Source organism: Nitrosopumilus sp., assembly GCF_025699125.1.
GTDB lineage: Archaea > Thermoproteota > Nitrososphaeria > Nitrososphaerales > Nitrosopumilaceae > Nitrosopumilus.
Window position 1 is genome coordinate 285,327 of the sequence record NZ_JAILWC010000003.1, and the last position, 55,659, is coordinate 340,985.

A 55,659-nucleotide genomic window follows, 5' to 3' on the forward strand; every position below is an offset into this window, starting at 1 on the left:
AATGTTTTAGAAACTCATCATGCTTGTCATAATGTATTTCTAAAAACTTGTTGTTTGAAAAAAAATCATTCCATGTTTTTTCAAATGTGGGAAATTCTTTTGGTTCAAAATTAATTCTAACTGTTTCATGATGTGCTGCAGGAAATATGTCTGAAATTTCTATTGGAATTAATCCCAAAATAGAATTGTATTGGCATATTTGCATAGAGTCAAAATCTTTGAATTTTCTTTTCAGTCCAGCATATTGATTAGACAAATAACCTGGTTTTGTACTGGATTCTTTTGTGATTAGTAATTTCTTTTTCTTTGATTTGAATTTCCTAACTATACTGTGATATGACTGAACTTCTGGACGATATTGATCTTCTTTAGAGTATAGGAAAATAGCTTTTTCTTTGAATTTTGGTGTACTCAAACCAAGAAACTCATAATTTTCAGTCATTACCTCAATCATTTCAAATAACTTGGGATGGGCTCTTGCTTTTTTTATAACATATTCCCATAATCGTCCCTCATGAATTGCTTGTTTTACTTTGTCAACTTCGAGCTTAATGGCATATAGGTTGTGAATTGCCAATTCGTTTATCCTGTCAACTTCATCCAGATTTCTTAATTCTTCAGGTGAGTATTTTGAGCATATTTCACAATTGCACGGAAATACCGTAATATCTGACAAGTACCTAGTTCCATCATCTGTGATGTATCTTGATTGCTTAGCATAAAGCATGTATGATGCCGAATCAAACGTGTCGCATCCCAAAGCTATGGCAAATGGTATTGTTAGCGGATGTCCTGCGCCAAAAAGATGTAATGGGATTGAATGCGGCATCTGTTTTTTTGCAGCAACTATCATTTGTGCTAATAATCTATATTCATAGGACTCCATGAACTCCACTGGACTTCCCAAAGCTAACATTTGAAAACCGATTTTGACTAGACTCTTTGTGGACTTTGCAACAAGATCAAAATGTTCGCCACCTTGGATGGGTCCGATCCAAATTTGACCGTTATCTTCACTGTTCTCAAGTGTTTGTTTTGAAACCTCAAGAGTATGCTTGACATATGCTTCTGCTTTTTTTATTGGCATTCCAAATCCGGTTGGCTTGTCAAGTGGAATTGCAAAATCAGTTAAGATTCCTTTTTCAAAATCTGCCATTTCTGGTGGTGATACTTTGACATCACCATATTCTAAAACCTGGTATCCTCCAGAGTCTGTCATGATTGCACCGTCAAAATCTATAACTTTGTGAATTCCCTTTTTTATTGCATCATCACCATAATTATTTCTAGTAATGTATGCATTTGTAATGACCAAATCAAAACCTATGTCTCTGATCTTTTTTGACGGGATTGTTTGTTTTACTGGGTGAATAACTGGAACATATGCTGGAGTCTCAATTTTACCATGATTTGTATAAAGAGTTCCGATTCTTCCAGCCAAATCCGTTTTAGATATCTCAAACAAGTAATTTCACAATCTATAAGGCGTTATTTAATCAATCAGCAAAAAATTTTTGCAAATCATTATTTTTTGTAACTAGATCAAGCCAATCTACTTTTTCATCTCCTTCATTGCTTGACATCATAACCCTCACTTTCTCTATTGCTTCTTGGATGGTTTTACCAGTAATGTCTATCTGAATTGTTTTTTCTTCAAATTTACTAATTGCATCATGCGAAATAATCCCTAGTATCTCACTCCCTGTATTTTCTCTGATTTTCTCATCAGAATATCCTCTTTCTTTGTAGACTTTGATCAAGTCGTAGGGACTCCTTCTTAAAATAATCATTTTCTTTACTTGATTTTTTTCTAACACATATGGTGCTAAATGTCCTATGATCAGATTATTTTCAGAAATTTTTTCAGCAATAATTTTCTCTAGTCTTTCAGTATCTACATCATTTGTATCCTGATTTTCTTCAAACAATCCTGCATCTTTTGCAATTTTGTTAATATCAAATATGACTAACCCTAATCTCTGAGCAATTTTTTCAGCAACGGTGTGTTTTCCGACCCCTGGATTTCCAGTAATTACTATTGACATGATATAAAATCTAACGAACTAGATTAAACGATTTCTGCAATACTAATAAGTAGAATTGAGTTTTTGACAATATTGCAAATCGGTTTACTAGGCAAAGCAAATGTGGGAAAGTCAACATTTTTCTCAGCTGCAACTGAGACTCCAGTTCCATCAGGCAATTTTCCTTTTACGACAATTGAGCCAAACGTTGGTGTGGCATATGTCAAGGCAGACTGTGCGTGCAAACATTTTGAAATTAAGCATGAAAATGAATTTTGTGTTAATGGAATTCGTTTCGTTCCAGTAAAACTCATTGATGTAGCTGGACTAGTCCCAGGAGCACATGAAGGAAAAGGATTGGGAAATCAGTTTCTTGATGATGCAAGGCAAGCTGAAGTTTTGATTCATGTAGTTGACATTGCAGGAACTACTGATATTCAGGGACAGCCAGTTCCAGCTGGAACTCATGATCCTTTGGAAGATATAGCATTTGTTCAAGATGAGTTTGATCAATGGTTTGCAGATATTCTTAGACGAGAATGGGATAAGATTACACGTGAAATAGATCAAAAGCGAGCAAAACTTGTTGATGGAATTGCAAAGCGATTTAGTGGTTTAGGCATCAAAGATTTTCAAGTCCAAGAAGTATTGCAAAAACTTGGATTTATGGCCAAAAATCCAAAAGAATGGAACGACTCTGATATCCAAAATTTTGCCAAAGAACTAAGAAAAAATACAAAGCCCATGATAATTGCTGCAAATAAAGCTGATCTATGTAAGGATCTTGGAGTTCTTGAAAAAATCTCTGATTGTGTGATTCCATGTAGTGCAGAAACCGAATTATTATTGAGAAAAGCATCAAAAGCTGGAATTGTAAATTATTTTCCAGGCGATGCAAATTTTACAATTGCACATGGAAAAGAAATTCCACTACCACAACAAAAAGCACTTGATCTAGTGAAATCTGTCTTTTCTAAAATACCCTCAACAGGAATTCAAAAAATTCTAAACACTGCCGTTTTTGATTTATTAAAATTCATAGTCGTTTATCCTGTTGAAGATGAAACCAAACTAACTAACAAAGATGGTATAATTCTACCTGATGCAAAGTTACTCCCACTTGATTCTACTGCAAAAGATTTAGCAAGTTTAATTCATGCCGATATTGCAAAGGGGTTCTTGCATGCAATTGATTGTAAAACCAAGCAAAGGATTAGCGGTGATCAGAAACTAAAAAATGGCGATGTGATCAAAATCGTTTCTACATTGAGTCGTGGGTAATATGCTGGGTTTGGGTATAGAAAGCACAGCTCATACATTTTCTTGTGCAATAATTGAAAAAAATGGGAAAAAAGGAAAAATCCTTTCAGATATTAGAAAAATTTATCGTCCTGCAGAAGGAGAAGGAATTCATCCACGTGAAGCATCACGTCACCACATTGAAAACAGCTCTTTAGTATTATCTGAATGTCTAAAAGAAGCAAACACATCAATCAAAGAATTAGATATTGTGTCATACGCTGCAGGGCCTGGATTGGGACCGTGCTTACGTGTAGGTGCAGTGGTAGCAAGATCTTTGTCATCTTTTTACAAAATTCCGATATACCCTGTTAATCATGCAATTGGTCACATTGAATTAGGAAAATTACTTACTGGTGCAACAAATCCTTTGGTACTTTTAGTTTCTGGAGGTCATACAATGCTTTTGGCATTTCTGAACAAACAATGGAGGGTTTTTGGTGAAACTCTGGATATAACACTAGGCCAATTACTTGATCAGTTTGGAAGATCAATAGGGTTTGCTTCTCCATGTGGAAAAAACATTGAAGAATTGGCATCTACATCTACAAACTATGTTACGTTACCTTACTCTGTAAAAGGAAACGATGTTTCTTTTTCTGGTCTGTTATCTGCAACTAAATCTGTAGCAAAAAAAAGTAAAACCGATGCATGCTACTCCCTTCAAGAAACTGCCTTTGCAATGATTAGTGAGGCTGTAGAACGCGCATTGTCATTTACACAGAAAAGGGAACTAATGATAGTAGGTGGCGTTGCAGCCAACAAAAGATTGTCTGAAATGCTTCAAGATGTTTGTAAACGCCACAATTGCAAATTCTTTGTAGTTCCCTTACGTTATGCAGGTGATTGTGGAAGTCAAATATGTTGGACCGGTCTCTTAGAATCTCAAGTCAAATCAGGCTCTTCTCTAAAAGATACTTTTGTTACACAATCTTGGAGACTAGATACAGTCAAAGTAAATTATTGATTTTTGTTTTCATCTATTTGTCTTTGAATACTCTTAGTCCAACCTTTTGTGTTAAACACTCCGAACTTGAAAGTCTGTTCGCCTTCTTTTGTCTTTGCTGTAAAGCACACTTTTTTCATTAACAATCCCTCTTTCCAAACTTTTATGATATCATCCAATTGAATGTCCATTACAGTTTCACCAAAATGTTTTGAAAAATCCATAATTCTTGCATTAGTTTTGTCAAATGCTAATCTTTTATTTGTTAAAGTTAGAATTCCTGCACCCAAATTATCCTCGCTACAATCCTCTTGTTTTATTCTATTTTCTCCTTTCTCCATGATTAATTTTTATTGAATTCATCTGGATATAACGTTAATGAAATTAATCAAAAAAGGTGCAGAGGCTGATATTTTTCAAACCCAATGGCAAAACAATAACGCAATTCTTAAAATTAGAAAAACAAAAAATTACAGAAATTCTTTACTTGATACAAAAATACGAAAACAAAGAACAATAAAAGAATCTCAAATGTTATCCGGCGCTAGAACTTTTGGAGTCCCTACACCACTAGTTTATTTTGTAAACTTGGAAAAATCATATATCATAATGCAAGAAATCCCTGGAACCCCTGTACATGATTTATCTGAATCTAAAATTATTAAATTATCCAAAGAAATTGGAAAACTGGTTGGAATCTTGCATAAAAATGGAATAATGCACGGTGATCTTACCACCTCGAACTTTATCTTCTTCAAAAAAACGATTTATGTGATTGATTTTGGATTGTCTCAAAATACAATAAAACCAGAAGATCATGCAGTTGATTTGAGGCTAATCAAAGAAATTCTTAACAGCGCGCATGCAAAAATCATGCAGTCTTCTTGGAAAAATTTCCTTCTTGGTTACAAGTCTATAGTTGGAAATGCCTACTATAACAAAATCGTTAAACTTGTTTCAGATATAGAAAGTCGTGGTAGATATGCAGAAGTCGTTTGATCTGTTTTTTGTTTCTTCAAATGACCACAAATATCTGGAAGCAAGAAAGATTCTACACGGATTTGGTATTGCACTTGGTTTTTTAAAATCTGATTTAGAAGAGATTCAATCAAATTCACTTGATGAAATTGCATCAAGAAAAGCAAAAAATGCATTTTCAAAATTCAAAAAACCTGTAATAATTGAAGATGATGGATTGTTCATTGATTCACTAAAAGGTTTCCCAGGACCTTATTCATCATATGTTTTCAAAACTATTGGTAATGATGGGATTCTTAATCTCTTGAAAAATAACAGAAAAGCAAAATTTGTTTCAATCATAACTTATTGTGATAAATCTGTTCTGCAATCCTTTGATGGAAAGCTGGATGGTACGATATCAAGCTCACAAAAAGGAAAAGGTTGGGGATACGATCCAGTGTTTATTCCAAAAAATTCAAAGAAGACATTTGCAGAAATGAATGACAAGAATAATTTTTCTCATAGATACAAGGCACTGAAAAAATTTTCTAATTGGTATTTGAATAAGCAGGAATAAAACGATCAATATATCGTTCATTATTTTGTAAAATTGAAATTCTTGAAACAATGCTTTCATCCATTACTGAAAATATCCTGCTTTGCTTTGCTATCTCCTCACTGAATTTTTTAACTTCTTCCATTTCTAACATGTTTGTATGTTCTAATCTGTTAGTGGAACGTCCAATGTGCATGTATGATTTTATTTCAATAAAGTGTGGACTAGCTTTTCTAAACATTTCAGCAAATGCAGGAATTGATTCTTTTTGGTCATTATAATTTCTGATTAATGTAATCCTTAAGACCGTTCTAGTGTTCAAATCTTTTAACATATTTAGGGTTCTGTTCCATCTTTCCCATGAATCGTCATATTTTGGCTTGTTTATTCTGATAAATGATTCATAATCTGCAGCATTAGTTGACAAATACAATTGAGTTGGTAGCGCATCTTCGTCTTGTAATTTTTGAATCATGTCTGGCTCTTGACCGTTTGTTACAAGAAAAATTGATTTTGTTGACTCTAAAGAATTAAGATATTTAATTAACTCAGGTAATTTTGGATACATTGTTGGTTCGCCAGACAACGAAATTGCATAATGACTTGGCAATAATGACTCATCTAATCTTTGTTTGTCATTTCTAGAATCTCCATAGTATCCATTGATCAATTTTTTTCTTTCAGCCATTAATTTTGTTAGAATTTCTTTTGGTTCTGCAACTTGTTCTGGTTCCATTTTCATTGAATCATAAAATTCCATTGGTCTCCAGCAATAGACACATCGATTCTCACAATGCATGCCAGCTGGTGAAAATTCCATACATCTGTGGGTTGAAATTCCATAAAACTTGTGTTTGTAACAACTTCCTTCATGCTTGAATGATTTTTTTGTCCAATGACAGAGCTCTACTGTAGAGTGATCAGCAACACCATACTTTGCTTTTTTTAATTGCTCAGATATTGCAGGCTTGATCTGAATTAATCGATCATCTTCTTCGATTATTTCTCCTGAGCAACTCATGTGTCCAAATTCTGTTTTGGTTTACTTAAATTGATCGAGTTTTTCACCAAGATAGAAATATTTTCTCAAAATTATTAAAAATCCAAGTCGATTCCAGAGTGAGGTTTAATTACTGGATCCTCTGGGTAATTTTAGGCATTGAAAAAAATACACATTTTACCGTTCCTATTGTTGCTTGTAACGACATTAACTAGTATGCCCATTAGCCCAGCTTTTGCTGATGATGACTTGGATAATGATGGAGTTGATGATTCTGTTGATGCTTGTCCAAATTTACAAGAAGATAATGAAGGTACAATAGATGGATGTCCCTCCAACTTTGTTCCATGGTATGATGAAGACTTTGATGGAATAGAAGATCACATTGATCAATGCCCTACTCTCAAAGAGCGTTACAATAAATTCCAAGATGAAGATGGTTGCCCTGATTTTTCCCCTGATGGAGGCAAAGGTGGATTGCCTGATTCTGATGGAGATAGTTTTACTGACTTGGTAGATAAATGTCCTAACCAACCTGAAACATTCAACGGTGTTTTAGATACAGACGGTTGTCCAGATACGTATGGTGCTGGTGACAGAGATAGGGATGGTGTTCCAGATAGTGCAGATGAATGTCCACTAGCTGCTGAGACTTACAATAGATTCCAGGACTTGGACGGTTGCCCTGATTCTGTTAATGATTTTACTTTTATTGATACTGACAATGATGGATTACAAGATAAAATTGATCTGTGTCCAACAGAACCCGAAGTGTATAATGGTTACAGAGACACAGACGGCTGTCCTGATGTTTTACTAGATACTTCATTTAGTGATAAAGATGGTGATGGAATTGCAGACAGATTTGATATTTGTCCTAACCAACCAGAAACTTTCAATAGGTTTGCTGATTATGACGGCTGTCCAGATTCATCTCCTTCATTTGATGGTACATTAAAGGATGCAGATGGTGATAGAATAATGGACATTAATGATGTATGTCCATTAGAACCAGAAAGGTACAACGGATTCCAAGATGATGACGGCTGTCCAGATGTTCCTCCTTATTCTAGTGATGTTGATTCAGACCTTGATGGAATTCCTAACAGTATTGATCAATGTCCACAAGTAAAAGAAACTTACAATAGATTCCAAGATCATGACGGCTGTCCTGATTATGTTGGTACTAGTAAAGATATGCCAGATACTGACGGTGATGGCATTAATGATTATTCAGATCTTTGTCCTAACCAACCAGAAACTTTCAATGGTATATTTGATAGAGACGGCTGTCCTGATACTGTCTCTACACAAGATAGAGACAGAGATGGCGTTCCAGATAGTCTAGATGAATGTCCAACCGCCAAAGAAATTTACAATGCATTCCAAGATGATGACGGCTGTCCTGACAGTGTCTCTGGATTATCTGCAATGGACTTTGATGGAGATGGAATTACTGACTTGAATGATAAATGTCCACTAGAACCAGAAACCGTTAATGGATATCATGACCTAGACGGCTGTCCTGATGTTGCAGTGTTAGATTCAGATGGAGACGGAATTAGAGATGATTTAGATCAATGTCCCACATCTTCTGAAACTTGGAATAGATACCAAGATCACGACGGCTGCCCTGATAATCCTTCAGAATCTGATTCAGACTTTGATGGAATACTAGATTCTGTAGATCAATGTCCTCTTGATAGAGAAAGATACAACGGATTCCAAGATGATGACGGCTGTCCTGATTATCCTGATTATATTACAAGTTTGGATTCTGATTATGATGGGATTGTTGATTCACAAGATCAATGCCCACTAGCTCCAGAAACTTACAATAAATTCCAAGACCTAGACGGCTGCCCTGATTCTGTGGCCGATAACAAGGGAATACCTGATACTGATAAAGATGGAATTAATGATTACAATGATCATTGTCCAAACCAACCAGAAACATATAACGGAATTCTTGATAGGGACGGCTGCCCTGACACCTATATTGGAAAGAATGATCGTGATCTAGACGGCATTCCAGATGCCATTGATGCATGTCCAACTGCCAAGGAAAATTACAATAAATTCCAAGATGATGACGGCTGTCCAGACACCGTATTCAAATCGTTTGTAATTGATACTGATAATGATGGAATTAATGATGTCAGTGATGATTGCCCACTTGTTGCTGAAAACTACAACGGATTCCAAGACGAAGACGGCTGCCCAGATGTTGATGACACTCAACCTGATTCAGATGGAGACGGTGTCCCAGATGTAATGGATTTGTGTCCAACACAAAATGAAGTTTGGAACAAATATGTTGATTATGACGGCTGTCCAGATACATTACCAACCGGAAATCTAAGAATAGATACTGATGGAGATGGAATCTATGATGATAATGATTTATGTCCAAATGACAAAGAATCTTGGAACAAGTATCTAGATGATGACGGCTGCCCAGATATTGTACCTGAACAATCAAGATACAAACATGATGCTGATCTGGATAATATTACAGATGATCTAGATTTCTGTCCTCTTGAGCCAGAAGATTATGACGGTGACACAGATTCTGATGGATGCCCTGACCCATAGGTGTTATCAGAATGAATAAACAATTTCTTTTAGGATTTTTACTTTTACTTACCTCCTCTATTGGTATGTTGCCTAGTGGTGTTTTTGCTGCAGAGGGAATAGATACTGATGGAGATGGAGTTCCAAATAATATTGATCAATGCCCAAATCTATTAGAGGACTATGATCCACAGTATGGTAACAATATTGACGGCTGTCCCGCTGATTTTGTTCCATGGTATGATGCAGATTATGATGGAATTGAAGATCACATAGATGATTGCCCAACGGTAAAAGAAACTTATAATAAAATTCAAGATGAAGACGGCTGTCCAGATCTATCTGTATATGCAGCACAAACAATTGCTGATACTGATAATGATGGTTATCCAGATTACATGGATTTATGTCCTAACCAACCTGAAACATTCAATGGTGTTGATGATAAAGACGGCTGTCCAGATGATGCCTCTCGTTTAAGAGATACTGACAGAGATGGCATTTCTGATTCATTAGATGAATGCCCACTTGAGCAAGAAACCTACAATAGATACCAAGATGAAGACGGCTGTCCAGACACTGCTGACTCTACTACTTTACAATACCAGTTCCCAGACACTGACGGTGATGGAATCATAGATAGATGGGACTCATGCATTGATGAACCAGAGAACTTTAATGATTATCTAGATTGGGATGGCTGTCCTGACATACCTGGTGCTATTTCTTTGAAAGCTCCAGACGCTGATTTTGATGGAATTCCAGATGATAAGGATGAATGTCCACTAGATCGTGAAAATTATAATAAATTTGAAGACACAGACGGTTGCCCAGATGTTATTCTTTACAAATTAGTTGGTGATGTAGATGGTGATGGACTCTTAGATCAAAATGATTTATGTCCTTTTAGTCCTGAAACTTACAACAAATTCCAAGATGAAGACGGATGTCCTGACTATGTTGCAGACAACAAATTTGCATTTGACACTGATGGTGATGGCATCATTGATAACTTAGACTTGTGTCCAAACCAACCTGAAATCTACAATGGATTCCAAGATGGAGACGGCTGTCCAGATAGTTTTGATTCCAAACTTGATTCTGATATGGATGGAATCCTAAACGTAGATGATGAATGCCCACTTGAGCAAGAAACCTACAATAGATACCAAGATGAAGACGGTTGCCCAGACACTGCTGACTCTACTACCTTACAATACCAGTTCCCAGACACTGATGGTGATGGAATCATAGATAGATGGGACTCATGCATTGATGAACCAGAGAACTTTAATGATTACCTCGATTGGGACGGCTGCCCAGACATTAAGGGAACAACTGCTGGTGATATGCTTGATGCTGATTATGACGGTATAGCGGATCATCTGGATGAATGTCCTACAATAGCTGAAAGATACAACAAATTCCAAGATGAAGATGGCTGTCCAGACAGCGTTGATTTCCAAACAGTGGCCGATGCTGACTTTGATGGCATCTATGATGATTTAGATCAGTGTCCATTTGCTAAAGAAACTTACAATAGGTATCAAGATGAAGACGGATGTCCTGACTATGTTGCAGACAACAAATTTGCATTTGACACTGATGGTGATGGCATCATTGATAACTTAGACTTGTGTCCAACCCAACCTGAAACATTTAACGGATTCCAAGATAAAGACGGCTGCCCTGACAAGCAATCATATAAGATAGATTCTGATATGGATGGAATTCCAGACCTCTTTGATGAGTGTCCAAACCAACCTGAAACTTACAACAAATTCCAAGATGAAGACGGTTGCCCAGACACTGCTGACTCTACTACCTTACAATACCAGTTCCCAGACACTGATGGTGATGGAATCATAGATAGATGGGACTCATGCATTGATGAACCAGAGAACTTTAATGATTACCTAGATTGGGACGGCTGCCCTGACATACCCGGTGCAGAATCAACAACTCCTGTTTATGCAGATTCAGATCGTGATGGTTATCCTGATGTAGTTGATTCTTGCCCAACTGAACCTGAAACTTGGAATAAATATTTGGACTCAGACGGCTGCCCAGACATTGCTCCTGAACAACAAAGGTTTGTCCATGATGATGATCTTGATGATATAATTAATGATGAGGATTTATGCCCTCTAGATCCTGAAGATTATGATGGTGATAGAGATACAGACGGCTGTCCAGATCCATAAACATATTTTGTAAATTCTAATTAAGAAGAATCTATTTAACGCGAGACTTAATAAATACTTGATAATAGCGGTGTCAGAGATAATGAAAAAACAGTACATTTTAGGATTTTTACTTTTACTTACTTCTACAATTGGCATATTTCCAAGTGGCGTTTATGCAAATGAAGAAATTGATACTGACGGTGATGGGGTTCCAAACTCTGTTGATTTTTGTCCTAATCTATTAGAGGACTATGATCCACAGTATGGTAACAATATTGACGGCTGTCCCGCTGATTTTGTTCCATGGTATGATGTTGATTATGATGGAATTCAAGATCACATTGATGGTTGTCCAACGGTAAAAGAGACTTACAACAAATTCCAAGACCTAGACGGCTGCCCGGATTTATCTCCTGATGTTGGAAAGGTAATTGCTGATACTGATAATGACGGTTATCCAGATTACATGGATTCATGTCCTAACCAACCTGAAACATTCAATGGTGTTGATGATAAAGACGGCTGTCCAGACGATGCCTCTAGTTTAAGAGATACTGACAGAGATGGCATTTCTGATTCATTAGATGAATGCCCACTAGAATCTGAAACTTACAATTTTTACTTGGATGAAGACGGCTGTCCAGATGCCATCGATGATGTATATTCACCATATAATTTTCCAGATACTGACGGTGACGGCATTGATGATAGATGGGATCAGTGTTTAAATGAACCTGAAAATTATAATGGCTATCTAGATTGGGATGGATGCTCAGATGTAACTGGCGCATCAGCTAATGGATTAATTGATTCTGACTATGACAGTATACTTGACTCTGTTGATGCCTGTCCGTTAGAACGTGAAAATTTTAATGGATTCCAAGATGATGATGGCTGCCCAGATGAAGTTGAATATGCGATATCTGGAGATACTGACGGTGATGGAATATTAAATCAATTTGATGTTTGTCCATACAATAAAGAAACTTACAATAAATTCCAAGATGAAGACGGCTGCCCTGATTTTGTTGGAGACAATTCTTCTACATATGATAGTGATGGTGACGGAATTGTTGATAACTTAGATCATTGTCCTAATCAGCCAGAAACTTACAATGGTGTTTTAGATTCAGATGGTTGCCCAGATAAACTAGATGCCACACTTGATTCTGACATGGATGGTATTCCAAATACTTTAGATGATTGTCCGCTAGAACCTGAAACTTATAATTTTTTCAAAGATGGTGACGGCTGTCCCGATACTGCCACTTCTGCTATCTCGTCTTATATTTTCCCAGATGTTGACGGTGATGGTATAGATGATAGATGGGATGCATGTCTTGATGAACAAGAAAACTATAATGATTACTTGGATAAAGACGGCTGCCCAGATGTTCCAGGAATATCAAAATCTGCATTGTCTGATATTGATTATGATTTAATTCCTGACATATTTGATGAATGTCCAACAATTGCTGAAAGATATAATGGATTCCAAGATGATGACGGTTGTCCAGATACTATAGCATATGACTCCTTTGGAGATTCTGATTTTGATGGAATTCCAGATAATATTGATCAATGTCCAAATGCCCGAGAAACTTACAACAGATTCCAAGATTCTGACGGATGTCCTGATTTAATTTATGATAATAAACCAACAGCTGATTCTGACGGCGATGGAATTGTTGACAATATAGATTCATGTCCAAACCAACCTGAAACATTTAATGGATTCCAAGATAAAGACGGCTGCCCAGATAATTATCATTCAACTCTCGATTCTGACAGAGATGGAATTATTGACATATCTGATGCATGTCCACTAGAACCTGAAACTTACAACTATTATCAAGATGAAGACGGCTGCCCTGACGCTACTGGCTCAAATGTGTCATCATTTACTTTCCCAGATAGTGATGGTGACGGAATTGATGACAGAAAAGATGCATGTCTTGATGATCAGGAGAACTTTAATGGATATTTGGATTGGGATGGCTGCCCTGATGTATTAGCTGCTCAATCCACAACACCAACAAGAATTGATTCTGATGGTGATGGCTATTATGATGGAATTGATTCTTGCCCAACTGAACCTGAAACCTGGAACAAGTATAATGATCATGACGGCTGCCCAGACATTGCTCCTGAACAACAAAGGTTTGTCCATGATGATGATCTTGATGATATAATTAATGATGAGGATTTATGTCCTCTAGATCCTGAAGATTATGATGGCGATAGAGATACAGACGGCTGCCCAGACAATTAATACTGAAATTTAATTCACGCATTTTAATAGTAAATATATCGATGCTCTAAAGTTATCATATGCTTCCAAAATTTTCTAGTAGAGCATTTTTAGCTCCTATGGCTGGAGTGAGTGACCCTGCTCTTAGATTACAATGCAAAAAAATGGGAGCTGGATTGGTTGTCACTGAATTTACAAATATTCACAGTATCATTGCAAAAGAAAAACAACTTAAGGAAAATATGCAAACAATACAAAATTTTATTGAATACTCTGAGGAAGAACGCCCTTTATCGATTCAGTTATTTGGTTCTGATCTTGTTGCATTAGAAAAAGCTGCAAAAATTGTCGAGCCCTATTTTGATATAATTGATTATAACATGGGTTGTCCTGCACCACACATTACTCAACAAATGGCAGGCGGTGCTCTCTTACAAGAAGTAAATCTTACTCAGCAAATTTTTAGTACTTTAGTTAATGCTGTGAAAAAACCTGTAACATTAAAAATTCGTTCTGGAGTAACAAATGCAAGTCAATTTCTATTTAGAGATATTGCTGAAATTGCAGAAGATGAGGGTATTCAGATGATCACTCTTCATCCCAGAACTGTTAGTCAGGGATATTCTGGAAGCGCTGATTGGAAAATGATCAAAGAACTCAAAGAAATTTCTAACATTCCAATAGTTGGTAATGGTGATATCACTACCCCTGAAGATGCTAAAAATATGATTGATGAAACCGGTTGTGACTATGTAATGATAGGTCGTGGTGCAATGGGAAATCCATTTTTATTTGAACAAATTAATGATTATTTTAAAACCAATTCTTATCATGAATACTCTTTCAAAGATAGATTGGATTCCTTTTTTGATTATCTTCATCTAACTGTTAGATACAAAATCAAATTTGCAAATATTAAGAGTCAGGCAATGAGATTCACCAAAGGAATGAAAGGAGGTTCTAAATTACGTTCCAAGATCACCATTTCAAAAAATATTGCCGAATTAGAAAAAATTATGACTGACGCATATTTTGAGTCTTAAATTTATAACATTATAGTATTTTCTCTTACGTTTGTTTATGATTTCATCTAAATTAGTATTGAATTTTTAAGTATTTTTGACTATTCTTATATATTTCATAATGTCATTTTATGTATGAAAATTGGAGTTGAATCATAATTGGCAACAGCTTATGTTCTCATAAACTGTGAACTTGGTTCTGAAGAAGCAGTGATTTCAGAATTAAAATCCATTGAAGGTGTTAAGGAAGTACATGGAACTTTTGGTGCGTACGACATTTTAGCCAAAGTTGAATCAGGGCAAGTAGAGGCATTACGTGAAACTATTACATGGAAAATTAGAAAAATTCCAAAGATACGTTCAACTCTTACATTAATGGGAATTGAAGGACAACAATAGAATCAAAATCATTTGCTTTTATACTTAAATTGCAATATAATGCATCCCTTCAAAAAACATGTCCCCCAAAGGGATACCACACTGAGAGGATCTCAACCTCTCAGTAGTCCATTTCAAATAAAAAATTTTTTTATTTTATAAAAGAAAATAATTAGAGGGCTTCAGAACCGCTCTTTTTGGTTGCTATGTTCGTAACATTTTCAACATTTGATACAACAATAATTCCATCTCCACCTTTTCCGGTAAAAGCTGCACCAGCAATTGCGTTTGAAACCTTTTCTACATCTGCGTCATCAACAATTGTACTTACAGTTGCAACTGAATTGTAGTCTTTGGTGATTGAACCTGTTCCTCTACCTGATCTGACTTGTTGTCTTATTCCGGAACCTCTACCTTTTCCTTCAAGAATGGTAAATCCTCCTACAAGGTCATTTATTGCCTCAGTGACAGCTCCCATCTTGGTAGCTTGAATAGTTGCCTCAATTCGTTTCATTTTCATTTGTTTTTAACTATTGTTTAAAAAAGATCATATGTTTTTATCTTAATTTTATGATACTATGGAATTATTGGTTATTTCATTATCCACTGGGCTTTTTAATATTAGAATAAATCAAAAATATGAAAAATGACGAAAGAAGATCTCATAGACTCAATTATCTTTTAAAATATTATCTGATGAATCCCAAAGAAGGTGATCTTTTTTTGAGGGCCAAACAGATGGGCATATCTGATAATACTGCCAAGGACTACATTAGAACCGTAATTATTCAAGCCCAAAAAATTTATTCACAATAAATTCTAAAATTTTCTCTAGAAACAAACTGTATATTTTCATGAAAGAATTTCATAGAAATCTTAAACAAGGTATTCATAAATAATCAATAGGAGGGAAAATACACATGAATAATTCTTTACTTGATGATGTCAAGGCACTTTTAGATAAAGACTTTGGAGATGATAGAATACTCAAGCAAATTTACCGAGCTTGTGAAAATAACGAAGTAATTAGTAATTATGAAAGAACCTATGTTCAAAAACTTGCAGAAAAACATTTAGGAAAAAGGCCCGAAATACTTCGAACACCAACAATAGAACAAAAACCAATAATTCCAGATGTGGCGATACCCCAAACTCAATCTATCCAAAAAATGCAAACATTTCAACCAGAACCATCACGTAAATCCTATTTGAAATCAAAAAATTCGAAAACAATGTTGGGCATTACAGGTCTTGCATTGCTAATAATTATCGCAGTTGCAGCATCATTTAGTTTTGATGTACCTCCAAAAGTAGAAACACCGACCACTACTGTTCCAGTTACATTATCCGTTCAATCTGATTTATCATCTTATAACAAAAAAGATTTGATTTCAATTAGTGGTGTGTCCAACACTTCTGGGACTGTAAATCTCTCAATTGAAAATTCAAACAACGAGCTTGTATGGGCAGAACAAGTGTCTCTAAAAAGCAATGGAGCATACTCCACCTTAGCTATTGCTGGAGGACAAGGATGGGAAAATTCTGGTACATATACAATCAAAGTAGATAATGGCAAAGAAACAAAATCAATTACATTTGCATTTAAAGCATAATTTTTTCAAATTCCTTCCAATGTGAATCTACCAAATCTCTTAGTTTCTCTACACTAATTTCTTCCATGTATTCACGATAAACAATGTATTTATTTTGTTTATTCTCCTCCTCACTGTAAATATCGATAGTATTCTTAGGAATGATTCCATCTCTCCATTGACTCATTTCAAAAACCCATATCGTTGAATCTGGATTTGAAAAATCAATGTCATCACATCCAACAACATAAAGATAGCATTTTGTGGTCTGATTTAATTTCTCATGCAATTTTTCATAAGCAATCATTTGTCCTTTTGCAATGTTGATTTTATCATTATGAAACCCCTTGAATTCTAAGATGACAAACCCTCCTTTGTGCTCTATGAGCCAGTCAATATCCGTTCCACCTGAGGCAATCATTCCATGAACAATTAGATTGCCTAATACTTCTCTTCCATGTGTAAATTCTGACTCATCAAAAATCTGGTATTTTGCCTTTGGACTTTTACGAATAATTTGTTGAGATATATGTTCAGATTGAATTGAATTATCTTTTTCATATAATGTATCAATTAAATCACTAGCATCATTAGCCATAAATTTTCAAGTTTTTAACTGAATGATAAGCGGATTTGTAAAATTTAGTACAGTTGATGATTTATCTGCATAAAAATTCCTCTCCGGTTCCTTTATACAATACAAAGTACTCTTCAGGATTTTTTCTATCTTTTTTGGCATTTAGTGCATCTTGATACATTTCAAAATGTTCCACCAAGTATAACTGATTGCCAGGCTCTGCAAAATAATCGATACTAACCAAATTAAATCCTGTGTCTGGTGTTAATTTTTTCTTCTCATTATCAAATCTATCTTCAGACAATTTTAAAAATATGTGAATTTTGAATTATTGATCATAAATCATTAGATTTTTTTCTTCTAATAAAGCATGTAAATTATGCACTGAGCGATAAACATCTGATTCTTTTTTTGCACCAGTACACACTAATTTTCCAGATGCAAATAACAATATCACTGTTTTTGGATCAAGCATTCTGTGGATTAGTCCTGGAAATTGTTCTGGTTCATACATGCTTCTTGGTAAAGTTCTTGCCGCTTTTTCTAAGTGAATTTTTCCTCCAAGATTAATTGCGGCAACTATGTTTTGAACTGTAATAACTGCATCTTTTTTTATTTTGATTTTTCCCTTTCTTAATTTCTGAACAACTGTGTTTACAGCTTTGATTGCCATCTCTTCTGATTTTGCACCAGTACACACCATCTTTCCTGTTCTAAAAATCAATGTTGCAGTTCTAGGACTCTTCAATCTGAAAACTAGTCCTGGAAATTGTTCAGGATGATATTCTGTATCTGGAAATTTTTCTGTAATGTCATTAAGATCAATTTTTTGATCTACTGATGCTGAAGCAACAACATTTTCAACACTAACAATTGGTTTTGTTTGAGGCATAACGAGGGACTTTAAATAGCGCCTTTATATATACTAGTCAACTTTTTGAGAAACTTTGAGTCTTAATGATGTCCAATCCATTGGTAACGATATTCTTCATCTATAATCTCTGATACTATCTCTGTGTTTTTGATTTTTGTTTTAGGGATATCTATATCAAAGAATCCTAGTTGACCTTTGCATGTAATTGGAATTCGCAATGGTTTTGCATTTTTCAATCTAAATCCAAAAGTTTTATCATGAAAATTTTTTGATGCTAAATGGAATTTTTGATCCATTTTTATTTCTTTAATTGAATTGTATTTTTTTACATCATAAATTTCAGCTTTTCCAATAATTGCTCCAGTTACAAATTTTTTATTCATCTTTAATCTCTTGCAATCTTCTGTTTTGATTTTTAATGGTGCATGAATCAAAAATTCACCACGAAAATTAGTATTCCATTTTCGTAATTCGATAGTTTTTTTTCCTGAAATAATTAAATCAGCAAATGGTTGAGAAACTGAAAGACATTTCAAGATTTATTCAGTAGCTGCTTTAATGAATTCGCCTGGATTTTTACCTCTACCTGCAGGCAAATTTGTTATTCCGCCATTCAAACTTTGAGTGACTATTCCTTTACTTGCTAGTACCTGTGCAGTCATAAGCGAAGTATTTCCAGCCATACATACTAACAACGATTTTCCTTTAGAACCGTCTAGTTCTTTATCTAATTCATCTGGGATTTGTTGTGTTGATAATAACTCGTTGATAGTTCTTGCTTTAGGTACAGAAATTTTTGATTTATCCACACCTAATGATTTTGCAATCATCTCAATTCCTTCTTCTTTAGGAGTGTATTGTGTATGCACCCAGATAATTCTATCATAGTCATTAACTGTTGATGATGCATCTTCTAATGAAACGGTCATTGGAATCTTATTTTTTGAAATTTGCTCAAAATTCTTTTTATATTTTCCAATTCCATCAGCTACTATTATTACAAATTTTTTATTAATTCCTGAACTTGCCATCTGCATTGCAGCAAATAATTCTAGTGCTGTACTTTCTCCTATGTCATGACCCTTATCTACAAAAAACTTCAAAAGGAATTTTGCCTTTTCAAAATCCACTTCATGCTCTGCAGCATATGTATCTGGTTTGTATAATGACAAGCCCGTAGCTTTTGCCTTAGTTCTAATTCCTGCGACATCTTGACCTGGACTAGGAAAGACAACATGTATTGATTTTTTTTCATATTTTTCAGTCATGTATTGACTCAAACCTCCAGATGTACCACCAGTTCCAAATGAACAAATAATTTGATAATTTTCCAATGAATCTCCATTTTCATGCAATTGCTGATCAATCTCTTTCGCAGTTACAGTTCTATGTATATCGATATTCAATTTGTTATCATATTGTTCTGGACAGAATAAATCATAAATTTTTGCAAGAAACCTTGCCAAATTTATGATATCTTGTTTTGCCAATAATTTCTCAATTTCTTGAATATTTATGTCAAAAATTTCGGGATTAAATCCTAGTTCTGATAACTGTGATCTGATGTTTCCTGCAGTTGCTTTTGCAGCTAACTCATCTGCTTTATTTTCCATTCCTGGTGCTGGACAAATATCCATATCTAAATCCATAATTCGAATGTTTTCGTTTCTTAATTCTTTGAAGACTCCTTCTTGTAATTTTCTTGATACGAGTGCAACTACTTTCATTCCTATCTTTGATAATTGCCCAAGTGCTATTCCAAAATTTCCTGAAGTAGCTTCAATCACTGTTTGATTTCCTTTTAGTCTACCAGAAATTATTGCATCATGAATGATATGAGCAGCAGCTCTTACTTTGATTGAACCACTTAGTAATGTAGAATCAAATTTCCCATAAACTTTCAAATTATCATCAAGATCTAATTTGTAGACACTTTTGGCACATTCTTTGAAATCTTCTGTAAGATCAACTAATGGTGTTGGGTTGACAACCTTTGTTTCTTCTATGTGAGGTATTTTATTCCATATTTCTTGTTCAAATTTTTGCAGTAGTGTATTGTCAACGTTGTTACTTTGATTTTCGTTCAATTTTCTCTTCAATCTGTCTCGTCTGTAATCTCATATAAAATATCTCATAGGAAAAATAGTGGGAATTCAATTTTTCATTTACACATTTAAAATTCCAATTACTTTACTTGGAATATCTTTGAGTCTACTTACAGCCATTGTTTTTTCATAACCCAAACGTTTTAGATTATTTGCTATTGTGGTTGCTCTTACAGTATTCGGACCTAGGCCTAAAGAGATCATATTGATGCCTAATCCTTTGAACTGCTTTGTCATAATTCTGACTGCATTTGGATCTGAAGGCTCTCCATCTGTTAATGTCAAAAAAATATCTGGCCTTTTTGACTGTAAAATTGGGAACATTTTATCATAGACTTCTGCTAGTGGCGTTGACCCATTGGCAACTATTTGAGCTAATCTTTTTGCGGTAATATTATTCCATTTAACATTATCTGGTTTTACAGACCAGCAAACTACAGATCTGTTTTCTGTACTAAATGCATAAACTGCAAACTTTACTTTAAGATAAGATAAAACTTCACAAAGGGCTAATGTTGCTTTTTTATATTCTATGGCATCTGATGCAATACTTGAAGAATGGTCCAATAATATTACAATTTTTGTTTTAATGGATTTTTTTTCATCTGTAAAAAATGGTTCATTTCCATCAATGTAATTTTCTTCATCAAATTCATCTCCAGTTCTTAGATGTTGTTCTTTCCAACCTGTTTTCCATTCCTTAAATCTCATTTTTAGTCCATTTATCAAACTCATGTCAAAAATTACTGTTTCATCTACATTTTTTGTAGAAGGCGTTTGAACTCCTATTGGTTCTGGATTCAAACCTTTGTTTTCTGTTTTTTCATTTTCATCTAGTAATACTTTGTATTCATCATAGACATTGTCTCCTTTTATTATTGATGCTGGATCAATTGAACCAAAATCGCCTTCTTTGTTTTTTGAAATTATTTTTAAAACTTTTAACAGTTCTTCTTCTGAAAGTGCCATCCCTGCTTTCATAAAAGGCAATGAAATTGGAATTGTTAAGAGTGAATCGATATCTAAAATTTTAATTATTTCACTTATTTTCTCTTCAAGCCATTCGGTGTCATGGTTTTCTTCGATTGCTTTATTGACAATTTTTTTCCCAAATACAGCGGCTTTTTTAATTTGTTCAAACTGACTTGATTGGATTTCGCCTTTTATTGTGCCAAACATGAAATATTGATAAAATGCCTCTACAATCCTTGCTTTTCCATAAACCGTATGCAGCTGAGGTCTTGCTACAAGCATGTATGTATAATTGAAGATGATCTCATCATCCATTCCTTTCCAAATTTCTCTACCCAGTCTTTCAACTCTTTGTGTTTCCAATGTGTTTAGAATAAATCCAAATGCATGATCATTGCTGAGAATTTTCTTGCAAAATTTTATTCTCATTGCTTCATACCATAACGATGTTCTAAATTGACGATACTTTTGAAAATCATTGCCTATTCTTTTCTCAAGCGGAGTCAGGATTACTCTGTTCTCATTTAATCTAGTTCTTGTTTCTACTTTGTCTGAAATTTCAACAATTATGTTGTCTTTCTCAGACCATCTTCTTACAAGAAAAGTGGCAATCTCTACAATCGATTCTGTCTGGAGTTGAATTGCTTGCATTTAATTCCCAAACATCGACGTTATGATGTCACTTACTTTTTGATATTCTATATTTCCCCATTGTGTGTAAACATTCCCAAAAACAAATTTTGCTGCCTCTTTACTAGACATTCCCTTGTCTAACAATTTTGCAAATGCAATGGTTTCCCTCAGACTAGGAGAATAAAACAATTCTTCAACTGCAGCTGCTTGTCTGAGTGTATTTGCTAATTTTATTGCCTGAATAATTTCTGATTCATGTTCTCCAGAAACATGTTTTTTTACAATCTCTAATTCTATATCTTCTGGAGGATATTCTAATCTAATTCTTACTGGGAATCTGCTTAGTATTTGAGGTGGCAGTTCTTTTGTTCCGCTATGAGTTAATGGATTGATTGTTCCAATCACAAACCAGTTTTCTTTAGCTTTGATTAGTTCCCCTGTTGATTCTTTTAGTACAATTTGTCGTCTATCATCTAATGCTTCATCCAGTCTAAGCAAAACATCTGCCTCTGCTGCATTTATCTCATCTAAATATAGTGTATTTCCTTCTCTCATAGATTTTATCAAAACTCCTTCATCAAAAGTGACAGTTCCATCAGTAAGCGTCTTTGAGCCTACCAAATGACTTTCTCTTGTTCTTAGGCTGAAATTAATTGATTGTAAATTCATATTTTTGCTTTGAGCAAAATCTCTGACAAGCGATGTTTTTCCGGTTCCCTTGGGTCCTATAATAAGAACAAAAAGACCTGCTTCAAATGCCTTGTTTAAAATCTGGATTGAATCATTCCAATCAAGATATTGAACTTCTTCCAAAGTACGTTTTCATTGATTTAAACAATATTTAATATTAGATCTATTTTCCAAATGCTTCTACTTTTGTAAAAGCTTCATCAAGTCTTTGATGTAATGTCTTATTCCATTCATCAAAACCAGACGGATCTTTTGGATAATTATAATAATGTTCTACTAACCATTGGTTTTGTTTTGATGTGTATCTTAATCCATCTGCAACTGTTTTGTTCATTGCACCTCTAATGATCATTCCAATTTTTCCTAATCCTGTAAAATCTGGATGTTCTCCTTTACTAATTGCTTCAACATCAAGATTTCCCAAAAAGTGTTTCATCCCATAACTGATCTGCTCGTTAGTCATCTGTTGCACTAGTCTTCTAAAGAGTTCAAGACCTGCGGTTTTGTATCCATATTCTTTGATGTAGTCAAGATTGTATTGCCAAAGACTAGCTTCTGAAACATCATTTGCTTGTAGTGCTTGGGCAACATTATTTCCTAAAATTGTTCCTGCAATTAATGCTGGTCCAATTCCTCCTGCATCAATTGGTTTTGGCATCCATGCAGAATCTCCAACCATCATATAGCCACCTGAAACCATACAATCATTTTGTCGTCTAACTGACACTTGGAAAACTCCTGAGTTATTGTTAATGTCTTGAGGATCTTCAGATAGTTTTGGATTTTTAATAGCTATGTTTCTTGCAAGATACTCTTTCATTAATGATTCGACATTATCTTTTTTCCCCAATCTCTTGTTTCTTTTATCTAGCAGTGATTTCTCTACTCCTAAACCAATATTCACTTTGTTTTCTGCTTTAGGAAATACCCATCCATATCCTCCCGGTGCAATGTCTTGGTCTAAATGAATAATACAATAATTCGGATCAAATTCTGAGAGATCTTTCTGTCCTGGCTCAAAATACATAATGTATCTCCCTGTTGACTCTAAATCTCGTCTGTCTATTCTCTTTTCCACTTTGGTTGAGTTCTGAAGTCCATTTCTCAGCATAGATGTAACACCTGTGGCATCAATTACAATTTTTGCTGTTTTTTTGAAAGGTTGTTTTGTTTTATTGTCAATTCCTTGAACTCCTACTACTTGTTGACCATCATAAACTAGACCCGTAAGATTAATTTCATATTGAAAATCAATTCCCATTTTTCTACATCTTTCATTTTGAATTTCAGGAAGTTTTTGACGATTTAGCATATATCCTGCACCATCAAATGGAATGGCAGTTTCTTTGTCTGGCGAAAATGCCATTACCCCCTTTACGTCATGCTCAATTTCGGGTTTTGTCCACTTGACCTTGATTCGATCTGACATGTAATCTACAGCTTCTTTAGAACAAGCATCTCCACATACCCAACCTGCTAATGATTTTCTACCAGGTAAAAATTCTGTATTTCTATCAACAACCAAAATTTTTGCATTTTGATTCGAATAATGAGAAACAGCTTGGGCTGTAATTGTACCTGCAAGACCTCCTCCTGCAATTATAACGTCATAATCTACCACGATAATTCGGTCCGTCTATCCGTATTTAAAATAATACCATGATGATGTGTGTGGATCTAATGTTGTATTTTTGATCGATTAAAATGGGGTCGGTTCGTCGCGGCGTCTTCATAGCTTTAACTCAGACTGGAGCGGCTGTTATTTCCTCATTCCCAAATTGAATTACTCCGTCATTCCTATTTAATCTAGGTGGCAATTTGAAAAATTTCTGTAAATGTTTTGACAGTCTCTTTTTTGTTGTAAATCGGTGTGTGAATTTTTATTTTTACTGTGTCTTTTTCTCTAATTACGACATTTCCTTTGATTAGTTCTTGTTTGTCTAATCTCATGTGAAATCTAGAATCTACTGTTCTTTCTTCAATCTCTTCAATTAACTCGTTGATTTGCTGATGAGAGAGCAGTCCTAAAAGTTTCCTTATAAAATTCTCAGCCTCTTTTTTTACAATTTTTGCATTTAACATGATGATTGGATTCTCAAAGTATCCTGTGGTTTCCTGAATTGTGAAATCTTCTTTTTTTAGATTTAGTAATTCAAACGCTTGGAATATTTTTGAAATATCCTCTGTTGCATGTACAATTACGTCAACTGTTACTTCAATTTTGTCAATCATAATTGTAAAAGAATTACTTGGGTTAATTATGCTTCAAGTAACACTGTTTCTTTATCTGCCGTTCTGATGAGTTTTACTTTCTCAAGACCTACATGTCTTACTCTGATAACTTTCTTAAATGCTGCCATGATATCCGAATTGATCTTGCTATAACAAGTTGCTTGGACAAACTGCTCGATTGTCATTTCTGGAACTGTCTTGTTAATTACATCTCTTGCAATCAATCTAAGAGCGTGTTTTCTAGATGTGTTTAATTGTCTATGGGTTAGGGCAATAACTTTGATTCTGAAGATATAACCGTCTTTTGTTTTAATATCTATGATGAAATTAATTTTTGATGAACCACGTCTAACTAAACTTCGTAAAAATTCTTTTGAATATTCAAATCTCTTGAAAATTGTTGTTGCCTTGTCACCATCAACCTTGTCAATTTGAAAATAAATTTTGTATTGGTGTTGTGATGGATCTCCTTTCAAAATATCATAGAGTGTAACTTCTAAAACTCTACCTGATGCATTTTCATCATCAGTAATTGGGACATAAGCAATTGGTACGTTGTTAAATGAATCTGGAGCATTAACAGTGATCCACCGTTTTTCTCTCCACTTGTCTTTTACTCGACCTTTTCTACGTGCCAATTATTATCGACCTTTGAACCCAAAATATAAGGGTATGTCACTAGATCTCTTTCTGATTTCCCATGTAACTCTGCAAAACATAAGGAATTTTGATGTGTCCATCTTTTGTTTGGAAATTCTCCATAATTGCTACCAAAATTCTAGTTGTGGCAATTAGAGTGCTATTTAGCGTGTGCAAGTATTGCGTGTCTTCATTTGTTTTATCTCTAAATCTTATTTTCAATCTTCTTGCTTGATAATCCAAACAGTTTGAGCAAGATACGATCTCTCTATAGGCATTTTGTCCTGCCATCCACGCTTCAATATCGTATGTTTTTGCTGAAACTTTTCCCATGTCTCCAGTTGACAGCAGCATTACTCTGTATGGGATTTCCAAGCTTTGATAAAATTCTTCAGCAACTGATATCATTTTTTCATGTTCATTCCAAGAGTCTTCAGGTCTTGAAAAGACAAATTGTTCAATTTTATCAAATTGATGTACTCTGAAAATTCCCTTCTGATCTCTGCCATGCGCTCCAGCTTCTTTTCTAAAACATGGGCTGATTCCTGCATATCTTAAAGGTAAATCTTTTCCTTCTATGATTTCTTTTGAATGCATTGCCGCCATTGCATGTTCTGATGTTCCAATCATGTAAAGATCCTCATCTTCAACTTTGTAAATTACTTCTTCAAAATCATCTGCAATTACTGCTCCCTCCATTGATTCCCGATTAATCATATATGGTGGTTGAACAAGCGAATATTCTTTTTTTGCAAGAAAATTTAGTCCATAGTGAATTAATGACTGATTGAGTCTTACAAGATCATTTTTTAGATAATAGAATCTAGCTCCTGCTACTTTAGCTGCCCTTTCAAGATCAACCAAATCTAAATTTTCAGAAATATCTATATGATCATTTATTTTAAAATTAAAATTTGGTATCTTTCCCCATTTTCTAATTTCTATATTGGAACTTTCATCTATGCCTACGGGAACTGATTTATCGACAAGATTTGGAATAGTTAGTGCTAATTTTGAATAGTATTTTTCAATACTTTCTTGTTCTGATTCTAATTCAGAAAGTTTAGCTGAAACATTTTTCATTTCTTTTAAAATTCCTGATGCATCTTCTCCTTTCTTCTTTTTTAGTGAAATCTCCAATGCTACTTGATTTTTCTTTTTTCTCAATTCATCTGTTTTAAGAATAAATTCCCGCCTTTTTTGATCAGATTTTATCAATCCGTTCAAATCAAATTCTACTGATCTTGCTTTGAGCATATCTTGAATAATTTGAGGATTTTCTTTGATTAATTTTGGATCTAACATTATTCTATCACCTTTAATGATACTTGTATATGCTCAACTACTTCATCAATTGTCCCAATAAGTTGTTTCATATTCTTCTTACTTTCAAAATTAAAAACTAGTTTGTTATCAATATTTTCAACATAAAGACTCAATCCTTCTGGAAAATTTACATTATCTGGTTCTAGTGCTTTTTTGATAGTTTCAGCCTTTTCTTTAGATATGTTATTGAGTACTACTTTTACTTGGCATGTTAACGACATTTACTTCTAAATAATTGAGAAATTCGTCCAATTTGTCTTTAGTTATTTTTGCGCCTGCTGCTGCATTATGTCCTCCACCAATACCGTCAAATTTCTCAGCACCTGTTCTCATTATTTCGCTGAGGTTGATATCTGAATTACAACTAAAAGATTTTCTTGATGAGAACTTTATTGTATTTTCTTCTCCCTTTGTTCTCAAAATTACGATTTTACCTGAATTTTTTGGAGAGCCTGCAATTAATGATGAGATAGTCCCAGTCATTGTTTCCGGTACTATGTCTTCACCATTTACCATAACACAAGTTTCACTTTCAGAAATTCGCCATCTTTCATTTGATAATATACTCATGTATTCTCTAATCATTTTTCTATAGTCTGTCAAAATTGATTCTCCTTCCCTTAGTATCTTATTTCTGTCTCCCATGCATATTGCCATGCCGACACCAGAACGATTGATTCTTCCACAGGAGTTTAACATGGTAGAAAATTCCCTTCCGTCCCTCAAGAAACTCCTATTGTCTTCTCTTGGAAATGTGTATGTATATCCAATTAATTCTGACATTATCTCAGTAGCATTTTTGCCTGATGTGAATTTAGTAATTGATTCGATTACCTGTCTTTTTTCCTCTTCGTTTAGTTCTGCTGGAACTCTCCATCTTCCTCCCTCCTTTAACTTGATTCCTGATGAGTTTAGAAGAGAAAGACATGCATCTCTATTCCAGGTCAATCCTTCAATAAATGGCTGTGAGGTAAATGCAAGTGCATCCGGAAGAGGTCTAGTTTCTCTTCCTACTAATAATAAATCTAAATCAATATCCACCAACCCTAGTTCTTTTGCAGTATTTGAAATTTCAAAATTTTTACCAGTAAATGATTTTCTTTCTCCTTGATCTTGTCTGTCACCTAATGCTGAAACAACTGCAATGGCAGACAAATCTGAATTTTTTTCATCTAATGCAATTGATGCAAGATATGCCATTCCTCCTGCACAAATCTCTGCTCCTCCATCAATTCCATATTTCCATGCATTAATGACATTTTGATTATCTATCTCTTTATCTGGAATTTGGTGATGATCTAAAACAATCCAATTATCTCCTAGTGTAGAATCTAGCTCATTTGCAAAACCTCCTCCTAAATCTGTTACAACATGAAAATCCCTAGAGTCTTTTTTGAAAGATTCAACCACATTTTTACTAAATTCTTTTGATGTTCTGACAGTACAATTTGCACCTTCTCTGATTAGAGCTTTAGCAATAATGCTGCCCGATGTAAGTCCGTCGCAATCAATATGGGTTGTAACAAAAATTGATTTTTTAGATTTTATACAATCTGAAATTTTATCTTTGAAATATGAAAGTGACTCATCAAGCGATTTTGTCATTACTCTAATTGAGCAACCACGGATTTATATTTCCAGGTTTTAGGAATTCTTTCAATTCTCTTGTAGTACACTGATAGTCTATGAACTTTGGCTTCTATTAGTTCCAAAGATCTTACATTTCTATTGTCACCCTTGTTTTCTTTTAGGTGCTTTTGAAGACCAACTGCTTTTTTAACCATATTTTCAAGGTCTTCTGGCATTTCCGGTCTCAAATCATTTTCCTTTAGAATATCACCCATACTTTTCTTGGTAATTGGTTTGATGAGAGGAATTGAATGCTGATCTCTTAATTTAATTCCAATTTGACTTGGGGTTAAACCATCTTTAGAATATTTTACAACTAATTCTTCTATTTCTTTAGGACTTTGTGTTATCCATGAAGGAGCACGCAATGTAGCTGGTCTGATGGAATGCGATTTTCCATGTCTATGAGTATGCATTCGTCCCATGATTTGGCTGATTAAAGTACCGAATTAAACGTTACTTTACTGATCTCGTACATTATATCGAAAATTGGTGTTTAGAATAAAAGTTAAATAAGTCTCTGGCTTCAAAACGAGCAGGTAAACGGTATGAATACAAAAATACTATTAGCAGCATCCTTAGTTGCTGTCTTCACTATGGGATTCTATGCAGAAGATGCAATAGCATTTGCACAATACATGGGAAACGTTGGTAGTGAAGGGGAAACCGGATCTTACACATTAGAGGAAGCACTTGAAATTCAAAGAAGAAGAATAGAAGCTGCTGAAGCAAATCCCGCCTCTGGCTCAGGAACTCCATATCTTGATGCAAGTGGTGTAGTTGGTGCCTCAGTTATCGCAGGTGCAGTGTTCGGTGGTATTGCAGGAGCATTCTTCATTAGAGGAAGATCTGGCAAATACGCAGCAATGGGCAGAGGATAATCAAACCTCACTTTTCTCTTATTTTATTTTCTACGTCTTAGTGGATACTGATCTCGTACTTTCTGATAATAAAAGAAATGTATATATCGCACAAATAGAGCCAAATTATCATGACTCCTATCGTAGGAACTTTCCTAAGCATCCTGTCATCACTTACAGGACAACTGGGACCAAACTATGATCCATTATTCTATGATGTAATGATTTACATCTTCGGAACCATGATGTTCACAATATTCCTTCTAGGAATTATCTCATTCTGGTTACGTGTACACGGATGGGCTTACAAGGACAACCGTGAGAGATGGGTCGATGAGTTGGACAGACACTTTGAAAGAGAAGGCATTGGTCTGATTCCAGACAACGGCAAATACTGGTAAAATTACTACCTTTCTTCTTTTCATTATTTTTAATAATTTTAGAAAACTCTGTGTTTATTTTCTAAAGTTATGATTTTTTTCTAGTTCTCAATTACTAATTTTTTAGTTATAGGATTAATCACTAGTTTTCAATTCTGGAAGGTAATCTTTGTCTTTTGATGAATCATAATCTTTTGATGTAAATACTGCTTTGTAGTGATACTTGTCTTGTAATGGGGTTTTGAGACCCATCTCTGACAACCTATCATTAACATAAATTTCTGTTTTTGACTCTTCCATGTCTCTAATTTTAAACTTGGAAATGTATAGGAAATGTCCTATTTCAAAATTAGGGTTTTCAGTCCATTCTGCATATACTGTACCATCATTAGAAAGCGTGTATATGGCTCTTTGACACCCTTCCGTGATTCCGATATTTGGTTGAACTTCGGCTTTCTGACCATCCAAAATCATTTCAAATGTAAATGATATTTTCCAATCTGTATCAATATTGTCAATGCAAGCATTATGTGGTTGTCCACCTATCATTGGGTTTACTACAAAGCTAGTAAGCAATACTGCGATGCCTCCTATGATGGCACTTATCACAAGAAATTTTATTGTCTTATTTCTTTTGTAAGGATCCCCCATTCCAGGATATTTCATGATGATGATTTTAGACGGATTCCTTAAAGTCCTTTCTCTTACTCAAACATTATCTCAATAGTATCAAATTGATCTTGATGATCTGCAAGAAAATATGTGATTTCATCTGAGTCAATCTCTAACCATTCTGATTCACCTTTGTAAGGGAGATAGTCTTCTACAAACAAATCATCTGCTCCCGTCATTCTAACAATTACTTTTTCATTTTTTGATTTTAACTCAAAGGGTAATTTGAGAACTTTACCTCGTCTCTGGTTTTGGATGTTAACTTTGAAAATATCTGAACGAAATTCAACTTCTCCGAAAAAATAACTTTGAAAAATATCTAGTTTGATTATTCTAAAACTTAACACAATTTCAATACTATTTTCTAGAAGATAAAACTTGGTTTCAAACCAATACGCCAATCATATGATTAATTATAAAATGAAAAGGAAAAGGTTGGGTTGTTTAGATTACTTGCCAGGGTCGTGTTGCAAACGTAATGACATAACCAACACCTATTATGATTGATTGATATGCGATGTTAGTATATGGGATTGGTTTGATAATTGGATCTCCTTCAACGACTACTGTTTGACCTGGACCAAGTCCTGGACCAACTTTTGCTACATTGAGTTGGGTGTGTACGTGGTATACACCTGCTTCAAGTGCTTTTGCAGATAATGAATAATCGACGACAGCGTTACCTGGAATGTCAAAGACGTTTCCTGGTGGATCTCTTGCTAGCATCTCCCATCTGTTACCTGCGTTGGTTGACTCTGTGAATATTGAGAGCCATCCTCTTAGGTCTCTTTCTACAAGGCTGACTAGTGTTCCTTGAACTGTCAAGGTTTCGCCAGTTTGTAGGGATTGTCTGTTAAAGGTTTCATCCTCAATTCTGATGAAACGACTCTGGAGTTGTGCTTGGACACCGTGTGCATCTGCAGTTGGAATTATGGATTCAACCCAGTTGAAACCTAATGTTCCTAGTGCAAGTACTACAGCTAGTCCAAATACGAAAATTCTTTTTTCGACCATAGTTATCCCTAATATTGAGGAAATAATACACATCGTTATATGTTTTACCTTCATTACGAGGATCGATGCTTGATATGATGTTAATCATCGATGCTATACAATGAAAATACTAAAAAAACAATAAAATTATTTTAATTTACTAAACAACTAATGTTATTTTTTTTTAAAAAAATCAATAATAATATAAAAATTTTAATAAAATTATCCAATTTTCAATCTCTTACTTTATATCCCGAATTCACACCTAATCTAGCATGGCACAGATGCCCGCATTAATCCCAAAAGAAGTTGAGATTCAGAGACTTAAAAAAATCTGGCTCATCGTTATTGCTATGGGATCTACTGCAGCATCAGTCGAAGTTGATAACTTCGTTGATGGTTCTCTACATCAGACTTCTATCAGAGATAGTGCATTTACACCAGCACACTGGTGGTTGTATTCCCACTTCATCACATTACCACTTGGATGGGGAGCAGCAGCAATCTATGATAGAAAAGTACCAGTTCTTAGAGGTCCTAACAATTCAATGAACACAGGATTGAAGATGACCATTCTTGGTTACCTTGCAACAATGTTTACAATTGGGGTCAATGAGATGTGGCACTTTTGGTTTGTAGAGGAAATATTTGCGGTTCCAAATCACTGGATGTTTAACATGGGTGTAGTAGTTGCATTCATGGGTGCACTTGCATACGTAGTCAGAGTATATGCTAGACTCGTAGAATTAGGTGCAGAAACTCCTGGAGAGAACCCATATGTTGCAGAAATGTACAAGATGGCCTTAGAAGGCAAATTGTACAGTAGATCAATTCCATAGACAAATTGTGCAAAAGCACATTTTTTCTCTTTTATTATTTTTAAAAAAAAGACGTGGATCGTACTAATACTCCTGTTTAAGAAAGACTTAAAAGAATCTGATTTAGAATAATTCCAGAATGACTCTTCCTAAAGGATTCGGTTCTGGCGGCACTGGTGGATCATCAAGTGCTGATATAGAGCGAATGATTGGACGACGCGTTGAAAACATGACTGGTATGATAACAATTTCATTCTGGGCAGCATTATTGGCTACTTTTGGTGGTACTGCAGCTGGATACTTCTATTATCCATGGGCATATCCAACAGCAAGTGGACACTTTGCATTCATCGTACTCGCAATCATTGAGGCAATAGGTTACATCTTCTGTGTTAAAGTCATGGAAGAAGGTTCCAACAAAAACAGTAATGGTATAGTTGCCGCTAGTGTTGCAGGCGCAACCGCATTTGTACTATTCGTATCACTATACGTTGGTTGGTAATCGAACACTTCATTACACTTCTTTTTCATTTTAATTTTAAACAGTCAGTTTTGATTACGTTTTTTCCTATTTTCCAAAGTTAAAACAACGATCTCCTTCACACTCTAAAATTTTATATACTGACCGTTTCTTTGACATCATATGGTCTGGTTAAGACGATGTACACACTACTTATTCATAGTAGTAGTTGCAGTTAACTCAACACTGTTAACAATTAATGCAGGAGACTACATCTTCTACACTGACTGGGCTTGGACTTCGTACACGGTATTCTCAATATCGCAAACGTTGATGCTTATTGTAGGTGCAACATATTACCTAACATTTACAGGCGTTCCAGGCACAGCAACGTACTACGCTCTAATTATGACAGTATACACATGGATAGCAAAAGGCGCATGGTTTGCGTTAGGATATCCATATGACTTCATTGTAGTTCCAGTTTGGTTGCCTTCAGCGATGCTGTTGGACTTAGTCTACTGGGCAACAAAGAAGAACAAGCACTCCTTGATACTGTTTGGCGGCGTACTGGTAGGAATGTCATTACCATTATTCAATATGGTAAACCTGATAACAGTAGCAGACCCACTAGAAACGGCATTCAAATATCCAAGACCAACATTGCCACCATACATGACACCGATAGAACCTCAAGTTGGAAAGTTCTATAACAGCCCAGTGGCTTTAGGTGCAGGTGCTGGTGCAGTATTGGCATGTACGTTTGCAGCGCTAGGTTGTAAACTTAATACTTGGACATACAGATGGATGGCCGCTTGGTCAAAGTGGGACTAAATCCAACCTTTTCCTTTTCATTTTATTAATCTCGCTTAGAGTGTTCTCTAAATTTCTAAACTTGATTAAAAAATATTGCACAGCTTGTGATCTTTTATTGTCTCTTTTGACAATATGTAATCTTGTGATGATAATTATTGAAACAGCAATATGGTCAGATTCTAGTTACTCCAAAACCATTTGTAAAATGGGCTGGTGGAAAACGTCAATTAATTCCAATTCTGAATGAAAATTTACCTAAAACATTTGGCACTTATTTTGAGCCCTTCTTGGGAGGCGGTGCATTACTTTTTCATATGCTAACAGAGCGAAATGGGCAAAAATGTAGCATTTCTGATCTTAATTCAGATTTGGTATTGTCATACATTACCATTAGAGATAGAATAGATGATTTGATTTCTTCTCTAAAAAGTCATGAAAAAAATTATCAAAAAGATTCCAAATCATACTATTATTCTGTTAGAGAAAGCAATCCAAGAAACGAAATTGAAAAAACATCTCGATTAATCTTTTTGAATAGAACCTGTTTCAATGGATTGTATCGTGTTAACAGTAAAGGTAAATTCAATGTACCTATAGGAAAATACACTAATCCAAATATTGTAAATGAGGATAATCTTCGTTCAGTAAGTAGCATATTGCAATCAAGCAAGGCATCTATCAAATGTCGTGATTTTGAGGCAGTTCTTAGAGATGCCAAAAAAGATGATTTGGTATACTTTGATCCACCATATCAGCCAGTTAGTAATACGGCAAATTTCACTAGCTATACAAACAAGGACTTTACCTTTGATGATCTAAGCAGACTAGCCGAACTTTGTACGAAACTGGATTCAAAAGGATGTAGAGTTCTTCTGTCCAATTCTAACTCTAAAGAAGTTGCAGAAATATTTTCCAACGAACCTTGGAAAATAAGTAAGATTCAGGCAAACCGCTCAATCAATTCAAACTCTAAAAAACGAACTGGTCACTTTGAATTACTGATTAAAAATTATTAGAAGCTTCGAACGGGATCTGAACCCGCGACCTTTACATTACCAATGTAACGCTCTACCAGGCTGAGCTATCGAAGCACGAAAATTGTCTGTAGAAAATCCTTATAATTCTTCATTCTGAGCATTATTCTTCTAAACTGTTAAATTTCACACAGATTTCTAGACTTTTGGAGGAGTAATCAAGCCTGGCCAAAGTAAGCATTATGTGCTTTTGGACATGCAGGACTTAAGATCAAATAATGGGTGATCCTGTCTCTCAGGAGTTCGTGGGTTCAAATCCCACCTCCTCCACTACTTTATTTTGGATGTTTTATTCCTCTAGAGTTTAGAACTTCGTAGACATCTGGTAATGAGAAAACAAAACCAACATGTACACAATCTTTTTCATCACATAGCTGACAGAACAATTCGCCTTTTTGAACTGCAACTTCTGCGATTCTATTTTTGATATTGTCTTTTAGAATAACTCGATCATCATCCACAGAAATTTTTTCAATCTTGGGGGCATATCTTGCAAAAGTCTTGTCCTTTTGCATCATCTCTTCTAACATGTAAGTTACATAACCTGAAAAACTATTGACCCCTTTCATTGTAAGGTCGTCTTTACTATTTTGATAAACTTGATGGAATTTATCATAAACTGTTTCTGAAACTGTGATTGATTTGAATCCGGCTTTTGGCAATTTACTTTTCCTTACCGTACAATAAAGTACTCAAGTATTTAATGTTTTATTCCAAGGGTACTGTCAAGCCTGTGGGACATATTTCTCGTGTAAACTATCGGGACATGAAAAAAATAGGGTTCTATCTTGTAGAACCACCAATACAATATGCACAGTTATCAAAACCCTGTGCATGGGCAACAATAAGACTAGAAAATTCTCGTCTATGTTCTAGTTTTATTTCATTAATCTGGCAGTTCGTATTCTGATTGAATAAATTATGAACTTCCATAGTGTTGCTATTTCCGAGGTATTGAGCCATGTTGTGTTTAATACTCAATCTAATAAAATAATGATCAGGAATATGATCTTGACTAATAGTCAATCAAAAATCAACTTTTCTCACAAGGTTTAACTTGATGAGTATGAAAATGTGATTGTATTTTGCCTCATGTAAGCGTATATGTTGATGAATCAGGGGATCTCGGATTTAATGAAAAATCATCAAAATTTTTTACAATAGGATATGTTTTTACAAAGAATAGATATCCTAGTGTTGAAAATGAGATAATTCGCCACACATTGAAACGAATCAATAAAAAAACAAAAAAACAAAAAAACAAGATTACCGAATTTAAATTTTCAAACAACACCGATAAGGTAAAATGTAAATTTTTACAAAAAATTAGAGAGTTAGATATCATCATAGGCGTAATTTGTATCAGTAAAGATTCTGTGAAAGAGGGATTAAAACAAGATTTAAGCAGATTATATCGATATTCCATTGTTGATACAATAATCACAATTCTTGTTCGAGATTTCTTTCATAAAGATGATCCATACAACTCAATCAAATTTGTTATTGATAGAAGTCTGTCTCCAAATGCACGTAAATTATTCAATGAATATTGCGAAGAAAAAGTATCATTTCGTGCATGGGAGAAAAACTCTGAGATTGATCATCATATCACCATAAGCCATGAAGATTCTAAATCAATACCAATGTTACAAGTAGCAGATTTTATCGCAGGGTCAACCCAAAAAAAATTTGAAATGGAGGATTCTATATTTTATGATTTAATTCAAGACAAAATCAATTATCATGAAAAATGGGATTATCATGATAAAATAACTTGGTGACTCTCAGCCTACTTGTCCCAGTCTGTCCAAACAGACATCATTCTTTCGGCTAAGATCCTACTAATTTCTTAGTAGACTTTACCCACCTGTATGTATGTATGTATGTATGATTATTTATTCTTCTCTACTTGCATTTTGAACAAGCGTAAACCATTTGTTTTTACCCTTAATTTCAATCCCACAAGCCTCAGCGGGAGTCTTACCATTCAATCCCATATGTGGACGTAAATAATTATGATAAATCTGATATCCATCAAACATTACTGAATCCTTTTTCTTAACCCCTCTCATGACCTTTTCACGATCTCGAAACTCTCCGTTTAGCCTCTCCATCTTGTTGTTGTTTCTATCACCTTTTAGTGAGATATGACGAATATGGATAGGACTTCCTTTCTTTACTGCACCATATTCTTTTTGAAAGGCATCATGATAAGCTGGCAAACCTGTGGGACATGATTCTCTCTGTTTTCAGTCGGGACATGAGAAAAAATGAATTATAATGACCTGAATACATGACTCAAGAACAGTTTGAATCACAATTAAAAAATTTTGATATTGAGATTAATAGTTGGGAAAAAGCCCTAGAATTTTAACTCATGTACTGAAACCGAACACGAATAACATGTCCCATGAATCGAATAGTATAATTTCAAAATCGCCTCACACGTAAATGAAAATTAGTCTTTATACAATACCTACATGCAAAAACACTATGGGCAAAGGCTATTCTACTGAATCAATTAGAGAAAAACTGATTTCATCTTTGGAAGACTCTGTTACTGGAATGTCTGGAGTAGAGCTTTCTAAAAAAGTTGGAGTCAATAGAATTACAATGTCCAAATATCTCAAAGTTTTTGCAGCTGAAGGATTGCTCCGACAGAAAAATATTGGAAATGTTACCTTGTGGTTTTTAGAACCAGGTCAAGAATCTTTTAATTTCCCTGATGATTATTTCAAAATACCTCCTATCTTCCTAGATTATTTAGTAAAGGGTACTGATGAACAAACTCATTCTTTAATTCGGAATTGTTTACATTCTGGGGCAACCCCTGATCGTTTAATTCTTGAAGTAATTTTTCCTGCAGTTGATTATGTGCAAAATTTGTATGATGCTGGAAAAATCGGAACTGCAGAACTAAATCTCTTAAAAACCACCATTTCAAAATCATTTCAAATTTTTAATCAAATTCCGATAGTATCTGATCCAAAAAAGAATGTGGTAGTAATTGCAGCTGATTCACAAAGTATCTTGATTTCAGAAGCTGCATCTGTTTCATATCATTCAGATGGTTGGAAGGTTTCTTATTTAGGAGATATGTCTTCCGCAATTGATGTCTTATTTGATTTAGATTTTCAAAAATTGATTGGAAAAATATGGAAACAAAAACCTGGAATGCTGCTAGTGGTTGTATTCTCAAATTCTGATGAAGGGCTAAACTTTTTTGCAAATTCCATTAATCCAATTAAAGACAAATCTGGAAAACATATGAAATTGGCTCTTTGTGGTAAAATATCCAAAAAATCTAAAATTAACTCTGATCTTATTTCTGAAAAACTTGATGATATTTTACAATGGTCTAAAACAGTTTCTCAAAATTTAAAATAATGAAAAATGGGCCCGATGTGATTCGAACACATGACCTTTCGATTATCAGTCGAACGCTCCAGCCAAGCTGAGCTACGAGCCCACGAACAAATCTCTAGGCAGCAGTCATTTAAGTTTAATTTTGTATCCGTAAAGTGACTAGTTTAATTTTCTTTCCACTTGATTGAGCAGCCAATTGATGGGTCAAAGTCATTTTCAATTTTTTCGCCCGACAACAGTTTTTGTATATTGTTGATCATCGTCTTTTCAGTGGCAACATCATCTGGTTTCATGGCATTATCAATTCTTCCATGAAAAACTAGTTGTTTTTGACTATTGAATAGAAATGGATCTGGAGTACACATTGCACCATATTTCTTGGCAATTTCTTGAGTCTCATCTACTAAATAATCAAACTTGAATCCTTTTTCTTTTGCAGTTTCTTTCATGGCTTCAAAACTATCTTCTGGATAATCCGTAGAGTCATTGCTGTTAATTCCTATTATTGCAATTTCTTTTCCAAATTTATCATATAACTCATTTAATGCATCTGCTTTGGCCTTAACATATGGACAATGATTACACATGAAAATAATCAAAATTCCTTTGTAATTACTATAATCTGCCAATGAATGTTTTTTATCATCAATTCCTAATAATTCAAAATCCGGTGCAATACTTCCTGTTTTTAGCTTTATTTGCGATTCTAAAAGTACCATGAACAAATAATCCTGTTTTCAAATAAAATTCTTGCCAAGAAGACAACAATTAAAATCCACACAATAATCAGTCTTCCTGTGGGCCGGTAGTATAGCCTGGTAGTATACCCGCCTTGCACGCGGGGGGTCACGGATTCAAATTCCGTCCGGTCCACTTCTTACTCATACGATCAGTGCTGAATTTCAGACTGCTGGATGGATTTAAATAGGATAAGTTTCCGTTTTTTCTTATGACAAGTGCAGCAGACGCATGGCCGGTATTTATTCCACTCATTGTCGGTTTGACTCCAGGTTTGATTTACTGGTTAGCAATTACCGCAAAGAGAAAATAAAATTACATCTATTTTTTAATCTCTTTTTATTATCTTTATTTTTAGTGTAAACTGGGTGAACTGATGTTACCTTTCTTGTTCACTATATGTTATGTTTAATGAAATTAATCTCAAAAATCAATGAAATTCAGCAATGAGACTTTTTCTACGTTTATTTTTGATTCTGCTTTTAGTTCCTTTTTCATATGCATTTTCAGCAGAATCTACTGATACCGCACCTACACTAACTGTATCACTGTTGAATGAAACTCCTTTTGTTTATCAGGATTCAGAAGGTTATACGGTTGTTGTAGGTCTTGTTGAAAATAATGATCCATTATCTTCTGTAACAGACATTCAAATTCAGGTGAAGTTTTTTGACGATTATAATCCTAATCCTTTAGAGATAGTTCAAGGAAGTACAACGCTTGAAGTAATTTCAGCAAATGGAAAATCTCCGTACTCTATTCGCTCTGAAACTCCAAATCCTAACATAACTCAGGCGTCAGTTTCCTTATTAGGATTTGATTCTTCAGTAGAAAAACAAAAGGGACTATCCGTATATTCAAGTGATGTGTTTCTTGATTCATCTTTAAGATTTTCAGGAGTTTTGAAAAATACTGGAGCTCCAAATTCTGATACCAAAGTCTACCTTGCATACTATGATGGTTTTGAACCATCACGAATTATTGCAGTTTCTACCATTGAACTTGGAGATATAGAGCCTAATACTGAAGTGTCTTTTGAAATAAATGAAAAAATTAGTCCTAGATCTGTAGGATTTTTGCTTTTCGCAGAATCCAATATTTTCAATTCTAATTTTGTAGATGTAAAAATTCCCCCTCCTCAATTAATGACAAAATTAGTTTCAATTTCTAATGTTTCTGTAAAAGATACTAAAGGAAACAATCTATCTGAAATCAAACTGGGTTCTACTGTAAACATAGAAAGTCAAACTCTTGTGGAATTTTCTGATAAAGAAATTCCTGCCGAAACTCCTTATACATATTATGTACAAATCAAAGAATCTGGAGAACTTCCTTATGTCGAGTTTATTGGCAAGTTTGATGGTCGATTCATTGGAAATGGGCCTCAGTCTCAATCCGTAGATTGGATTCCTGAAAAGAAAGGATTGTTTTTCATTGAAACGTTTGTTTGGGATAGAAATAATATTCCAATATCCGACCAAGGGCCATTTGTTCTAATTCTAGTAAACTAGTAGATTTATTTTCAAAGAATTTTAAACATATGTATGTCAAAATATTCTCTTGTTGCAATGGGTGGTACTTTTGATATTATTCATAAAGGACATTTAACATTACTTTCAAATGCATTTGACATTTCTGACAAGGTAATAATAGGACTTACCAGTGATGAGCTTGCAGAAAAAAAGAAAAAAATTCTAATTCATAAATATGAAAAACGATTTGAAAATTTAACTACCCTTCTTTTAAAAAAATACCCTCGTAGTTCTTTTCAAATTAGTAAATTGAATAATGATTTTGGACCTGCAGTTCTAGAAAAAGAAGTTGAAGCATTAGTTGTAAGTGATGAAACTAGTAATCAAGGAAATGTTTTGAATAAATTGAGAGAAGATAAGAAACTTCCTCCTGTTCAAATTATCACTGTTCCAATGTTTCTGGCAAAAGATGGTAAAAGAATATCTACCACTCGAATAAAAAATTCTGAAATTGATGTTGAAGGAAACTTGCTTTCAATTGACAAGTAGCTTGTCTAACTTTGAGTAATTGGAATAAATCAAAATTTCTAAATTTTACTTCATGGCAATCATCAATCATATGATGAAAAAAATTGATACTGATGTATCAAATCTTAAACAGGGGTTACATCCACAAAATCTCTCATATTGGTATGGTAAAATTATCCAAGAAACAATTGAAATGGCACCTCCGTGGTTACAAGATAAAATCAAAGTTCACCAAGATCCTATACTTTCAATGAAATTCAATTTAGATATTTCAAAACGTGCAGTCAGATATTTTATGATTGTAGTTGACAATAATTTGGATGAGATGCCTTATTCGACCAAACTTTATTTTCTCAAAGTTCAAGAAATACTATCTACTGAAATGGATAAATCTTTAGTTTAATGTGATTTTTTTATTTTAGGCACAAATTCAAGCTCTAAGTATCTATATTCAATCAAACTTAATTTTGAATATAATGGAACTTTACAAATCAAAGTATTCTGATAAAAAAGATTCACGGCGAACATCAAAACGAGAAAATGGTCCTTCTCGCTCTTTTAGAAATTCTAGTAATGACAGAAGCTCAAGATATTCACGAGATGACAGAAGAGGAGAATCTACAACTGTAACCTGTGCTGATTGTGGAACTGAATGTCAAGTTCCATTTGTTCCAAGAACCGACAAACCTGTTTACTGCAGTGATTGTTTCAGACAAAACAAACCACAAGATTCCAGTAATGATAGATATTCACGAGATGACAGAAGCTCAAGATATTCACGAGATGACAGAAGCTCAAGATATTCACGAGATGACAGAAGCTCAAGATATTCACGAGATGACAGAAGCTCAAGATATTCACGAGATGACAGAAGAGGAGAATCTACAACTGTAACCTGTGCTGATTGTGGAACTGAATGTCAAGTTCCATTTGTTCCAAGAACCGACAAACCTGTTTACTGCAGTGATTGTTTCAGACAAAACAAACCACAAGATTCCAGTAATGATAGATATTCACGAGATGACAGAAGCTCAAGATCTTACAATCGTCAAGAATTCACAAGAACTGATTCTAGATCTAAAAAATCTAAAGGTGATAAATTCTTAAAAAAACAAGAGAGTTTCTATTCTGGCGGTTCAGAAAAATTCTATGCAACTCTAAAAGAAAAACTATTTGAAATTTTAGGTGGCAAGTCTTGCTCTAGTTGTGGATTTAAAGATGAAAGAGCTTTAGGAATCAGTCACATATTTGATGATTCCCCAGACAGTCTTGGACGTGGAGGAGCTGCTTCTTCATGGGGAAAATATATTTCTGAACCTGAACTTGCTAAGAAGGATCTTAGAGTTCTTTGCTTGAACTGTAATGAAATAAGACAACCTGTATCAAAACCTAAAGAAAATTCTTCAAAATCTAAACCTAAAAAGAGTAGATATTTTCCTAGATAATCCTAAAATCATTGTTGATAATTTATTAACACTTTAATTATAATTATTTTAGAATCATATCATGAACGGCGATTTTAAAGCACTAGGAATTTCTTTGATAATCATGGTTGGCATAGTGGCACTATATACCGCGTTTGGCTCCTAGATTATTCTTTAACTATTTCTATGGTTAATTCATCAATTTTTGTAGAAATGATTTTGTGTTTTTTTTCAAGTACAGATTGAATAAAATCGGCAAATTTTTCAACACTTTCTTCATCTTTGAACATAATACTGTGAGCTGATTTATCTTTCAGTAAAATAACTAATTCATTTTTTATAATATTCAGAATTGACGTGATGTATGTCTCTTTTCCTTCTTTGATAAAAATAAGACTGCCAAATTTTTGAACTTCATATTTATCATCAAATGTTATGCTAATTTTCATTTATTCTCTAAAAGAAATTCATGTATCTTGTCTTTTGCTTTTTCTCTTTTTTCCTGATGAATTGATAGAAAATCATTAATTTTTTCAATTAAAATTGCTTTTAATTCTCCTGAAAGTAATTTTCCAGATTTATAATCTTCATAAATCGATTTTAATTTATTATCATCTGGTTCAAAAAATATTCTCAAATATTGATATGCGACATCAATATCTGGATTTCCGCCAATCTTTCTATGTTGTTCTATGTCTGGTTGACCTCCAGAAAATGCATGTTTGTTGATTTTCTTCTTTACTGCATTTGGAGAATCCGTTGTGTATATTGTTCCATTATTATCCGAAGCTGACATTTTACCACCTGGACCCTCTAATGCAGGAATCATTATGTTATGAATTAATGCTGGTTTTTGTTTTCCAATCTTTGGTGCAATATCTCGTGTTAATCTAAAGTGAGGATCCTGATCTACTCCTAATGGAATTAAAACTGGTTTGTCCTCAATAAAACATGGTGCAGATTGTAAGGCTGTATAAAAAATCATTCCAATATTTGTTTCATTTGTAAATCCAAATGTTGCTTTTGTATTAGAAAAATTAATTTTCTTTGCAACCTGAGCTGCAATTGGATACAGTGTTTGAATGTTTTTTGTATTGATAATGATTTTTGTTTTATCTGATTTGAAACCTAACGCAATAAAGTCAAGAGCATTTTCATAAGCAAACTTATTCGTCTCCTCTAAAGTGAGATTAGGTTTTGAAAAAAATTTTTCGTCATCTGTAAGCTGAAAATACATATTAACATCAAATTTTTCTTGAAGCCATTTTGAAAAAACCCATGGAACCAGATGTCCAATATGTGTATGACCTGAAGGACCCCTTCCAGTGTATAGAAAGAATTTCTGCCCTTTCTGATAATCATCCAAAATCCTATTCATTTCTCTATGAGAGAAAAAAATACCTCGCCTGAGCATAAAATGATCCTCTCCAACTACAGTCTTGATTCTTCCTAGTAACTCTGATGAAATTCTTTCAGTTCCAAATTTCTTGATTAATTTATCATAATCTATATCTCCTTCAACATGCCAAGGAGTCACAATAAAGTCATCAGCTGACATTCAATTTGACTTAGGTTAAGGTTTAAAAAGTCTTTTTCGAACTTTCTGCTGTTGTCGCAAGTTTTTCATGAAATTGAAAAAAAAATTATCACTTCGTTAAAAGACAATCCAAAACAAACAATGGAAAAACTTGAGAAATCAACCAATCTCTCTTCTGATCAAATAAGACGTGGAGTTGAGTGGCTCAAACTAAAAGAATTGGCAAATGTAGTTGAATCAACAACTAGTATATTTTCACTTGGGAAAAATGGTCTTGAGGCATTTGAGAAAGGACTTCCTGAAAGAAGATTGCTAAACCTGTTAAAAGATGGTCCAAAAACAATGCAAGACCTGCAAAAGGAACTTGGTTCAATTTTTGGTCCAGCAATGGGTCTTGCAAGAAAAAATAATTGGATTGAAACTAATGAAAAAATATCTCTGAAACACTCTCCAGTAGAACTACCGGGAGAGAAAACGCTTAAAAAAATTGGAAATGGCAAACAACCAAAAAATGAAATTGATGTTGTTGATTTATCTAGTCTTTTGAAAAGACCTGACTTTCTTATCGAAGATGTTCAAAAATCAAAAGAAATCTCACTAACTGACCATGCAAAATCAATTGCAATTTCAGAATCTGTTGGTGCAATTGACGTAGAAGCCGAGGCTCCTCCGATTTTTGCTGCAAGGACTCATCCACTCAAAGACACCATTGATGAAATCCGTGAAATCTTTGTGACTCTAGGATTTTCTGAAATTGTCGGTAGTATGTCTCAGTCTAGCTTTTGGAATTTTGATGCACTGTTTACACCACAGGATCACCCTGCCCGAGAATTACAAGATACATTCTATCTTGACGGGATCTCTGCAAAAAAGATTGGGACGCCTGAACAAATCAAAAATGTTTCAGCATCTCACAAGAAGAACTGGAGATATCTCTGGGATATCAACGAAGCAAGAAAGATGGTTCTTCGAACCCACACAACATGTGTTACAATCAAACATCTGGCAGAAACAAAACCTGATGAGGCAAGAGTATTCTCAGTTGGCCGTGTATTTAGAAACGAAAAGGTAAGCTATAAGCATCTTGTAGAATTTAATCAGATTGAAGGTGTTGTTGTTGGAAAAAATGCAACACTACGTGATTTGATGGGAATTCAAAGAGAATTTTATAAAAGAATTGGAATTACAAAAATTAAATTCTGGCCAACATTTTTTCCATACACTGAACCATCATTACAAACAATGGTGTATAACGATAGGTTGGGAAAGTGGGTTGAGTTATTTGGAATGGGAATCTTTAGACCTGAAGTTACAAAACCTCTTGGAATAAACAAACCTGTCTTGGCATGGGGCGGTGGAATTGAGCGAATTGCTATGCTAAAGTATGGTCTAGATGATGTCCGTGAATTTTACAACAACAACCTAAACTGGTTAAGGAGTGTAAACAAATGCCAGTAGTTGAAATTTCATATTCTAATCTGCAAAAACTGATTGGAAAGTCATCAAAAAAACAAATCTCTGAATCATTACCCTTTCTTGGTCTAGATGTTGAATCTGAAGAGGGTGATTTAGTTAGAGTTGAATACAGTCCAAACAGACCAGACTATTCGACTGATTTTGGAATTGCTCTTGGAATGCAGGGATTACTTGGAGTAAAAACCGGTGCAATTAAACTAAATATAAAAAAATCAAATTATTCAATCAAGGTAAATTCCACAGTATCAAAAATAAGACCATTTGTTACAGGAATTATTGCAAAAAACGGCAAAATTGATGACAAATTTATCAAGAAGCTAATGGCAATGCAAGAGGACCTTCACTTTGGAATTGGTCGAAAAAGAAAAAAGTCATCAATTGGAATACATGATCTAGACAAAATTTCATTTCCTTTAACATATACGACCACAAACAAAACTCATTCTTTCATTCCTCTAACAGCTACAAGTAAAATGAGCATATCTGAGATTCTAGAAAAAACAGTTGTTGGAAAAGACTATGGGAATTTGCTTAGAAATTCTTCTCAGGTCCCAATAATCTTGGATTCAAATTCTGATACTGTATCATTTCCACCAATAATAAACGCCGCCGTTACAACTATCACTCCTAAATCAAAGAATCTCTTTGTTGAAGTTACTGGAATCAATAAAAATGATGCAGAAGATATGCTGTCTATTGTTGCAACAATTCTTCAAAGCGCAGGATTTTCTTTGTATGGTGTAAAGATTACAGGAGCAAACAATTCATCACCCAAATTAGGATTAAGAAAAATTACAATATCTCCTAATTTGATTACTGACACTTTGGGTCTTTCATTGAGTTCTTCAAAAATAATATCAGCATTGAAAAAATCTCGATTAGATGCAGTATCTAAAGGAAATAATATTATCTGTACAATTCCTGCATATCGATTTGATATATTTGGTCCTATGGATTTAGTCGAAGAAGTTGCCTTAGGTTATGGAATACAAAACTTGGAGCCCATACTTTCTCCATCACAAACAATTGGTCAAACAAATCTAATTTCTGACAAACTAAAATCTTTATCACTAACTGTCGTAGGATTGGGTTATCTTGAAGTTCTCAACTCAAGCTTGACTAGCAAGCGAATCTTGTATGAAATGACAAACAGAGAATCAAAGAAAATAATTTCTGTACTTGACTCAAAAAGTCAAGAGCATACCATTCTACGAAACTCTATCTTACCAGGTTTAATTGAAAATTTATCTAGGAACATTCATGCAGTATATCCTCAAAAATTATTTGAAACTGGAACTATATTTTCAGATGATAATGTGATTGATGAAAAGGTAAGCTTTGCTGGAATCAGCGCACATCAAGATGCAAACTTTACAGAGATTAAATCTGTTTTACAATCTGTACTAAGAACTGCATTTAATTTTGAAATTGAAACAAAAACTTTTGAAGATCCAATCTTTGAAAATGGTCGTTCAGCAGCAGTTTTTGTAAATGGTAAACAAGTGGGAGTTATTGGTGAAATTAGTTCCAAAACAATTGAAAACTATAAGATTCGTGTTCCAGCAGTAGGCTTTGAAATTGTATTGTCTGGATTTGTTTTTTAAGTGATTTTAGGCCTAATCATATGGATTTGATCTCTATAGTTTTTAGTATAGTTTGACTTTATGTCTATTGCCCGAGAGCAAGCATACAGACGGATTAGGATGAGATGATCGTTATGATACCAGTGATTTCTAATTCACCCAGGTATGCTACATTATGGGCAACCCCGGTTTCAGAACGCGAGGAGGCTTATGGCTATACCCATGATTTTGTGCGAGTCAGAACCGGGGAACAATCCTCTTTCAAAAACGATAAAACATCCCTTGACAAAGAAAAATGAAATGGTAAACTATTGGTTAGCAAAGCAAGAGCCAAGTGGTCCAAGGGGATATAATTTTGAACAGTTAAAAAAAGAAAAATCAACTGTATGGGATGGCGTTCACAATAATCTGGCATTAAAACATATGCGAGAAATGAAACCTGGTGATCTAGCATTATTTTATCATACAGGGGATGAACGACAAGCTGTTGGAATAATGCAAATCACTTCAAAACCGTATTCTAATCCAAAAGAAGATGTTGAACGTTTCATTGTTGTTGATGTAAAATATAAAAAATCATTGAAAAATCCAGTAACTCTTGATGAAATGAAGAAAAATAAAAAATTCAAAGATTGGGAACTTCTTCGAATCTCAAGGCTATCTGTCATGCCAGTGCCAAAACCCATCTGGGATGAAATTTTAAAGATGTCTCAAGGCTAACAAAAAACGGTTTATTGATATAGTCGACTTATCTCATAAAAAATATGGCAACAGCTTATGTTTTAATAAACTGTGAACTAGGTTCTGAGGAAGCTATTATTCAGCAACTCAAAGGCTTAGAAGGTGTAAAAGAAGTTCATGGAACTTTTGGTGCATATGATATTTTGGCCAAAATTGAATCTGATACTGTAGAAAAACTAAGAGAAACAATCACCTGGAAGATCAGAAAAATTGAAAAGATTCGTTCAACTCTTACCCTAATGGGTATTGAAGGCCAAACATAAACACCCTTTTTTCTTATTATGATTTTACATTTTATTTTTGTCATAAAAGAAGAAGATCGTGAAAAACGAAAATTCGAGTTTGAATATATTAAGAAAATGGGTCAATTTTACAAAGTATGGATTAAAGAAAAATTTGGACGAGATTATGAAATTCAATGTGATGAATTGATTACGACACCAAGAAGTATTCTTCAAAGACTAGATATTCCTACATTTATCCGTGATCATGAACAAAGAGGAAAAGACATTTATCATTTTTACCTAACACATTTCAAACCACTGTGGACTGATTGTACTTGTGATGGATATAATGCAGAAAATTTCGGATTGGTATATTGGCAACCACTTCAAGGAAATGATACATTATTTCTTGCAGAGAAAAATTGTACCAGTGTATCTCATGTTTTACTTCATGAGTTTTTACGACTTCTTGGACACAAAAAATTCATACAAGAAGTCCATGATATTTGGACAAAACATCTCTTTGAACAATTAGAGTTTGAACAATACGGTGAAGACTTTCAAAAAACTGACGATAAACCTATGTTTCTAACAATGGATACTTCTCAATTAAATTTGTAAATATTTTTTAAATTAACACTTTGTTACAGAATAAATATTATTTTCAAAGTTAGCTGTTTTGAAATCTAATTTATTTTCAGGATCATTTGTTCTTGATTTACTCAAGTTCTCAAGTTCTACTAATGCATCTCCTCTAAATCCAACTGAAGAACCATAAATTGCATCAGCTAACATTGTTCCATGATCTCCTTTTTTAATATCATCAACCATATCGTAAAATCTAATGGTTTCTTTTTTGTTAACAGGATTGCCTGTTGCTTTGTTATATGCAACTGAAATATACATTCCATTATTTTTTACTGCAACAGGAATCTTGTGATTTTTTCCTGATGCGCCAGGAATTGTTTCATTAACCAAAACCTCACATTTATGATACATACTAGAAACATATGCATAGAATCTATACTGTGCATATTTTCCAGCGCTATCTTCCTCACAACCAACAAAAACTTTGTGTAATAATTCTAAAGCATCATCATTCATACTTTGTAATCTGTCATCAATTCTACCTCTTTCAAGCAGATCTGATTTACATTCTTTAGCAATTAAAACTAGAATAAAATCAGGCAGATTGTAATTCTTTAATGCAGCAACAAACGCCCCTGCCTGTGACATTCCAAATTTTGGAAAACCCTTATTGACCATATTTACAATTCACCTCAAAAAACATACTACTCCCCAACAATGAAATAAAACATGCTTTTCGCTTATAATTGTTAAGGAATTTTTGCGCCTATTTCATCATTTTTAATTAATTTTCAATTGTAAATATTAAATTCAGGAAAAACTCCATGTTTTTTGTGAACATAGATACTACTCCTGAACTTGTTTCAAATGTTTATTCAAAAATAAAAGAAAATATTGCAAAATATAGAAAAGTTGTAGGAAAACCTCTAACACTTACTGAGAAAATTTTATCTGGACATCTTTATGAAATTCCTGACAATACTATTGCTGGTGGAAAAGATTATGTTTTTCTAAAACCTGATCGAGTTGCATTACAAGATGTCACAGGTCAAATGGTGATGCTTCAATTTATGCAGGCCGGATTAAAACAGTCAGCTTTACCAACAACTGTTCACTGTGATCATCTGATACGAGCTGAAGTTCAAGGTGATGTTGACATGAAGGTTTCTCTTGATGAAAATAGTGAAGTTTTCAAATTTTTACAATCAGCTGCTGCGAAACATGGATGTGGCTTTTGGAAACCCGGTGCTGGAATCATACATCAGGTAGTTCTTGAAAATTATGCATTTCCAGGCGGATTAATGATTGGTACAGATTCGCATACTCCGAATGCTGGAGGATTGGGAATGATTGCAGTTGGTGTAGGTGGATTGGATGCAGCTGAAACAATGGCGGGATTGCCTTGGGAATTACTTTATCCAAAAAAAATTGGTGTTAAATTAACTGGGGAACTAAATGGGTGGACAGCACCTAAAGATATTATCTTAAAAGTAGCTGAAGAACTAACTGTCTCTGGAGGAACTAATTCAATTGTTGAATATTTTGGTCCTGGTACAAAATCTATCAGTTGTACTGGAAAAGCCACTATTACAAATATGGGTGCGGAAATTGGAGCGACTTGTTCAATTTTTCCATATGATGAAAGAATGGAAACTTATCTAAAATATACAAACAGAGAAAAAATTGCTGAACTAGCAAATCAAAATAAAGAATTACTTGTTGCTGATCCTGAAATTGAATCCAATCCGGAAAACTTTTTTGATCAAATAATTGAAATTAATCTTTCTGCATTGGAGCCTCATATTGTTGGCCCTCATACTCCTGATTTAGCAAGATCAATTTCCGAATTAGGCAATGATGTAAAATCAAATGATTACATTGATCCAATATCTGTCGCACTAATTGGAAGTTGTACAAATTCCTCTTACGAAGATATGTCTAGAGTTGCAAGTATTGCAAAACAAGCAAAAGAAAAAGGAATCAAATCAAAAATTCCGCTATTAATTACACCTGGTTCTGAACAGATTCGTGGAACTATTGAACGAGATGGTCAAATGGATTCTCTTAAAGAAATTGGTGCAACCGTTCTAGCAAATGCATGCGGTCCATGTATTGGACAATGGAATAGGCCTGAATTAAAAAATGAAGAAAAAAATACTATCGTTACTACATTCAACAGAAACTTTCCAGGAAGAAATGATGGACGCAGAAACACACTGAACTTTATCGGCAGCCCGGAAATGATTATTGCTCTTGCATTGGGAGGACGATTGTCGTTTAATCCTCTCAAAGATGACCTCATCGCAGCCGACGGAACAAAATTCAAACTAGATCCTCCAAAACCTGCACCAGAAGTTCCTGAAAATGGATTTAAGATTCCTGAAGGAATTTTTATTGCACCTCCTGAAAATTCAGATGATATCGAAGTAATTATTGATCCTAATAGTAAAAGATTGCAACTCTTAGAACCCTTTTCAAAATGGAATGGACAAGACTTTGTAGATTTACCAATATTGGTAAAAGCTAAAGGAAAATGTACAACTGACCATATTTCTCCTGCTGGAGCGTGGTTATCTCTTAGGGGTCATTTAGATAATCTCAGTGATAACATGCTTCTGGGAGCCGTTAATGCCTTTAATGACGAAGTAGGTAAAGGTAAGAACATTCTCAATAACCAACTTGAATCATTTTCAAAAATTGCAAGACAGTTCAAAGAAAAACAAATGAGATGGGTGATAATAGGTGATAATAATTACGGAGAAGGTAGTAGTAGAGAACATGCTGCAATGTCTCCTAGATATCTGGGATGTGCAGCAGTAATCACCAAGAGCTTTGCTAGAATTCACGAAACAAATTTGAAAAAACAAGGAATTTTGGCACTTACATTTAGTAATTCTGATGATTATGAAAAAATTCTAGAAGATGATAAAATTAGTCTTCTTAAATTAAATGAGTTGGAACCACATAAACAAGTAAAATGTATTATTTCTCATAATGATGGAAATACAGATGAAATTTTACTAAACCATTCGTACAATAAATCTCAGATTGAATGGTTCAAAGCTGGTTCTGCACTAAATGTTCTAAGAAACAGATGATGAAATTTTACGTGGGGTCGGACCCAGTGGACCGGATAGGATTCACATACATTTTGGGGATGAAATGGATGCAGATAGCCTCAAATCCATCTTTTCCAAAAAATGATTGGACAAAATGAAATTTAATCTAAGAAAATTTGGGCTGGTTCTAGGGCCAGTACTATTTTTTCTAATCCTATTTATGCCCACACCAGATGGAATGTCCGATGCGGCAAAAGGAGTTTTTGCAATTTCTGTATGGATGATTGTTTGGTGGATTACAGAAGCTATTCCAATTTATGCCACTGCATTACTACCTATGGGATTAATTCCGATACTTGGAATATTGCCATTAAAAGAGATTGCAGCAGAATACATGCACCCAATTATTGTCTTATTACTTGGAATGTTCATGATAGCACTAGCAATTGAAAAATCTGGCTTGCATAAAAAAATTGCATTTGAATTAATATCTGTATTCGGATATTCTCCAAAGAAAATTGTATGGGGATTTATGATTACAACAGCGTTAATCTCTACGGTAGTTATGAGCACTACCGTTGTTTTGATATTACTTCCAATCACAGGAGTAATCCTAGCAGCATTATCTAAAACAAATTATGTCACAACAAAATTCAAAGTAATCTTCATGTTATCTATCGCATATTCATCATCAATTGGCAGTGTAGCAACTTTGATTGGGGCACCGCCAAATTTGCTTTATGCTGCAACAGTAATGGAGATGTTTGCCCACAAAGTTACATTTGCAGAATGGTCCATGCTTGGAGTCCCGCTTTCAGTCTCAATGTTGGTTCTTTGTGGACTGTACATGACCACCCAAATTGGAAAAAGTAATTTTGAGACAACATCTGAAATCAAAAGAACATTACTTTTAGAAAAATCCAAAATTGGAAAAATTACAATGGAGCAAAAAACAGTGCTTGCCGTATTGTTGGGAGTGATGGTTTTGATGTTTACTATGCCTTTATGGCAGCCTGAGAATTCTTTTATTACAAATTCAGTAATTGCTATTTTGGGCGGGATCTCCCTCTTTGTTTTGCCAAAAACCCGTTCTGAAAGTTTAATGAATTGGGCTGGAATTGAAAGACTTCCCTATGGACTATTATTCTTACTTGGTGGAGGATTTGCATTATCTTTAGCATTTGTGGATTCTGGATTGGCTAATTGGATTGCTCATGCTCTTGCATTTGTTGGAGACTATCCATTTGAGTTAGTAATTCTTGTGCTAGTTGCAATGATCATGTTTCTAACAAATGTCAAATCAAATACAGCTACTGCTGCAATTTTCATTCCAATAGTTGGAACAATGGCCATGCTAAATAACTGGACTCCGCTGCCTGTTTTGTTTGCAATAACTGTTGCAACATCATTTGCGTTTCTATTACCAATGGGAACACCACCAAATGCCCTAATCTATGAAAAAGCACAGATTCCAATCAAGGCAATGGTAAAACATGGTATGGTTCTCAACATGATGGCAATTGGATTGATTACAACATTCACAATTCTTGTTTCATCAAAAATTCTAATCTAAAAACAACTGGTAGGAATCACTTCTGGTGTTGATCTTTTCTGGTAATTCTTCAATTTGCTTGATTACAGTTTTGGGTTTGGTCGTCACGTATCAATGATTATGTGAATCAAGTATATGAACTCGATAGGAACGTGGGGCCGACCGGAATCGAACCGGCGACCTACGGGTCACTACAGCTCCAAACTTACATCATCCGTGAGTCAGTTTAGCTTAGTTAACCTTTGGAGCCCTTAGCGGTGATCTTTTTCGTAGACACTGTCGCCCTACCAGGCTAGGCTACGACCCCACAAACAAGAATGAAAAAGACTTGAATTTTAAGTTATTTTTAACCAAGATTTATTTGCAATCAACATCAATTTGTAATTGTTAGTTTATCATGATAAAACCAATTTACTTTGCATTAGGCGCAATTCCTGTAATTGTGGCACTTTTAATTTCAGTTCCACTACTTACAAAAAATGAAATTCCTATATCTGCTGCACATTCTTTTGATAAAATTGATATTGAATACACAAAACACCAATTAAAGAAAATATCATATGGGATTACGGAGCGAGTTGGAGCGCAAAAAACAGAAATTCTTTCTATAAAAAATGATGGTGATATCAAGTATTCTGTAACAGAACATGGATACATCCAACCTGATATTCGTTCAAAACTAGATAAAGAAAAACTGGATAAACTAAAAGCCTTGATCAAAGAAACTGGTTTTATTGCAATTCCTTCTGAATCATTTTCAATACTAGAAAATGTAACCGAGTATCAAAAATCAAATGTGAAAATTACTCTCAATGGACATGTAAATCAAATTCATTGGCCTGAACAGAACGCAACATCTGATTTTATTCCTCCGATAATTACTATGGTTGAATCAGAACTTGATCAGATCATTTCTAAAATTGGTGAATAGGTACAAATAGTCTTTAGTGAAAATTAGAATATGCTTCCATTATCTGGTGAACGACTTGATGCTAAAGGGATAATCTCAGATAAAATAAACTCCGTTAACACTTTACGTGGTTCATCCACTGTTAAACGTGGTTTTGCTCATATGCTAAAAAATGGAGTAGTAATGGATGTTACAACTGTAGAACAAGCTCAAATTGCAGAGGAAGCTGGAGCAGTATCTGTTATGGTTTTGGATAAACTTCCATCCGAAGTTAGAAAAGCCGGTGGGGTTGCACGAACTGCAAGTATTAGAATTATTGAAGAAATAATGGATTCTGTAACAATTCCTGTAATGGCAAAATGTAGAATTGGCCATGTCAATGAAGCATTAGTTCTTCAGGAAACTGATGTTGATATGATAGATGAATCAGAAGTTCTAACTCCTGCTGATGAATTTCATCATATTTGGAAATGGGATTTTACAACACCTGTTGTCAATGGTGCTAGATCTTTGGCTGAAGCCTTAAGGAGAATTGAAGAAGGCGCATCAATGATTAGAACAAAAGGCGAACCTGGAACTGGAAATGTTGCAGAAGCTGTTACTCATATTAAAAAAGTCAATGATGAATTAAGAACAATTAAAGCAATTTATGATTCTGGAGATAATCAAGATTTAGTTAGAATTGCAAGAGAATTCAAAGTATCTTATGATATTGTTCAACAAACTGCAAAACTTGGCAGATTGCCGGTTGTAAATTTTGCAGCTGGTGGAATTGCAACTCCTGCTGATGCTGCATATTTGATGTCTCTTGGATGTGATGGAATTTTTGTAGGTTCTGGAATTTTTAATGCAGATGATGCAAAAGAAAGAGCAAGAGCAATAGTTTTAGCTACCACTTTTTGGAATGAATCTGATAAAGTCAAAGAAGCTCAAAAAATGATAGATGAAAGACAATCTATGATAGGCTTGGATGTCAAAACATTAGAATTACGTATGCAAGATCGTGGAGGCTCATCATGAGTCTAAATGTAGGTGTTTTATCTATACAAGGTGATGTTCAAGAAAATCTTTTGTCAGTAAAAGCTGCAATAGATGAATTAGGAATAGATGGTAAAGTAATTGGTGTTAAAACACCTGAAGAAATATCAAAATTAGACGGCTTGATAATTCCTGGTGGTGAAAGTACTACTATTGGCCAACTTTCTTTGGTAAATGGTTCACTAAAGGTTCTAAAAGAAAAAATTGAAAATGGGATGCCTGTGCTTGGAATTTGTGCTGGAATGATTATACTATCAAATTCTGCAAGTGATCGAATTATTGGTAAAACTGATCAACCTCTTTTGAATATTCTTGATATTAAATTAGAGCGAAATTCTTTTGGACGGCAAAAAGAATCTTTTGAAGCTGATGTATCTTTAGATTCAATAGGCATTCCAAAATTCACTGGTGTGTTTATCAGAGCTCCCTCTGTTTCTGATGTTGGATCTGATGTAGAAATTCTATCAAAATTCAACGATCGTATAATTGCAGTCAAAAAAGGCAATGTGATTGGTACGTCTTTTCATCCTGAACTTACTAAAGATTTTTCATTGCACAAATATTTTATCAATCTTGTAAAATCATTAAAAAATTAACAAAAAATGATGATTTGTAAGCAATTCTTTTTAATCATTGATTAGCCGAGCTATTAAAATGAATAAAAAATTTGTGTTGTTTGGTATTTTAGTCGCTATTTTGATGGGTGGTTCCTTTGGACTATTTTCTATTGAAGATTCCTTTGCTGAAGATAATCTTTCTGTAAGTAGAGAAGATTCTGAAGCATATAAAAAACAAATTGAAAAACAAGAAGAACAAAAACAAAAAGCTGAAGAAAGAAAACAAAAACTAGAAGAAAAACAAGAAGAACAAAAACAAAAAGCTGAAGAAAGAAAACAAAAACTAGAAGAAAAACAAGAAGAACAAA

Annotated in this window: 63 protein-coding genes and 5 tRNA genes (1 of these 68 cut by a window edge); 36 read left to right on the forward strand and 32 right to left on the reverse strand. The window is 34.3% G+C overall.

Annotation, left to right across the window (positions count from 1 at the left end; genetic code table 11):
* A protein-coding gene (tgtA, locus tag K5783_RS09125; protein WP_297473862.1) for a tRNA guanosine(15) transglycosylase TgtA crosses the window boundary here: on the reverse strand, positions 1-1,465 show its 5' portion. The gene continues 47 nt to the left of window position 1, outside the view; 1,465 of the gene's 1,512 nt are visible here — the first part of the coding sequence; it begins with the start codon at positions 1,463-1,465; the stop codon falls past the left edge of the window.
* 31 nt (positions 1,466-1,496) lie between these two features.
* Positions 1,497-2,045, reverse strand: coding sequence for an AAA family ATPase (locus tag K5783_RS09130; RefSeq protein ID WP_297473864.1), 549 nt, complete (start codon positions 2,043-2,045; stop codon positions 1,497-1,499).
* Positions 2,046-2,117: 72 nt separating this feature from the next.
* Between K5783_RS09130 and K5783_RS09135 the strand changes: the two genes are divergently transcribed.
* Both K5783_RS09135 and kae1 read left to right on the forward strand, forming a co-directional pair.
* Positions 2,118-3,305 carry a redox-regulated ATPase YchF gene (locus tag K5783_RS09135; protein ID WP_297473865.1) on the forward strand — a complete coding sequence of 396 codons (1,188 nt, stop codon included), beginning with the start codon at positions 2,118-2,120 and terminating at the stop codon, positions 3,303-3,305.
* Position 3,306: 1 nt separating this feature from the next.
* Positions 3,307-4,290, forward strand: coding sequence for a KEOPS complex N(6)-L-threonylcarbamoyladenine synthase Kae1 (gene kae1 / locus K5783_RS09140; protein ID WP_297473867.1), 984 nt, complete (start codon positions 3,307-3,309; stop codon positions 4,288-4,290).
* On the opposite strand, the gene K5783_RS09145 is transcribed toward kae1, so the two are convergent.
* Positions 4,284-4,610, reverse strand: a complete 327-nt coding sequence (locus K5783_RS09145; protein ID WP_297473868.1) for a hypothetical protein — start codon at positions 4,608-4,610, stop codon at positions 4,284-4,286. The two genes, kae1 and K5783_RS09145, sit on opposite strands and share 7 nt — an antisense overlap.
* 37 nt (positions 4,611-4,647) lie before the next feature.
* On the opposite strand from K5783_RS09145, the gene K5783_RS09150 reads away from it, so the two are divergent.
* Together K5783_RS09150 and rdgB are read left to right on the forward strand one after the other, a co-directional pair.
* Positions 4,648-5,268 carry a KEOPS complex kinase/ATPase Bud32 gene (locus K5783_RS09150; protein ID WP_297473871.1) on the forward strand — a complete coding sequence of 207 codons (621 nt, stop codon included), beginning with the start codon at positions 4,648-4,650 and terminating at the stop codon, positions 5,266-5,268.
* Positions 5,252-5,806 (forward strand): RdgB/HAM1 family non-canonical purine NTP pyrophosphatase, encoded by a 555-nt coding sequence (rdgB, locus tag K5783_RS09155; RefSeq protein ID WP_297473872.1) that lies wholly within the window; start codon positions 5,252-5,254, stop codon positions 5,804-5,806. Before K5783_RS09150 ends, rdgB begins: the two co-directional genes overlap by 17 nt.
* Here rdgB and twy1 read toward each other — a convergent pair.
* Positions 5,778-6,806 carry a 4-demethylwyosine synthase TYW1 gene (gene twy1, locus K5783_RS09160; RefSeq protein ID WP_297473873.1) on the reverse strand — a complete coding sequence of 343 codons (1,029 nt, stop codon included), beginning with the start codon at positions 6,804-6,806 and terminating at the stop codon, positions 5,778-5,780. The genes rdgB and twy1 overlap by 29 nt on opposite strands.
* A gap of 195 nt (positions 6,807-7,001) precedes the next feature.
* Between twy1 and K5783_RS09165 the strand changes: the two genes are divergently transcribed.
* The 5 genes from K5783_RS09165 (at position 7,002) to K5783_RS09185 (ending at position 15,217) form a co-directional block, all read left to right on the forward strand.
* On the forward strand, positions 7,002-9,380 hold the full coding sequence (locus K5783_RS09165) for a thrombospondin type 3 repeat-containing protein (RefSeq protein WP_297473874.1): 2,379 nt from the start codon (positions 7,002-7,004) through the stop codon (positions 9,378-9,380).
* An 11-nt stretch (positions 9,381-9,391) separates the two neighbouring features.
* Complete coding sequence (locus K5783_RS09170; protein ID WP_297473876.1) at positions 9,392-11,563, forward strand: thrombospondin type 3 repeat-containing protein; 2,172 nt, start codon at positions 9,392-9,394, stop codon at positions 11,561-11,563.
* A gap of 82 nt (positions 11,564-11,645) precedes the next feature.
* Positions 11,646-13,817 carry a thrombospondin type 3 repeat-containing protein gene (locus K5783_RS09175; protein WP_297473877.1) on the forward strand — a complete coding sequence of 724 codons (2,172 nt, stop codon included), beginning with the start codon at positions 11,646-11,648 and terminating at the stop codon, positions 13,815-13,817.
* A 59-nt stretch (positions 13,818-13,876) separates the two neighbouring features.
* Complete coding sequence (gene dusB, locus K5783_RS09180; protein WP_109877014.1) at positions 13,877-14,839, forward strand: tRNA dihydrouridine synthase DusB; 963 nt, start codon at positions 13,877-13,879, stop codon at positions 14,837-14,839.
* A 138-nt stretch (positions 14,840-14,977) separates the two neighbouring features.
* A complete protein-coding gene (locus tag K5783_RS09185; RefSeq protein WP_109877013.1) occupies positions 14,978-15,217 on the forward strand; it encodes an Lrp/AsnC ligand binding domain-containing protein in 240 nt (79 codons plus the stop codon).
* A gap of 151 nt (positions 15,218-15,368) precedes the next feature.
* Here the strand turns inward: K5783_RS09185 and K5783_RS09190 are convergent, their stop codons facing one another.
* Positions 15,369-15,710, reverse strand: coding sequence for a P-II family nitrogen regulator (locus K5783_RS09190; protein ID WP_297473879.1), 342 nt, complete (start codon positions 15,708-15,710; stop codon positions 15,369-15,371).
* A 125-nt stretch (positions 15,711-15,835) separates the two neighbouring features.
* Here K5783_RS09190 and K5783_RS09195 point away from each other — a divergent pair, with 125 nt between their 5' ends.
* Positions 15,836-16,012 carry a hypothetical protein gene (locus K5783_RS09195; protein WP_297473882.1) on the forward strand — a complete coding sequence of 59 codons (177 nt, stop codon included), beginning with the start codon at positions 15,836-15,838 and terminating at the stop codon, positions 16,010-16,012.
* A gap of 104 nt (positions 16,013-16,116) precedes the next feature.
* Positions 16,117-16,809 carry a hypothetical protein gene (locus K5783_RS09200; RefSeq protein ID WP_297473883.1) on the forward strand — a complete coding sequence of 231 codons (693 nt, stop codon included), beginning with the start codon at positions 16,117-16,119 and terminating at the stop codon, positions 16,807-16,809.
* Here the strand turns inward: K5783_RS09200 and K5783_RS09205 are convergent.
* From K5783_RS09205 to K5783_RS09270, 14 genes are all read right to left on the reverse strand, one after another.
* Entirely contained in the window at positions 16,799-17,386 is a 588-nt protein-coding gene (locus K5783_RS09205) for a hypothetical protein (protein WP_297473885.1), read from the reverse strand. The two genes, K5783_RS09200 and K5783_RS09205, sit on opposite strands and share 11 nt — an antisense overlap.
* Positions 17,387-17,447: 61 nt before the next feature.
* Positions 17,448-17,669, reverse strand: coding sequence for a hypothetical protein (locus K5783_RS09210; protein ID WP_297473887.1), 222 nt, complete (start codon positions 17,667-17,669; stop codon positions 17,448-17,450).
* 24 nt (positions 17,670-17,693) lie between these two features.
* The gene (locus K5783_RS09215; protein WP_048115071.1) at positions 17,694-18,257 is read right to left on the reverse strand and encodes a TATA-box-binding protein; all 564 of its coding nucleotides are present in this window, start codon (positions 18,255-18,257) and stop codon (positions 17,694-17,696) included.
* A gap of 62 nt (positions 18,258-18,319) precedes the next feature.
* Positions 18,320-18,775 carry an ASCH domain-containing protein gene (locus K5783_RS09220; protein ID WP_297473890.1) on the reverse strand — a complete coding sequence of 152 codons (456 nt, stop codon included), beginning with the start codon at positions 18,773-18,775 and terminating at the stop codon, positions 18,320-18,322.
* Positions 18,776-18,778: 3 nt separating this feature from the next.
* The gene (locus K5783_RS09225) at positions 18,779-20,326 is read right to left on the reverse strand and encodes a pyridoxal-phosphate dependent enzyme (RefSeq protein WP_297473891.1); all 1,548 of its coding nucleotides are present in this window, start codon (positions 20,324-20,326) and stop codon (positions 18,779-18,781) included.
* Between the two features lie 78 nt (positions 20,327-20,404).
* The gene (locus K5783_RS09230; RefSeq protein WP_297473894.1) at positions 20,405-21,967 is read right to left on the reverse strand and encodes a vWA domain-containing protein; all 1,563 of its coding nucleotides are present in this window, start codon (positions 21,965-21,967) and stop codon (positions 20,405-20,407) included.
* The gene (locus K5783_RS09235; RefSeq protein WP_297473896.1) at positions 21,968-22,762 is read right to left on the reverse strand and encodes a MoxR family ATPase; all 795 of its coding nucleotides are present in this window, start codon (positions 22,760-22,762) and stop codon (positions 21,968-21,970) included. It lies immediately after the preceding gene.
* 40 nt (positions 22,763-22,802) lie between these two features.
* Positions 22,803-24,260: an NAD(P)/FAD-dependent oxidoreductase gene (locus tag K5783_RS09240; protein WP_297473897.1), complete on the reverse strand. Its 1,458-nt coding sequence runs from the start codon at positions 24,258-24,260 to the stop codon at positions 22,803-22,805.
* Between the two features lie 185 nt (positions 24,261-24,445).
* A complete protein-coding gene (locus tag K5783_RS09245; protein ID WP_297473898.1) occupies positions 24,446-24,871 on the reverse strand; it encodes an RNA-binding domain-containing protein in 426 nt (141 codons plus the stop codon).
* Positions 24,872-24,897: 26 nt separating this feature from the next.
* A complete protein-coding gene (locus K5783_RS09250) occupies positions 24,898-25,509 on the reverse strand; it encodes a 30S ribosomal protein S3ae (RefSeq protein ID WP_109877004.1) in 612 nt (203 codons plus the stop codon).
* Positions 25,510-25,549: 40 nt separating this feature from the next.
* On the reverse strand, positions 25,550-26,815 hold the full coding sequence (gene serS, locus K5783_RS09255; RefSeq protein ID WP_297473900.1) for a serine--tRNA ligase: 1,266 nt from the start codon (positions 26,813-26,815) through the stop codon (positions 25,550-25,552).
* Complete coding sequence (locus K5783_RS09260; protein ID WP_109877002.1) at positions 26,815-27,057, reverse strand: KEOPS complex subunit Pcc1; 243 nt, start codon at positions 27,055-27,057, stop codon at positions 26,815-26,817. The genes serS and K5783_RS09260 overlap by 1 nt, the downstream gene beginning before the upstream one ends.
* Complete coding sequence (locus K5783_RS09265; protein ID WP_297473902.1) at positions 27,020-28,441, reverse strand: DHH family phosphoesterase; 1,422 nt, start codon at positions 28,439-28,441, stop codon at positions 27,020-27,022. The genes K5783_RS09260 and K5783_RS09265 overlap by 38 nt, the downstream gene beginning before the upstream one ends.
* Positions 28,441-28,890 (reverse strand): 30S ribosomal protein S15, encoded by a 450-nt coding sequence (locus tag K5783_RS09270; protein WP_109877000.1) that lies wholly within the window; start codon positions 28,888-28,890, stop codon positions 28,441-28,443. The genes K5783_RS09265 and K5783_RS09270 overlap by 1 nt, the downstream gene beginning before the upstream one ends.
* A 123-nt stretch (positions 28,891-29,013) precedes the next feature.
* Between K5783_RS09270 and K5783_RS09275 the strand changes: the two genes are divergently transcribed.
* Positions 29,014-29,346, forward strand: coding sequence for a hypothetical protein (locus K5783_RS09275; protein WP_109876999.1), 333 nt, complete (start codon positions 29,014-29,016; stop codon positions 29,344-29,346).
* A gap of 110 nt (positions 29,347-29,456) precedes the next feature.
* Positions 29,457-29,726: a hypothetical protein gene (locus tag K5783_RS09280; RefSeq protein WP_014963880.1), complete on the forward strand. Its 270-nt coding sequence runs from the start codon at positions 29,457-29,459 to the stop codon at positions 29,724-29,726.
* Between the two features lie 114 nt (positions 29,727-29,840).
* On the opposite strand, the gene K5783_RS09285 is transcribed toward K5783_RS09280, so the two are convergent.
* The 3 genes from K5783_RS09285 to K5783_RS09295 all read right to left on the reverse strand — a co-directional run bounded on the left by K5783_RS09285 (position 29,841) and on the right by K5783_RS09295 (position 31,391).
* Positions 29,841-30,371 (reverse strand): hypothetical protein, encoded by a 531-nt coding sequence (locus K5783_RS09285; protein WP_109877029.1) that lies wholly within the window; start codon positions 30,369-30,371, stop codon positions 29,841-29,843.
* Positions 30,372-30,409: 38 nt separating this feature from the next.
* Positions 30,410-30,724, reverse strand: coding sequence for a hypothetical protein (locus tag K5783_RS09290; RefSeq protein ID WP_297473907.1), 315 nt, complete (start codon positions 30,722-30,724; stop codon positions 30,410-30,412).
* A gap of 97 nt (positions 30,725-30,821) precedes the next feature.
* Positions 30,822-31,391 carry a methane monooxygenase/ammonia monooxygenase subunit B gene (locus K5783_RS09295; RefSeq protein WP_297473908.1) on the reverse strand — a complete coding sequence of 190 codons (570 nt, stop codon included), beginning with the start codon at positions 31,389-31,391 and terminating at the stop codon, positions 30,822-30,824.
* Positions 31,392-31,645: 254 nt separating this feature from the next.
* On the opposite strand from K5783_RS09295, the gene K5783_RS09300 reads away from it, so the two are divergent.
* The 4 genes from K5783_RS09300 to K5783_RS09315 all read left to right on the forward strand — a co-directional run bounded on the left by K5783_RS09300 (position 31,646) and on the right by K5783_RS09315 (position 34,480).
* Positions 31,646-32,209, forward strand: coding sequence for a methane monooxygenase/ammonia monooxygenase subunit C (locus tag K5783_RS09300; protein ID WP_048097271.1), 564 nt, complete (start codon positions 31,646-31,648; stop codon positions 32,207-32,209).
* A 118-nt stretch (positions 32,210-32,327) separates the two neighbouring features.
* Complete coding sequence (locus K5783_RS09305; protein WP_297473912.1) at positions 32,328-32,690, forward strand: hypothetical protein; 363 nt, start codon at positions 32,328-32,330, stop codon at positions 32,688-32,690.
* Between the two features lie 141 nt (positions 32,691-32,831).
* Positions 32,832-33,482: an ammonia monooxygenase gene (locus K5783_RS09310; protein WP_297473913.1), complete on the forward strand. Its 651-nt coding sequence runs from the start codon at positions 32,832-32,834 to the stop codon at positions 33,480-33,482.
* A 137-nt stretch (positions 33,483-33,619) separates the two neighbouring features.
* A complete protein-coding gene (locus K5783_RS09315) occupies positions 33,620-34,480 on the forward strand; it encodes a DNA adenine methylase (protein WP_297473915.1) in 861 nt (286 codons plus the stop codon).
* Position 34,481: 1 nt separating this feature from the next.
* Here K5783_RS09315 and K5783_RS09320 read toward each other — a convergent pair.
* A tRNA-Thr gene (locus K5783_RS09320) sits at positions 34,482-34,555 on the reverse strand.
* A 91-nt stretch (positions 34,556-34,646) separates the two neighbouring features.
* On the opposite strand from K5783_RS09320, the gene K5783_RS09325 reads away from it, so the two are divergent.
* Positions 34,647-34,768: transfer RNA gene (locus K5783_RS09325), tRNA-Leu, on the forward strand.
* 5 nt (positions 34,769-34,773) lie between these two features.
* Here the strand turns inward: K5783_RS09325 and K5783_RS09330 are convergent.
* Positions 34,774-35,160 carry a hypothetical protein gene (locus K5783_RS09330; RefSeq protein ID WP_048115112.1) on the reverse strand — a complete coding sequence of 129 codons (387 nt, stop codon included), beginning with the start codon at positions 35,158-35,160 and terminating at the stop codon, positions 34,774-34,776.
* Positions 35,161-35,281: 121 nt separating this feature from the next.
* Entirely contained in the window at positions 35,282-35,461 is a 180-nt protein-coding gene (locus K5783_RS09335; protein ID WP_297473916.1) for a hypothetical protein, read from the reverse strand.
* 122 nt (positions 35,462-35,583) lie between these two features.
* Between K5783_RS09335 and K5783_RS09340 the strand changes: the two genes are divergently transcribed.
* On the forward strand, positions 35,584-36,279 hold the full coding sequence (locus K5783_RS09340) for a DUF3800 domain-containing protein (protein WP_297473918.1): 696 nt from the start codon (positions 35,584-35,586) through the stop codon (positions 36,277-36,279).
* A gap of 114 nt (positions 36,280-36,393) precedes the next feature.
* Here the strand turns inward: K5783_RS09340 and K5783_RS09345 are convergent, their stop codons facing one another.
* Positions 36,394-36,720, reverse strand: a complete 327-nt coding sequence (locus K5783_RS09345; protein WP_297473919.1) for a hypothetical protein — start codon at positions 36,718-36,720, stop codon at positions 36,394-36,396.
* A gap of 271 nt (positions 36,721-36,991) precedes the next feature.
* On the opposite strand from K5783_RS09345, the gene K5783_RS09350 reads away from it, so the two are divergent.
* Positions 36,992-37,885 carry a B12-binding domain-containing protein gene (locus K5783_RS09350; RefSeq protein WP_297473965.1) on the forward strand — a complete coding sequence of 298 codons (894 nt, stop codon included), beginning with the start codon at positions 36,992-36,994 and terminating at the stop codon, positions 37,883-37,885.
* Positions 37,886-37,892: 7 nt separating this feature from the next.
* Here the strand turns inward: K5783_RS09350 and K5783_RS09355 are convergent.
* Both K5783_RS09355 and K5783_RS09360 read right to left on the reverse strand, forming a co-directional pair.
* A tRNA-Ile gene (locus K5783_RS09355) sits at positions 37,893-37,967 on the reverse strand.
* A gap of 61 nt (positions 37,968-38,028) precedes the next feature.
* A complete protein-coding gene (locus K5783_RS09360; RefSeq protein WP_297473920.1) occupies positions 38,029-38,583 on the reverse strand; it encodes a thioredoxin family protein in 555 nt (184 codons plus the stop codon).
* Between the two features lie 80 nt (positions 38,584-38,663).
* On the opposite strand from K5783_RS09360, the gene K5783_RS09365 reads away from it, so the two are divergent.
* From K5783_RS09365 to K5783_RS09385, 5 genes are all read left to right on the forward strand, one after another.
* Positions 38,664-38,737, forward strand: a tRNA-Ala gene (locus K5783_RS09365).
* A 311-nt stretch (positions 38,738-39,048) separates the two neighbouring features.
* Positions 39,049-40,113: a hypothetical protein gene (locus tag K5783_RS09370; protein ID WP_297473921.1), complete on the forward strand. Its 1,065-nt coding sequence runs from the start codon at positions 39,049-39,051 to the stop codon at positions 40,111-40,113.
* A 33-nt stretch (positions 40,114-40,146) separates the two neighbouring features.
* Positions 40,147-40,623: a phosphopantetheine adenylyltransferase gene (locus K5783_RS09375; RefSeq protein ID WP_297473922.1), complete on the forward strand. Its 477-nt coding sequence runs from the start codon at positions 40,147-40,149 to the stop codon at positions 40,621-40,623.
* Positions 40,624-40,675: 52 nt separating this feature from the next.
* Complete coding sequence (locus tag K5783_RS09380; protein ID WP_297473923.1) at positions 40,676-41,005, forward strand: hypothetical protein; 330 nt, start codon at positions 40,676-40,678, stop codon at positions 41,003-41,005.
* Between the two features lie 73 nt (positions 41,006-41,078).
* Complete coding sequence (locus K5783_RS09385) at positions 41,079-42,047, forward strand: CxxC-x17-CxxC domain-containing protein (RefSeq protein ID WP_297473924.1); 969 nt, start codon at positions 41,079-41,081, stop codon at positions 42,045-42,047.
* Between the two features lie 146 nt (positions 42,048-42,193).
* On the opposite strand, the gene K5783_RS09390 is transcribed toward K5783_RS09385, so the two are convergent.
* Positions 42,194-42,475: a hypothetical protein gene (locus tag K5783_RS09390; protein WP_297473926.1), complete on the reverse strand. Its 282-nt coding sequence runs from the start codon at positions 42,473-42,475 to the stop codon at positions 42,194-42,196.
* Positions 42,472-43,584, reverse strand: coding sequence for a tryptophan--tRNA ligase (locus tag K5783_RS09395; protein WP_297473928.1), 1,113 nt, complete (start codon positions 43,582-43,584; stop codon positions 42,472-42,474). Before K5783_RS09395 ends, K5783_RS09390 begins: the two co-directional genes overlap by 4 nt.
* A 51-nt stretch (positions 43,585-43,635) precedes the next feature.
* Between K5783_RS09395 and K5783_RS09400 the strand changes: the two genes are divergently transcribed.
* The 5 genes from K5783_RS09400 (at position 43,636) to K5783_RS09420 (ending at position 48,208) form a co-directional block, all read left to right on the forward strand.
* Entirely contained in the window at positions 43,636-45,021 is a 1,386-nt protein-coding gene (locus K5783_RS09400) for a phenylalanine--tRNA ligase subunit alpha (protein ID WP_297473929.1), read from the forward strand.
* Entirely contained in the window at positions 45,012-46,643 is a 1,632-nt protein-coding gene (gene pheT, locus K5783_RS09405; RefSeq protein ID WP_297473931.1) for a phenylalanine--tRNA ligase subunit beta, read from the forward strand. The genes K5783_RS09400 and pheT overlap by 10 nt, the downstream gene beginning before the upstream one ends.
* A 279-nt stretch (positions 46,644-46,922) precedes the next feature.
* Entirely contained in the window at positions 46,923-47,342 is a 420-nt protein-coding gene (locus tag K5783_RS09410) for an EVE domain-containing protein (protein WP_297473967.1), read from the forward strand.
* A gap of 44 nt (positions 47,343-47,386) precedes the next feature.
* A complete protein-coding gene (locus tag K5783_RS09415; protein ID WP_014963852.1) occupies positions 47,387-47,626 on the forward strand; it encodes an Lrp/AsnC ligand binding domain-containing protein in 240 nt (79 codons plus the stop codon).
* 18 nt (positions 47,627-47,644) lie between these two features.
* Positions 47,645-48,208: a hypothetical protein gene (locus tag K5783_RS09420; RefSeq protein WP_297473933.1), complete on the forward strand. Its 564-nt coding sequence runs from the start codon at positions 47,645-47,647 to the stop codon at positions 48,206-48,208.
* A gap of 12 nt (positions 48,209-48,220) precedes the next feature.
* Here the strand turns inward: K5783_RS09420 and K5783_RS09425 are convergent, their stop codons facing one another.
* Complete coding sequence (locus K5783_RS09425; protein ID WP_297473934.1) at positions 48,221-48,853, reverse strand: hypothetical protein; 633 nt, start codon at positions 48,851-48,853, stop codon at positions 48,221-48,223.
* Between the two features lie 155 nt (positions 48,854-49,008).
* On the opposite strand from K5783_RS09425, the gene K5783_RS09430 reads away from it, so the two are divergent.
* Both K5783_RS09430 and K5783_RS09435 read left to right on the forward strand, forming a co-directional pair.
* The gene (locus tag K5783_RS09430; RefSeq protein WP_297473937.1) at positions 49,009-51,273 is read left to right on the forward strand and encodes an aconitate hydratase; all 2,265 of its coding nucleotides are present in this window, start codon (positions 49,009-49,011) and stop codon (positions 51,271-51,273) included.
* A 115-nt stretch (positions 51,274-51,388) separates the two neighbouring features.
* Complete coding sequence (locus tag K5783_RS09435; RefSeq protein ID WP_297473939.1) at positions 51,389-52,807, forward strand: DASS family sodium-coupled anion symporter; 1,419 nt, start codon at positions 51,389-51,391, stop codon at positions 52,805-52,807.
* 132 nt (positions 52,808-52,939) lie between these two features.
* Here K5783_RS09435 and K5783_RS09440 read toward each other — a convergent pair.
* A tRNA-Trp gene (locus K5783_RS09440) sits at positions 52,940-53,093 on the reverse strand.
* Positions 53,094-53,183: 90 nt separating this feature from the next.
* On the opposite strand from K5783_RS09440, the gene K5783_RS09445 reads away from it, so the two are divergent.
* From K5783_RS09445 to K5783_RS09460, 4 genes are all read left to right on the forward strand, one after another.
* Positions 53,184-53,717: a hypothetical protein gene (locus K5783_RS09445; protein ID WP_297473940.1), complete on the forward strand. Its 534-nt coding sequence runs from the start codon at positions 53,184-53,186 to the stop codon at positions 53,715-53,717.
* A 30-nt stretch (positions 53,718-53,747) separates the two neighbouring features.
* Positions 53,748-54,716, forward strand: a complete 969-nt coding sequence (gene pdxS / locus K5783_RS09450; protein ID WP_297473941.1) for a pyridoxal 5'-phosphate synthase lyase subunit PdxS — start codon at positions 53,748-53,750, stop codon at positions 54,714-54,716.
* Complete coding sequence (gene pdxT, locus K5783_RS09455; protein WP_297473942.1) at positions 54,713-55,330, forward strand: pyridoxal 5'-phosphate synthase glutaminase subunit PdxT; 618 nt, start codon at positions 54,713-54,715, stop codon at positions 55,328-55,330. Before pdxS ends, pdxT begins: the two co-directional genes overlap by 4 nt.
* 58 nt (positions 55,331-55,388) lie before the next feature.
* A partial coding sequence (locus K5783_RS09460; RefSeq protein ID WP_297473944.1) for a hypothetical protein occupies positions 55,389-55,659 on the forward strand: 271 nt, incomplete at its 3' end.

Bases quoted from the DNA above. Each gene is read 5' to 3' on its own strand.
- K5783_RS09130 (WP_297473864.1), bottom strand. From the start codon at position 2,045: ATGTCAATAGTAATTACTGGAAATCCAGGGGTCGGAAAACACACCGTT.
- kae1 (WP_297473867.1), top strand. From the start codon at position 3,307: ATGCTGGGTTTGGGTATAGAAAGCACAGCTCATACATTTTCTTGTGCA.
- K5783_RS09145 (WP_297473868.1), bottom strand. From the start codon at position 4,610: ATGGAGAAAGGAGAAAATAGAATAAAACAAGAGGATTGTAGCGAGGAT.
- K5783_RS09150 (WP_297473871.1), top strand. From the start codon at position 4,648: ATGAAATTAATCAAAAAAGGTGCAGAGGCTGATATTTTTCAAACCCAA.
- rdgB (WP_297473872.1), top strand. From the start codon at position 5,252: ATGCAGAAGTCGTTTGATCTGTTTTTTGTTTCTTCAAATGACCACAAA.
- twy1 (WP_297473873.1), bottom strand. From the start codon at position 6,806: ATGAGTTGCTCAGGAGAAATAATCGAAGAAGATGATCGATTAATTCAG.
- K5783_RS09165 (WP_297473874.1), top strand. From the start codon at position 7,002: ATGCCCATTAGCCCAGCTTTTGCTGATGATGACTTGGATAATGATGGA.
- K5783_RS09170 (WP_297473876.1), top strand. From the start codon at position 9,392: ATGAATAAACAATTTCTTTTAGGATTTTTACTTTTACTTACCTCCTCT.
- K5783_RS09175 (WP_297473877.1), top strand. From the start codon at position 11,646: ATGAAAAAACAGTACATTTTAGGATTTTTACTTTTACTTACTTCTACA.
- dusB (WP_109877014.1), top strand. From the start codon at position 13,877: ATGCTTCCAAAATTTTCTAGTAGAGCATTTTTAGCTCCTATGGCTGGA.
- K5783_RS09190 (WP_297473879.1), bottom strand. From the start codon at position 15,710: ATGAAACGAATTGAGGCAACTATTCAAGCTACCAAGATGGGAGCTGTC.
- K5783_RS09195 (WP_297473882.1), top strand. From the start codon at position 15,836: ATGAAAAATGACGAAAGAAGATCTCATAGACTCAATTATCTTTTAAAA.
- K5783_RS09200 (WP_297473883.1), top strand. From the start codon at position 16,117: ATGAATAATTCTTTACTTGATGATGTCAAGGCACTTTTAGATAAAGAC.
- K5783_RS09205 (WP_297473885.1), bottom strand. From the start codon at position 17,386: ATGGCTAATGATGCTAGTGATTTAATTGATACATTATATGAAAAAGAT.
- K5783_RS09215 (WP_048115071.1), bottom strand. From the start codon at position 18,257: ATGCCTCAAACAAAACCAATTGTTAGTGTTGAAAATGTTGTTGCTTCA.
- K5783_RS09230 (WP_297473894.1), bottom strand. From the start codon at position 21,967: ATGCAAGCAATTCAACTCCAGACAGAATCGATTGTAGAGATTGCCACT.
- K5783_RS09245 (WP_297473898.1), bottom strand. From the start codon at position 24,871: ATGATTGACAAAATTGAAGTAACAGTTGACGTAATTGTACATGCAACA.
- serS (WP_297473900.1), bottom strand. From the start codon at position 26,815: ATGTTAGATCCAAAATTAATCAAAGAAAATCCTCAAATTATTCAAGAT.
- K5783_RS09260 (WP_109877002.1), bottom strand. From the start codon at position 27,057: ATGTCGTTAACATGCCAAGTAAAAGTAGTACTCAATAACATATCTAAA.
- K5783_RS09265 (WP_297473902.1), bottom strand. From the start codon at position 28,441: ATGACAAAATCGCTTGATGAGTCACTTTCATATTTCAAAGATAAAATT.
- K5783_RS09270 (WP_109877000.1), bottom strand. From the start codon at position 28,890: ATGGGACGAATGCATACTCATAGACATGGAAAATCGCATTCCATCAGA.
- K5783_RS09275 (WP_109876999.1), top strand. From the start codon at position 29,014: ATGAATACAAAAATACTATTAGCAGCATCCTTAGTTGCTGTCTTCACT.
- K5783_RS09280 (WP_014963880.1), top strand. From the start codon at position 29,457: ATGACTCCTATCGTAGGAACTTTCCTAAGCATCCTGTCATCACTTACA.
- K5783_RS09285 (WP_109877029.1), bottom strand. From the start codon at position 30,371: ATGAAATATCCTGGAATGGGGGATCCTTACAAAAGAAATAAGACAATA.
- K5783_RS09295 (WP_297473908.1), bottom strand. From the start codon at position 31,391: ATGGTCGAAAAAAGAATTTTCGTATTTGGACTAGCTGTAGTACTTGCA.
- K5783_RS09300 (WP_048097271.1), top strand. From the start codon at position 31,646: ATGGCACAGATGCCCGCATTAATCCCAAAAGAAGTTGAGATTCAGAGA.
- K5783_RS09305 (WP_297473912.1), top strand. From the start codon at position 32,328: ATGACTCTTCCTAAAGGATTCGGTTCTGGCGGCACTGGTGGATCATCA.
- K5783_RS09310 (WP_297473913.1), top strand. From the start codon at position 32,832: ATGGTCTGGTTAAGACGATGTACACACTACTTATTCATAGTAGTAGTT.
- K5783_RS09335 (WP_297473916.1), bottom strand. From the start codon at position 35,461: ATGGCTCAATACCTCGGAAATAGCAACACTATGGAAGTTCATAATTTA.
- K5783_RS09350 (WP_297473965.1), top strand. From the start codon at position 36,992: ATGGGCAAAGGCTATTCTACTGAATCAATTAGAGAAAAACTGATTTCA.
- K5783_RS09360 (WP_297473920.1), bottom strand. From the start codon at position 38,583: ATGGTACTTTTAGAATCGCAAATAAAGCTAAAAACAGGAAGTATTGCA.
- K5783_RS09370 (WP_297473921.1), top strand. From the start codon at position 39,049: ATGAGACTTTTTCTACGTTTATTTTTGATTCTGCTTTTAGTTCCTTTT.
- K5783_RS09375 (WP_297473922.1), top strand. From the start codon at position 40,147: ATGTCAAAATATTCTCTTGTTGCAATGGGTGGTACTTTTGATATTATT.
- K5783_RS09380 (WP_297473923.1), top strand. From the start codon at position 40,676: ATGGCAATCATCAATCATATGATGAAAAAAATTGATACTGATGTATCA.
- K5783_RS09385 (WP_297473924.1), top strand. From the start codon at position 41,079: ATGGAACTTTACAAATCAAAGTATTCTGATAAAAAAGATTCACGGCGA.
- K5783_RS09390 (WP_297473926.1), bottom strand. From the start codon at position 42,475: ATGAAAATTAGCATAACATTTGATGATAAATATGAAGTTCAAAAATTT.
- K5783_RS09395 (WP_297473928.1), bottom strand. From the start codon at position 43,584: ATGTCAGCTGATGACTTTATTGTGACTCCTTGGCATGTTGAAGGAGAT.
- pheT (WP_297473931.1), top strand. From the start codon at position 45,012: ATGCCAGTAGTTGAAATTTCATATTCTAATCTGCAAAAACTGATTGGA.
- K5783_RS09410 (WP_297473967.1), top strand. From the start codon at position 46,923: ATGGTAAACTATTGGTTAGCAAAGCAAGAGCCAAGTGGTCCAAGGGGA.
- K5783_RS09415 (WP_014963852.1), top strand. From the start codon at position 47,387: ATGGCAACAGCTTATGTTTTAATAAACTGTGAACTAGGTTCTGAGGAA.
- K5783_RS09420 (WP_297473933.1), top strand. From the start codon at position 47,645: ATGATTTTACATTTTATTTTTGTCATAAAAGAAGAAGATCGTGAAAAA.
- K5783_RS09425 (WP_297473934.1), bottom strand. From the start codon at position 48,853: ATGGTCAATAAGGGTTTTCCAAAATTTGGAATGTCACAGGCAGGGGCG.
- K5783_RS09435 (WP_297473939.1), top strand. From the start codon at position 51,389: ATGAAATTTAATCTAAGAAAATTTGGGCTGGTTCTAGGGCCAGTACTA.
- K5783_RS09445 (WP_297473940.1), top strand. From the start codon at position 53,184: ATGATAAAACCAATTTACTTTGCATTAGGCGCAATTCCTGTAATTGTG.
- pdxS (WP_297473941.1), top strand. From the start codon at position 53,748: ATGCTTCCATTATCTGGTGAACGACTTGATGCTAAAGGGATAATCTCA.
- pdxT (WP_297473942.1), top strand. From the start codon at position 54,713: ATGAGTCTAAATGTAGGTGTTTTATCTATACAAGGTGATGTTCAAGAA.